This window comes from Ralstonia mannitolilytica, assembly GCF_000954135.1.
Lineage (GTDB): Bacteria > Pseudomonadota > Gammaproteobacteria > Burkholderiales > Burkholderiaceae > Ralstonia > Ralstonia mannitolilytica.
This window is the reverse complement of record NZ_CP010799.1, coordinates 1,753,265-1,808,899: the sequence shown is the minus strand read 5'-3', so window position 1 is coordinate 1,808,899 and position 55,635 is coordinate 1,753,265. Positions and strand designations below refer to the sequence as shown.

58 protein-coding genes and 2 tRNA genes (2 of these 60 only partly in view) are annotated in these 55,635 nt (G+C 66.7%); 34 read left to right on the top strand and 26 right to left on the bottom strand.

Annotation, left to right across the window (positions count from 1 at the left end; genetic code table 11):
* Positions 1-336, bottom strand: partial view of an alanine--tRNA ligase gene (alaS, locus tag TK49_RS08650; RefSeq protein WP_045786311.1) — the beginning only. The gene continues 2,307 nt to the left of window position 1, outside the view; only the first 336 of its 2,643 coding nucleotides appear in the window; it begins with the start codon at positions 334-336; the stop codon falls past the left edge of the window.
* Positions 337-519: 183 nt separating this feature from the next.
* On the opposite strand from alaS, the gene TK49_RS08645 reads away from it, so the two are divergent.
* The 10 genes from TK49_RS08645 (at position 520) to TK49_RS08600 (ending at position 9,805) form a co-directional block, all read left to right on the top strand.
* A complete protein-coding gene (locus TK49_RS08645; protein WP_045786310.1) occupies positions 520-1,740 on the top strand; it encodes a CaiB/BaiF CoA transferase family protein in 1,221 nt (406 codons plus the stop codon).
* Between the two features lie 43 nt (positions 1,741-1,783).
* Entirely contained in the window at positions 1,784-2,236 is a 453-nt protein-coding gene (locus TK49_RS08640; protein ID WP_045786309.1) for a DUF2214 family protein, read from the top strand.
* 277 nt (positions 2,237-2,513) lie between these two features.
* The gene (locus TK49_RS08635; protein WP_082076341.1) at positions 2,514-2,936 is read left to right on the top strand and encodes a tripartite tricarboxylate transporter TctB family protein; all 423 of its coding nucleotides are present in this window, start codon (positions 2,514-2,516) and stop codon (positions 2,934-2,936) included.
* Between the two features lie 10 nt (positions 2,937-2,946).
* On the top strand, positions 2,947-4,449 hold the full coding sequence (locus tag TK49_RS08630) for a tripartite tricarboxylate transporter permease (RefSeq protein ID WP_045786307.1): 1,503 nt from the start codon (positions 2,947-2,949) through the stop codon (positions 4,447-4,449).
* 190 nt (positions 4,450-4,639) lie between these two features.
* Positions 4,640-5,626 carry a lipase family alpha/beta hydrolase gene (locus TK49_RS08625; RefSeq protein WP_045786306.1) on the top strand — a complete coding sequence of 329 codons (987 nt, stop codon included), beginning with the start codon at positions 4,640-4,642 and terminating at the stop codon, positions 5,624-5,626.
* Between the two features lie 9 nt (positions 5,627-5,635).
* The gene (locus TK49_RS08620; RefSeq protein WP_045786305.1) at positions 5,636-6,694 is read left to right on the top strand and encodes a lipase secretion chaperone; all 1,059 of its coding nucleotides are present in this window, start codon (positions 5,636-5,638) and stop codon (positions 6,692-6,694) included.
* A gap of 63 nt (positions 6,695-6,757) precedes the next feature.
* Entirely contained in the window at positions 6,758-8,506 is a 1,749-nt protein-coding gene (locus TK49_RS08615; RefSeq protein ID WP_045786304.1) for a glutamine--tRNA ligase/YqeY domain fusion protein, read from the top strand.
* 43 nt (positions 8,507-8,549) lie between these two features.
* Positions 8,550-9,113: a YceI family protein gene (locus tag TK49_RS08610; RefSeq protein WP_045786303.1), complete on the top strand. Its 564-nt coding sequence runs from the start codon at positions 8,550-8,552 to the stop codon at positions 9,111-9,113.
* 20 nt (positions 9,114-9,133) lie between these two features.
* Positions 9,134-9,355, top strand: a complete 222-nt coding sequence (locus tag TK49_RS08605) for an RNA-binding S4 domain-containing protein (protein ID WP_045786302.1) — start codon at positions 9,134-9,136, stop codon at positions 9,353-9,355.
* Positions 9,356-9,421: 66 nt separating this feature from the next.
* Entirely contained in the window at positions 9,422-9,805 is a 384-nt protein-coding gene (locus tag TK49_RS08600; RefSeq protein WP_045786301.1) for an MAPEG family protein, read from the top strand.
* Between the two features lie 87 nt (positions 9,806-9,892).
* Here the strand turns inward: TK49_RS08600 and TK49_RS08595 are convergent, their stop codons facing one another.
* On the bottom strand, positions 9,893-11,227 hold the full coding sequence (locus TK49_RS08595) for a DUF3999 domain-containing protein (protein WP_045786300.1): 1,335 nt from the start codon (positions 11,225-11,227) through the stop codon (positions 9,893-9,895).
* The gene (locus TK49_RS08590) at positions 11,224-14,070 is read right to left on the bottom strand and encodes a DUF2339 domain-containing protein (protein ID WP_045786299.1); all 2,847 of its coding nucleotides are present in this window, start codon (positions 14,068-14,070) and stop codon (positions 11,224-11,226) included. Before TK49_RS08590 ends, TK49_RS08595 begins: the two co-directional genes overlap by 4 nt.
* Positions 14,071-14,252: 182 nt before the next feature.
* Between TK49_RS08590 and TK49_RS08585 the strand changes: the two genes are divergently transcribed.
* The 5 genes from TK49_RS08585 to TK49_RS08565 all read left to right on the top strand — a co-directional run bounded on the left by TK49_RS08585 (position 14,253) and on the right by TK49_RS08565 (position 17,000).
* Entirely contained in the window at positions 14,253-14,801 is a 549-nt protein-coding gene (locus TK49_RS08585; protein ID WP_045786298.1) for a YaeQ family protein, read from the top strand.
* Positions 14,802-14,839: 38 nt separating this feature from the next.
* A complete protein-coding gene (locus tag TK49_RS08580; RefSeq protein WP_045786297.1) occupies positions 14,840-15,190 on the top strand; it encodes an FKBP-type peptidyl-prolyl cis-trans isomerase in 351 nt (116 codons plus the stop codon).
* A 63-nt stretch (positions 15,191-15,253) separates the two neighbouring features.
* Positions 15,254-15,329: transfer RNA gene (locus TK49_RS08575), tRNA-Cys, on the top strand.
* 136 nt (positions 15,330-15,465) lie between these two features.
* On the top strand, positions 15,466-16,194 hold the full coding sequence (locus TK49_RS08570; RefSeq protein WP_045786296.1) for a gamma-glutamylcyclotransferase: 729 nt from the start codon (positions 15,466-15,468) through the stop codon (positions 16,192-16,194).
* An 11-nt stretch (positions 16,195-16,205) separates the two neighbouring features.
* Positions 16,206-17,000 carry an ankyrin repeat domain-containing protein gene (locus TK49_RS08565; protein WP_052698600.1) on the top strand — a complete coding sequence of 265 codons (795 nt, stop codon included), beginning with the start codon at positions 16,206-16,208 and terminating at the stop codon, positions 16,998-17,000.
* A 28-nt stretch (positions 17,001-17,028) separates the two neighbouring features.
* On the opposite strand, the gene TK49_RS08560 is transcribed toward TK49_RS08565, so the two are convergent.
* On the bottom strand, positions 17,029-18,735 hold the full coding sequence (locus tag TK49_RS08560; protein ID WP_045786295.1) for a long-chain fatty acid--CoA ligase: 1,707 nt from the start codon (positions 18,733-18,735) through the stop codon (positions 17,029-17,031).
* A gap of 191 nt (positions 18,736-18,926) precedes the next feature.
* On the opposite strand from TK49_RS08560, the gene trxA reads away from it, so the two are divergent.
* The 3 genes from trxA (at position 18,927) to TK49_RS08545 (ending at position 20,950) form a co-directional block, all read left to right on the top strand.
* On the top strand, positions 18,927-19,772 hold the full coding sequence (gene trxA, locus TK49_RS08555; protein ID WP_045786294.1) for a thioredoxin: 846 nt from the start codon (positions 18,927-18,929) through the stop codon (positions 19,770-19,772).
* Positions 19,773-19,779: 7 nt separating this feature from the next.
* Entirely contained in the window at positions 19,780-20,445 is a 666-nt protein-coding gene (locus TK49_RS08550) for a DsbA family protein (protein WP_045786293.1), read from the top strand.
* Between the two features lie 79 nt (positions 20,446-20,524).
* Positions 20,525-20,950: a bacteriohemerythrin gene (locus tag TK49_RS08545; RefSeq protein WP_045786292.1), complete on the top strand. Its 426-nt coding sequence runs from the start codon at positions 20,525-20,527 to the stop codon at positions 20,948-20,950.
* Between the two features lie 7 nt (positions 20,951-20,957).
* Here the strand turns inward: TK49_RS08545 and tcdA are convergent, their stop codons facing one another.
* Positions 20,958-21,860, bottom strand: a complete 903-nt coding sequence (tcdA, locus tag TK49_RS08540; protein WP_045786291.1) for a tRNA cyclic N6-threonylcarbamoyladenosine(37) synthase TcdA — start codon at positions 21,858-21,860, stop codon at positions 20,958-20,960.
* A gap of 83 nt (positions 21,861-21,943) precedes the next feature.
* On the opposite strand from tcdA, the gene TK49_RS08535 reads away from it, so the two are divergent.
* Positions 21,944-24,241, top strand: coding sequence for an AsmA family protein (locus tag TK49_RS08535; RefSeq protein ID WP_045787812.1), 2,298 nt, complete (start codon positions 21,944-21,946; stop codon positions 24,239-24,241).
* A 9-nt stretch (positions 24,242-24,250) separates the two neighbouring features.
* Here TK49_RS08535 and TK49_RS08530 read toward each other — a convergent pair whose 3' ends face one another.
* Genes TK49_RS08530 through TK49_RS08520 form a run of 3 tightly spaced genes read right to left on the bottom strand, consistent with a single transcriptional unit; the run spans position 24,251 to position 27,640 of the window.
* Positions 24,251-25,528, bottom strand: coding sequence for a cytochrome c (locus TK49_RS08530; RefSeq protein WP_045786290.1), 1,278 nt, complete (start codon positions 25,526-25,528; stop codon positions 24,251-24,253).
* A 1-nt stretch (position 25,529) separates the two neighbouring features.
* Positions 25,530-27,152: a GMC family oxidoreductase gene (locus TK49_RS08525; protein WP_045786289.1), complete on the bottom strand. Its 1,623-nt coding sequence runs from the start codon at positions 27,150-27,152 to the stop codon at positions 25,530-25,532.
* Positions 27,152-27,640 (bottom strand): sugar dehydrogenase complex small subunit, encoded by a 489-nt coding sequence (locus TK49_RS08520; protein ID WP_045787811.1) that lies wholly within the window; start codon positions 27,638-27,640, stop codon positions 27,152-27,154. Before TK49_RS08520 ends, TK49_RS08525 begins: the two co-directional genes overlap by 1 nt.
* Before the next feature lie 215 nt (positions 27,641-27,855).
* Between TK49_RS08520 and pdxH the strand changes: the two genes are divergently transcribed.
* The 3 genes from pdxH (at position 27,856) to TK49_RS08505 (ending at position 30,989) form a co-directional block, all read left to right on the top strand.
* On the top strand, positions 27,856-28,494 hold the full coding sequence (gene pdxH, locus TK49_RS08515; RefSeq protein ID WP_045786288.1) for a pyridoxamine 5'-phosphate oxidase: 639 nt from the start codon (positions 27,856-27,858) through the stop codon (positions 28,492-28,494).
* A gap of 193 nt (positions 28,495-28,687) precedes the next feature.
* The gene (locus TK49_RS08510) at positions 28,688-29,908 is read left to right on the top strand and encodes an SAM-dependent methyltransferase (RefSeq protein ID WP_045786287.1); all 1,221 of its coding nucleotides are present in this window, start codon (positions 28,688-28,690) and stop codon (positions 29,906-29,908) included.
* Between the two features lie 4 nt (positions 29,909-29,912).
* Positions 29,913-30,989, top strand: coding sequence for a DUF72 domain-containing protein (locus tag TK49_RS08505; RefSeq protein WP_045786286.1), 1,077 nt, complete (start codon positions 29,913-29,915; stop codon positions 30,987-30,989).
* 15 nt (positions 30,990-31,004) lie between these two features.
* Here TK49_RS08505 and msrA read toward each other — a convergent pair whose 3' ends face one another.
* On the bottom strand, positions 31,005-31,565 hold the full coding sequence (msrA, locus tag TK49_RS08500) for a peptide-methionine (S)-S-oxide reductase MsrA (protein WP_045786285.1): 561 nt from the start codon (positions 31,563-31,565) through the stop codon (positions 31,005-31,007).
* 195 nt (positions 31,566-31,760) lie between these two features.
* On the opposite strand from msrA, the gene TK49_RS08495 reads away from it, so the two are divergent.
* Positions 31,761-32,333, top strand: a complete 573-nt coding sequence (locus TK49_RS08495) for a flavin reductase family protein (RefSeq protein WP_045786284.1) — start codon at positions 31,761-31,763, stop codon at positions 32,331-32,333.
* Positions 32,334-32,342: 9 nt separating this feature from the next.
* Here the strand turns inward: TK49_RS08495 and TK49_RS08490 are convergent, their stop codons facing one another.
* Positions 32,343-32,549, bottom strand: coding sequence for a DUF3079 domain-containing protein (locus TK49_RS08490; RefSeq protein WP_045786283.1), 207 nt, complete (start codon positions 32,547-32,549; stop codon positions 32,343-32,345).
* 66 nt (positions 32,550-32,615) lie between these two features.
* A complete protein-coding gene (locus TK49_RS08485) occupies positions 32,616-33,149 on the bottom strand; it encodes an Lrp/AsnC family transcriptional regulator (protein ID WP_045786282.1) in 534 nt (177 codons plus the stop codon).
* A gap of 148 nt (positions 33,150-33,297) precedes the next feature.
* Between TK49_RS08485 and kynB the strand changes: the two genes are divergently transcribed.
* The 3 genes from kynB to kynA are packed head-to-tail and all read left to right on the top strand — an operon-like array spanning position 33,298 to position 36,097.
* Positions 33,298-33,936: an arylformamidase gene (gene kynB, locus TK49_RS08480; RefSeq protein WP_045786281.1), complete on the top strand. Its 639-nt coding sequence runs from the start codon at positions 33,298-33,300 to the stop codon at positions 33,934-33,936.
* Between the two features lie 30 nt (positions 33,937-33,966).
* A complete protein-coding gene (gene kynU, locus TK49_RS08475) occupies positions 33,967-35,220 on the top strand; it encodes a kynureninase (RefSeq protein WP_045786280.1) in 1,254 nt (417 codons plus the stop codon).
* A gap of 40 nt (positions 35,221-35,260) precedes the next feature.
* A complete protein-coding gene (gene kynA / locus TK49_RS08470) occupies positions 35,261-36,097 on the top strand; it encodes a tryptophan 2,3-dioxygenase (protein WP_045786279.1) in 837 nt (278 codons plus the stop codon).
* A gap of 278 nt (positions 36,098-36,375) precedes the next feature.
* Here the strand turns inward: kynA and TK49_RS08465 are convergent, their stop codons facing one another.
* A complete protein-coding gene (locus tag TK49_RS08465) occupies positions 36,376-37,203 on the bottom strand; it encodes an IclR family transcriptional regulator (protein WP_045786278.1) in 828 nt (275 codons plus the stop codon).
* Positions 37,204-37,307: 104 nt separating this feature from the next.
* On the opposite strand from TK49_RS08465, the gene TK49_RS08460 reads away from it, so the two are divergent.
* Together TK49_RS08460 and TK49_RS08455 are read left to right on the top strand one after the other, a co-directional pair.
* Complete coding sequence (locus TK49_RS08460; protein ID WP_045786277.1) at positions 37,308-38,501, top strand: acyl-CoA dehydrogenase; 1,194 nt, start codon at positions 37,308-37,310, stop codon at positions 38,499-38,501.
* A 417-nt stretch (positions 38,502-38,918) separates the two neighbouring features.
* Positions 38,919-40,310, top strand: a complete 1,392-nt coding sequence (locus tag TK49_RS08455; RefSeq protein WP_045786276.1) for an NCS2 family permease — start codon at positions 38,919-38,921, stop codon at positions 40,308-40,310.
* A 153-nt stretch (positions 40,311-40,463) separates the two neighbouring features.
* On the opposite strand, the gene TK49_RS08450 is transcribed toward TK49_RS08455, so the two are convergent.
* A complete protein-coding gene (locus tag TK49_RS08450; RefSeq protein WP_045787810.1) occupies positions 40,464-41,102 on the bottom strand; it encodes a peroxiredoxin in 639 nt (212 codons plus the stop codon).
* A gap of 279 nt (positions 41,103-41,381) precedes the next feature.
* Here TK49_RS08450 and TK49_RS08445 point away from each other — a divergent pair, with 279 nt between their 5' ends.
* The 3 genes from TK49_RS08445 to TK49_RS08435 all read left to right on the top strand — a co-directional run bounded on the left by TK49_RS08445 (position 41,382) and on the right by TK49_RS08435 (position 42,765).
* A complete protein-coding gene (locus tag TK49_RS08445) occupies positions 41,382-41,708 on the top strand; it encodes an ElaB/YgaM/YqjD family protein (RefSeq protein WP_180964289.1) in 327 nt (108 codons plus the stop codon).
* Between the two features lie 137 nt (positions 41,709-41,845).
* Entirely contained in the window at positions 41,846-42,223 is a 378-nt protein-coding gene (locus TK49_RS08440) for a phage holin family protein (RefSeq protein WP_045786275.1), read from the top strand.
* Positions 42,220-42,765, top strand: coding sequence for a DUF3318 domain-containing protein (locus tag TK49_RS08435; protein ID WP_045786274.1), 546 nt, complete (start codon positions 42,220-42,222; stop codon positions 42,763-42,765). The genes TK49_RS08440 and TK49_RS08435 overlap by 4 nt, the downstream gene beginning before the upstream one ends.
* Positions 42,766-42,832: 67 nt before the next feature.
* On the opposite strand, the gene TK49_RS08430 is transcribed toward TK49_RS08435, so the two are convergent.
* A complete protein-coding gene (locus TK49_RS08430) occupies positions 42,833-43,210 on the bottom strand; it encodes a hypothetical protein (RefSeq protein ID WP_045786273.1) in 378 nt (125 codons plus the stop codon).
* A 312-nt stretch (positions 43,211-43,522) separates the two neighbouring features.
* Here TK49_RS08430 and TK49_RS08425 point away from each other — a divergent pair, with 312 nt between their 5' ends.
* The 3 genes from TK49_RS08425 to TK49_RS08415 are packed head-to-tail and all read left to right on the top strand — an operon-like array spanning position 43,523 to position 45,466.
* Positions 43,523-44,197 carry an ABC transporter ATP-binding protein gene (locus tag TK49_RS08425; RefSeq protein ID WP_045787809.1) on the top strand — a complete coding sequence of 225 codons (675 nt, stop codon included), beginning with the start codon at positions 43,523-43,525 and terminating at the stop codon, positions 44,195-44,197.
* Positions 44,194-45,003, top strand: a complete 810-nt coding sequence (locus tag TK49_RS08420; RefSeq protein WP_045786272.1) for an ABC transporter permease — start codon at positions 44,194-44,196, stop codon at positions 45,001-45,003. Before TK49_RS08425 ends, TK49_RS08420 begins: the two co-directional genes overlap by 4 nt.
* A gap of 1 nt (position 45,004) precedes the next feature.
* Positions 45,005-45,466, top strand: a complete 462-nt coding sequence (locus tag TK49_RS08415; protein ID WP_045786271.1) for an NUDIX domain-containing protein — start codon at positions 45,005-45,007, stop codon at positions 45,464-45,466.
* Here the strand turns inward: TK49_RS08415 and TK49_RS08410 are convergent.
* From TK49_RS08410 to pal, 12 genes are all read right to left on the bottom strand, one after another.
* Positions 45,463-46,368, bottom strand: coding sequence for a TauD/TfdA dioxygenase family protein (locus TK49_RS08410; protein WP_045786270.1), 906 nt, complete (start codon positions 46,366-46,368; stop codon positions 45,463-45,465). The genes TK49_RS08415 and TK49_RS08410 overlap by 4 nt on opposite strands.
* A gap of 116 nt (positions 46,369-46,484) precedes the next feature.
* Positions 46,485-46,976 carry a nucleoside 2-deoxyribosyltransferase gene (locus TK49_RS08405; RefSeq protein ID WP_045786269.1) on the bottom strand — a complete coding sequence of 164 codons (492 nt, stop codon included), beginning with the start codon at positions 46,974-46,976 and terminating at the stop codon, positions 46,485-46,487.
* A 12-nt stretch (positions 46,977-46,988) separates the two neighbouring features.
* Positions 46,989-48,035 carry a LacI family DNA-binding transcriptional regulator gene (locus TK49_RS08400; RefSeq protein ID WP_045787808.1) on the bottom strand — a complete coding sequence of 349 codons (1,047 nt, stop codon included), beginning with the start codon at positions 48,033-48,035 and terminating at the stop codon, positions 46,989-46,991.
* A 79-nt stretch (positions 48,036-48,114) separates the two neighbouring features.
* Positions 48,115-49,089: an NAD(P)-dependent oxidoreductase gene (locus tag TK49_RS08395; RefSeq protein WP_045786268.1), complete on the bottom strand. Its 975-nt coding sequence runs from the start codon at positions 49,087-49,089 to the stop codon at positions 48,115-48,117.
* Between the two features lie 4 nt (positions 49,090-49,093).
* A complete protein-coding gene (locus TK49_RS08390; protein ID WP_045786267.1) occupies positions 49,094-50,374 on the bottom strand; it encodes an MFS transporter in 1,281 nt (426 codons plus the stop codon).
* Positions 50,375-50,428: 54 nt separating this feature from the next.
* Positions 50,429-51,418 (bottom strand): sugar kinase, encoded by a 990-nt coding sequence (locus TK49_RS08385; protein WP_045786266.1) that lies wholly within the window; start codon positions 51,416-51,418, stop codon positions 50,429-50,431.
* A 28-nt stretch (positions 51,419-51,446) separates the two neighbouring features.
* Positions 51,447-52,217: a sugar phosphate isomerase/epimerase family protein gene (locus TK49_RS08380; protein WP_045786265.1), complete on the bottom strand. Its 771-nt coding sequence runs from the start codon at positions 52,215-52,217 to the stop codon at positions 51,447-51,449.
* A gap of 270 nt (positions 52,218-52,487) precedes the next feature.
* Positions 52,488-52,563: transfer RNA gene (locus TK49_RS08375), tRNA-Lys, on the bottom strand.
* A gap of 52 nt (positions 52,564-52,615) precedes the next feature.
* Entirely contained in the window at positions 52,616-53,731 is a 1,116-nt protein-coding gene (locus TK49_RS08370) for a YeeE/YedE family protein (protein ID WP_045786264.1), read from the bottom strand.
* 6 nt (positions 53,732-53,737) lie between these two features.
* Positions 53,738-54,412, bottom strand: coding sequence for a 7-cyano-7-deazaguanine synthase QueC (gene queC / locus TK49_RS08365; protein ID WP_045786263.1), 675 nt, complete (start codon positions 54,410-54,412; stop codon positions 53,738-53,740).
* 167 nt (positions 54,413-54,579) lie between these two features.
* Positions 54,580-55,377: a tol-pal system protein YbgF gene (ybgF, locus tag TK49_RS08360; RefSeq protein WP_045786262.1), complete on the bottom strand. Its 798-nt coding sequence runs from the start codon at positions 55,375-55,377 to the stop codon at positions 54,580-54,582.
* A gap of 67 nt (positions 55,378-55,444) precedes the next feature.
* Positions 55,445-55,635 carry the 3' end of a peptidoglycan-associated lipoprotein Pal gene (pal, locus tag TK49_RS08355; protein ID WP_045786261.1) on the bottom strand. Its footprint extends 328 nt past the window's final position, so only the last 191 of its 519 coding nucleotides appear in the window; its start codon lies beyond the right edge, outside the window; the stop codon is at positions 55,445-55,447.

The following is a 55,635-nucleotide window of genomic DNA, read 5'->3' as shown; positions in this document are numbered from 1 at the left end:
CAGCTCCCACGCCCACACGAGTGCGTCGCGCTTGAAGTAGTCGCCGAACGACCAGTTCCCGAGCATTTCGAAGAACGTGTGGTGACGCGCCGTGTAGCCGACGTTTTCCAGGTCGTTGTGCTTGCCTCCGGCGCGCAGGCAGCGCTGCACGGAGGCCGCGCGCACGTACGGGCGCTTGTCGGTGCCGAGGAAGACGTCCTTGAACTGCACCATGCCGGAGTTGGTGAACAGCAGCGTCGGGTCGTTGCCCGGCACCAGCGGCGAGGAACGCACCACGGTGTGGCCCTTGCCCTCAAAGAAGGTCAGGAATTTTTGGCGGATATCGGAGGCTTTCATGTCGCGGGGTGCCGGAGTCAGCATTGCGCCCGGGGCGAGGCCCGGAAGCGCTGTTGGATCAGTGCAAACCGTTGATTATACGGGGTTCACGCCACTTTTACGTCCATTGGTCGCAGGGGGCTGGGGTGACGTGGAAGGCTGGTGTACAGTCCATGCGTTCCAATTGTGTCGATTCGTCAATCCATGGGTGCTCTGAGCCATCTCCGTGTTCTTGACCTGACCCGCGTGCTGGCCGGCCCCTGGTGCGCGCAAAACCTCGCCGATTTCGGCGCCGACGTCATCAAGGTGGAGCGCCCCGGCGCCGGCGACGACACCCGCACCTGGGGCCCGCCCTGGCTCAAGGACAAGGCCGGCCGCGACACCGCCGAAGCCGCCTACTACCTGGCTGCCAACCGCAACAAGCGCTCGATCACCGTTGACATCAGCACGCCGGAGGGGCAGGACATCGTCCGCAAGCTCGCGGCGCACGCCGATGTGGTGCTGGAGAACTACAAGGTCGGCCAGCTCCGTAAATACGGGCTGGACTACGAATCCCTCAAGGCCGTCAAGCCGGACCTCATCTACTGCTCGATCACCGGCTTCGGCCAGACCGGCCCCTACGCCGCGCGCGCCGGCTACGACTTCATCGTGCAAGGCATGGGCGGTTTCATGAGCCTGACCGGCGAGCGCGACGACCTGCCCGGCGGCGGCCCGCAGAAGGCCGGCGTCGCCATTTCCGACCTGATGACCGGGATGTATGCCACCGTGGCCGTGCTGGCCGCACTCGCGCATCGGGACCGCACCGGCGAGGGCCAGTACATCGACATGGCGCTGCTCGACGTGCAGGTCGCCATGCTGGCCAACATGAACACCAATTACCTGGCGAGCGGGCAGGCGCCCAAGCGCTGGGGCAATGCACATCCGAACATCGTGCCTTACCAGACCTTCCAGACGGCCGACGGCTGGATCATCGTGGCGGTTGGCAACGACGGCCAGTTCCGCCGCTTCGTGGAAGCCGGCGGCATGGCCGAACTGGCGGATGACCCGCGCTTTGCCACCAACCCGCAGCGCGTCGCCAACCGCGACGCGCTGGTGCCGATCCTGGCGGAGATGGTCAAGCGTTTCGGCAAGACGGCGTGGATCGGCAAGCTCGAAGCCGCCGGCGTGCCGTGCGGACCGATCAACAACCTCGACGAGGTCTTCGACAATGAACAGGTGCAGGCGCGCGGCCTGCGTGTCGATCTGCCCCACCCGAGCGCCGGCACCGTCAAGCTGGTCGGCAGCCCCGTCAAGATGAGCGCGACGCCGCCGAAGGCCGCAAGCCATCCGCCGCTGCTGGGCGAACACACCGATGCCGTGCTGCGCGACGTGCTCGATCTGAGCGCCGAGCAGATCGCGTCGCTCCGAGACCGCGGCGTGATCTAGCTGCTTCATCGCCAAACCGTTTCCCCACCCTCACGAGGTCAACATGTGGTCCGATGCGTTGCTGGCTTATCTGCATTACATCTCGATCTTCACGCTGATCGTCTTCATCACCGCCGAAGCGGTGGTGCTGCGGCCCGGCATGACGCCGGAAATCCGCAATCGCCTCGCGCGCTATGACGCGGTGTACGGTGCCGCTGCGGTAGCCGTGCTGGTGACCGGCCTGCTGCGCGTGTTCTACGGCGCCAAGGGGTACGCGTTCTACGTCCATAACCCTGTGTTCCACATCAAGGTGGGTCTGTTCATCCTGGTGGGGCTACTGTCCATCATGCCGACCGTGACCATCCTGCGCTGGAAGAAGCAAGCCAAGACGCTGCCCGATTTCGTGCCCACGCCGGCCGAGATTGCCAAGACGCGCCGCTGGGTCATGATCGAATCGCACCTCATCGTGTTCATCCCGCTGGCGGCGGTGCTGATGGCGCGCGGCATCGGCATCTAGATCGCGCGGGCTGAGCTCGAACGTTGTACGGCCCCCAATCCAACGCTAGGGACAAACCCTGAACCGTTTGCGGGCGCACCGCGCCAGTGCGTCGATGCGCCCGCTGCCCCTACTGCAAGGTGCTTGAAAGCCGGTCTGCTTAGCGTGCAAACTTGGTCGCCAACAAGGCGGCCCGCCACTCCAGGCGCAGCGCGCCCATACGAGGAGACCACTCTTGCAGAACGATCCACAAGATCGTCCGGTGATCCGCAGTCACCAGGACTTTGCATCGGGCATCATGTTCATCGTCGCTGGCGCGGCGTTCGCCATCCTGGCGCGCAGCTACCGCATGGGCACCGCGAGCAGCATGGGACCCGGCTATTTCCCCTTCTGGCTTGGCATCGTGCTCGTGGCGCTGGGCGTTGTGGTGCTGCTGCAGTCGCTGTCGCGCAAGGGCGTGGCCGACCGCGTCCCGCGCTGGGATATCAAGACGCTGCTGTGGATCCTTGGCTCGGTGGTCCTGTTCGGGCTGCTGCTGCAGCCGCTTGGGCTGGTGCTTTCGCTGGTGGTGCTGGTGCTGGTCTCGAGCATGGCAAGCCATGAATTCTCTTGGAAGGGCGCCGTCGGTACGGCCATCGTCATGGTGCTGATGAGCCTGGCGGCATTCGTGTATGGGCTCAAGCTGCAGTTCCCGGTGTGGCCCGCCTTCATCGGCAATTGAGGAGCACGACATGGACCTCTTTGCCAATCTCGCGCTCGGCTTCTCCACCGCGCTGTCCATCCAGAACCTCGTCTACGCGTTCATCGGCTGCGTGCTCGGTACGCTGATCGGCGTGCTGCCGGGCCTCGGCCCCATCGCGACGATTGCGATGCTGCTGCCGGCCACGTACGCGCTGCCGCCGGTGGCCGCGCTGATCATGCTCGCGGGCATCTACTACGGTGCGCAATACGGCGGCTCGACCACGGCCATCCTCGTCAACCTGCCGGGCGAATCGTCGTCGGTAGTCACCACCATCGACGGCTACCAGATGGCGCGACGCGGGCGCGCGGGCGTGGCGCTCGCTACCGCCGGCCTCGGCTCGTTCTTCGCCGGCTGCGTGGCCACGCTCGTGCTGGCCGCGTTTGCCACCCCACTGTCGGAATTCGCGTTCAACTTTGGGCCGGCCGAGTATTTCTCCCTGATGGTGCTCGGGCTGATCGGCGCGGTGGTGCTGGCCTCCGGCTCGCTCGTCAAGGCCATTGCGATGATCGTGCTCGGGCTGCTGCTGGGCCTCGTCGGCACCGATGTGAACTCAGGCACCGCGCGTTATTCATTCGACGTGCCGGAGCTGGCCGACGGGCTGAACTTCGTGTCGGTGGCGATGGGCGTGTTCGGCTTTGCCGAGATCATCGCCAACCTCGAACAGAAGGAACACCGCGAAACCTTCGTCGAGCACGTCCGCAACCTGTGGCCCAGCCGCGAAGACTTCAAGCGGATGATCCCGGCGGTGCTGCGCGGCACGGCGCTCGGCTCGGTGCTGGGCATCCTGCCGGGCGGCGGTGCGACGCTGGCGTCGTTCGCGTCGTACTCGCTGGAGAAGAAGACCTCGAAGTATTCGAGCGAATTCGGCAGGGGCGCCATCGAGGGCGTGGCCGGCCCCGAATCAGCCAACAACGCCGCGGCGCAGACGTCGTTCATTCCGCTGCTCACGCTCGGCATTCCGCCCAACGCCGTGATGGCGCTGATGGTCGGCGCAATGACGATCCACAATATCCAGCCCGGCCCGCAGGTGATGACCAGCAACCCCGCGCTGTTCTGGGGCCTGATCGCCTCGATGTGGATCGGCAACCTGATGCTGATCGTGCTGAACCTGCCGATGATCGGCGTGTGGGTGCGGCTGCTGAAGGTGCCGTATCGCTTCCTGTATCCGGCCATCCTGGTGTTCTGCTGCATCGGCGTGTATTCGGTGTCGAACACGACGTTCGATATCTTCCAGACGGCGCTCTTCGGCCTGATCGGCTACATGTTCGTCAAGCTGCGCTGCGAACCGGCGCCGATGCTGCTCGGCTTCGTGCTCGGGCCGATGATGGAAGAGAACTTCCGCCGCGCGCTGCTGCTCTCGCGCGGGGATTTCTCCACCTTCGTCACGCGGCCGCTGTCGCTCGGGCTGCTGATTGCGGCGGCCGTGCTGGTGCTGCTCGTGGCCATGCCGGCCATCAGCAAGAAGCGCGAGGAGGCGTTCCAGGAGGAATAGCCCGGCCGCATGCTGCGTCGCACACTACAGAACCGGAGGCCTGCCCTCCGGCTTTTTGTTTGCGGGCGCGGCGCCGCAGCATTAGAGCCAAACCTCCACTTCGGTTGACGTTGGATGGCGCGCCTCGGATAACGGAGGGCGATCGGCCCGCAGAGGCCGGCCACAGTCCAATGTCCAGGAGACAAACCGTATGTCAAAGCCTTCCCCGCTCCGCGCCGTGCGCGGGTTTCTGCGCACGCACGCCGCAGCCGCCGTCGTGGCCGCCTCCACCGTCACCATCGCGGCATTCGCGCCGGCACAGGCCGCAAGCACCTATGCAGCCACCAAGTACCCGATCGTGCTGGTGCACGGACTGTCGGGCACCGACAAGTTCCTCGGCACGGTCGACTACTGGTACCAGATTCCCGAAGACCTGCGCGCCAACGGGGCCACGGTGTACGTGGCCAACGTCTCGGCCTTCAATGACGAAACGGTGCGCGGCGAGCAGCTGGTCAGCCAGATCCGCAGCGTGCTCGCCACCACCGGCGCCGCCAAGGTCAACCTGATCGGCCACAGCCAGGGCGGGCTGACTTCTCGCTACGCGGCCGCTGTCATTCCTGACAAGGTGGCCTCTGTCACGACCATCGGCACACCGCACAAGGGCTCCGAGTTTGCCGACTTTGTCGAGAGCGCGCCCGATCCGCTCAAGGCGCTGCTCAACATCGGCGCCGACCTTGCCGGCACCGTGCTCTCGTGGTTCAACGGCAACAGCAATCCGCAGGACGGCTATGCCGCGCTGCGCATCCTGTCGACCGCCGGGGCGGCGGACTTCAACACCGCCTTCCCGAGCGCCGGGCTGGCCAGCGGCTGCAACACCGGCAGCAGCACCGATGTGCGCAACGGCAACGTGCAGAAGCTCTATTCGTGGACGGGCCGCTCGACAGCCACCAACATCCTGGATCTGTTCGATCCGGCGCTCGTCTTTACCGGCACGGTCATGCAGGCGCGCGGGTCCGGCACCAACGATGGGCTCGTCTCGGTGTGCAGCGCGAAGTTCGGGCAAGTGCTGTCCACCGACTACGCGTGGAACCACCTCGACGAGGTCAACCAGTTGCTCGGGCTGATCGGCCCGTTCGCGGCGGACCCCGTTGCCGTGATCCGCACGCAGGCCAACCGGCTCAAGACGGCCGGTCTGTAAGGGCCACCCATGAAGACCCCCCCGTCGCCCATGCAGCCGATGACGTTTGTGGCGGCCGTGCTCGTTGCGGTGGCGACGGCGGGCGGGGTCTACTGGTGGCATGCGCGGGAGGCTGCGCCCGCAGTGGCACCGGAACCGCCCCGCCCCACCGCAGGCGCCTTCATCGGCAGCATCAACGCCACGCCAGCGCAAGAGGCGGCCGCCAACCCGCCGACGGAGCTGGCCGACACGCAGGTGCCGGATGGGCTGCGCGTCGATACGCACGGCCACCTCATCGTCGAGGCCGCCAACCGGCAAGTGTTCGACTACTTTCTCGACGTGCCGGCCTCGCTGCCTGAAGCGCAGCGCGTGGCGATGGCGCAGGCGCATCTGCGTGCCAAGCTGGTATCGCCCGCGCTGGCGCAGGCGCAGGCGCTGTTGCAGCGCTATCTGGCGTATCGCCAAGCCCTCGCGGCGCAAGGCGGTGGCGGCCGCAACAAGCCCACCGTCGACCAGCTTCAGCAGCGCCCCGACATGATGGCCACGTTGCGCCAGCAACTGGCCGCGCGTGCCGAACTGCGGCGCCAGGTGCTCGGCGCCGACGTCGCGCAGGCCTGGTACGGCGATCAAGACGCCATTGACGCCGCTGAACTGGACCGCCTGGCCGTGATGAGCGATGCATCGCTGTCGCCCGAACAGCGCGCCGCCCGGCTGGCCGCCATCGAAGCCGGGCTGCCGCCCGCCGTGCAGCAAGCCCGGCGCGAGGCCTCGGCCCCGATCAAGCTCGCCAGCGCGATGGACGCGTGGATCCGGCAAGGCCTCACCGACGCGCAGATCCGCCAGCAATTGGCGGCGCAGGGCGTGGACGGCATCGTGGCCGACCGCCTCATCCGCGGCAACCGCGAAGAAGCCGATTGGCGCAGCCGCTACGACGCCTACGCCCGCGAGCGCGACCGCATCAGCCACGCGCCCGGCCTCGCCGAAGCGGACCGCACCGCGCAGATCACCCAACTGCGCGCACAGACCTTTGCCGCGCCCAATGAGCTGCTGCGCGCACAAGCGCTCGACGGCTTGGCGCAGCGCAAATAGGCCGGACCCGGCGCAGACGGCCGGGCACGGTAAAATCACGGGATTGCCGAATCACGCACTCCCATGAGCCAAGACAACGCCAGCGGCGCGGGCATCTCCGCCGCATCCACGTCCAACTTCCTGCGCCAGATCATCGAGGGCGACCTCGCCCAGGGCACCTACGCCGGCCGCAAGGACGCCGCAGGCCAACCGATCCCGCCCGTGGTGACGCGCTTTCCGCCCGAGCCCAACGGCTACCTGCACATCGGCCACGCCAAGAGCATCTGGGTGAACTTCGGCCTCGCCAAGGAATACGGCGGCCGCTGCCACCTGCGGTTTGACGACACGAACCCCGTCAAGGAAGACACCGAGTACGTCGATTCGATCATCGACGCCGTGCACTGGCTCGGCTATTCATGGAACGACGCCGGCGGCGAACACCTGTACTACGCGAGCGACTATTTCGAGCAGCTCTACGGCTTTGCCGAGGTGCTGATCCAGCGCGGCGTGGCCTACGTCGACAGCCAGAGCGCCGAGCAGATCGCCGCGAACCGGGGCGACTTCACCAAGCCCGGCACGCCGTCGCCGTTCCGCGACCGCTCGGTGGACGAGAACCTCGCGCTGTTCCGCGACATGCGGGCCGGCAAGTACAAGGACGGCGAGCATGTGCTGCGCGCCAAGATCGACATGGCCGCGCCGAACATCGTGATGCGCGATCCGGTGCTGTACCGCATCCGCCATGCGCATCACCATCGCACCGGCGACGCGTGGTGCATCTACCCGATGTACGACTTCACGCATTGCATTTCCGATGCGCTGGAGAACATCACGCATTCGCTGTGCACGCTGGAGTTCGAGAACAACCGCCCGCTGTACGACTGGGTGCTCGACCACCTGCGCGACGCCGGCGTGTTGCCCAGGACGCTGCCGCACCAGTACGAGTTCGCGCGCCTGCACCTGACGTACGCCATCACCAGCAAGCGAAAGCTGCTGCAGCTGGTGACCGAAAAGCGCGTCGACGGCTGGGACGACCCGCGCATGCCCACACTGGTGGGCATCCGCCGCCGCGGCTATACGCCCGAATCGATCCAGCTGTTCTGCGAGCGCGTGGGCGTGTCCAAGGCCGACAGCTGGATCGACATGAGCATCCTCGAGGCCGCCGTGCGCGACGACCTCGATGCCCGTGCGCCGCGCTCTGTGGCGGTGCTGGACCCGGTCAAGCTCATCCTCGACAACGTGCCGGCCGACTTCAACGAGCCGTGCTCCGCGCCCGTGCACCCGAAGCAGCCGGAACTCGGCCGGCGTGAGTTCCCGCTCACGCGCGAGCTGTGGATCGAGCGCGAAGACTTCACCGAGACGCCGCCCAAGGGCTACTTCCGGCTGTTCCCGGGCAACAAGGTGCGCCTGCGCTACGGCTACGTGATCGAATGCACCGGCTGCGACAAGGATGCCGCCGGGAACGTCACCGCCGTGCACGCCAACATCATTCCGGATACCAAGAGTGGCACGCCGGGTGCTGACAGCGTCAAGGTGAAGGGCAACATCCACTGGGTGAGCGCGGCGCATGCGCTGCAAGCCGAGGTGCGCCTGTACGACCGCCTGTTTAACGACCCGCAGCCGGATTCGGGCGACAAGAACTTCCTGGATGCGCTCAACCCGGACTCCAAGAAGGTCGTCACCGCATACCTGGAGCCCACGCTGGCTGCCGCCCGCCCGGAAGACCGCTTCCAGTTCGAGCGCCACGGCTACTTCGTGGCCGACCGCATCGACTCGCAACCGGGCAAGCCCGTGTTCAACCGCGTCGTCGGCCTGAAGGACAGCTGGGGCAAGTAAGCACAGGCCCATGCGTGCGTGGGCCTCTGAACAAGGAGGCACCATGCGTGCATGGATTCTGCTGCTGGCCGCAGTGCTCGCCACGCCCGCCTTCGCGGCGCCGTTTGCGCCGGACCTGGCACACACCTCGGTCTACTTCGGCGCGTCGCATTTTGACCGCACCACGATGCGCGGCCGCTTCGACAAGATCGACGGCGCCATCAATTTCGATGAGGCAACGCACCAGGGCGGCTTCGATTTCACCGTCGATGCCGCCTCCATCAACACGCGCCTGCGGGTGCTGGACGGCGTGCTGAAATCGGAACAGTTTCTGGATGCCGCGCAGTTTCCCGTCATCCGGTTGCGCAGCGACCGCTTTGTCGTCGAAGGCGGCAAGCTCGTCGCCATCGAGGCGAGCCTGACGCTGCACGGCGTGACGCAGCCGGTGCGGCTGGACGTGCGCCGCTTCAGCTGCGGCGACGAGAAGCTGCCCGGCAGCACGCGCCACGTCTGCGGCGGCGATTTCCACTTCGCCATCGCACGCAGCGCCTTCGGCATGACGCGTTTCCTGCCCGACGTGGGCGACCGCGTCGACATCGACGTCAGCGTGGAAGCCACGCCTCAATAAGCCGCGCCATCCATCCTTCTATGCCCAATATCGATTTCACCCTCACCACCGACTACATCGAGCTGCACAAGCTGCTCAAGCTCACCGGCGTGGTGGACAGCGGCGGCGCCGGCAAGGCGGTGGTGGCGGATGGGGCCGTCACCGTCGACGGTCATCCGGAGCTGCGCAAGACGGCCAAGATCCGCGCCGGCCAGGTCGTGATGCTGGGCGACGTGCGCATTGCCGTGCACGATGCCGAATAGCGCCGCAGGTGTTTGAAAACGCACGGCGTGCTAGCGTGCGCCGGTCCCCCCTCCAGGAGATTGACCATGCCGATCGCACTCTGGTGCGTGTTGATTGCGGGCGTGTTTCCGCTCGTGTGTGCCGCCGTCGCCAAGGCGAGCGGCCAGAAGTACGACAACCACAACCCGCGCATCTGGCTCGCCCAGCAAACCGGCTTTCCCGCCCGCGCCAACGCCGCGCAGCAGAACCACTTCGAGGCATTCCCGTTCTTTGCCGTGGCCGTGCTGGTGGCCATCCTGGGCGGGGGCCTGATCGACCGCGTCAACCTGCTGGCCGTCGCCTTCATTGTTGCTCGGCTCCTGTACACGGTCTGCTATTTCGCCGACTGGGCCATGCCGCGTTCGCTGATGTGGCTGGCCGCTTATGGCATCACCATCGCACTGTTCGTGCAACCGGCCTTCGTTCACTGAGCCGGCGACGCCCTCCCGCGCCCGCTGCAAACAGGGGCGCCGTTGTCGTTTCGGCGAGGCTGTTGGCCGATGCGCTGAGCGATGCCGTTACGGCGATGCGTCGGGCGGCGTTGCAGGCGTCTGGAAGAGCTTCCATGCCATCGCCGCCAGCACGGCCACGGCGGCCACCAGTGCACCCCACAGGATCCACTGCCGTGTCCGTCCTGCGGGCGGCTCAGCCGTGAGTGCATCGGCCGGCGAATCCGTCATCGCGCCAAGCTGCGCAGGCGCAATGGCGGGCGATGCGCCAGCCAGCAGATCGTTGCGTGCGACGGGGTTGCCGCGCGCCACCTCCCCGATGGCCAGCGAGAACGGCACGCTGCCGCGCGCAGCATACGTGACCGTAGCCGGACGCCAGCCTACTGACAGCTGCGGTGCCCCGGCGCCGAGACCGCCGCTGCGCGTGTCCACCTGCAGGCGCCAGTAGCGATCCGCCGTTGCCGGCACGCTGATGGGCGCGTTCTCCTGTTCCGCCTGGCCCCCTGCGCCCGCCAGCCGGTAAAGGCGGGCCGACGTGATGAGCCGCCACGGTGCCTGCGCATCGGCGCGCGCGTAGAGGGTGGCCTGCGCGACGGTGTTGGCCTGGGGCAGGCTGACTTTCACGCGCTCCACCGGAAACACACCGCCGGTATCGAACTGGTAATCCCCGGCAGACGGCGTCTGCACCGGCGCCAGCCCCGCGCGCCACTGGATGGCGCTGTCTGCCGCTGCCACCCGCCCCCCCATGGCCACTTCGGCGCGCACGGCTTCGGGCGCGGGCGGCTTGCCCTGCCAGGTCAGCCGCAGGTACTTTGCCCGCAGCCCCGCGAATTCGACGCGATCCTGCACGAGCGTGCTGCCCTGGTTCGACAGCCGGAACAGCGTGGCCTGCGCGACGGGGCTCCAGTGCTGCAGGTCATCGCTCGCCTGCACGTTGACGCCGCTCTGGAACTCCACCGCGGGCAACACCACCACGAGCGCCGTCACCGTCGCCGTTTTTCTGTCATGCAGCTGGCTCAGGTCGACCAGCCATGCCCGCGTGGTCTCCTGCGGCGCGGCCGTGCCGGTGGCGCGCAATACGCCGTCTGCGCCGAGCACCACGCCGGCTGTGCCGGGCTTCCGGGCATCATCCACGGGGGCTGCGAACCAATGCACGTCGTGCAGCGTGCGCGCCTGCGGCGGCGCATCGCGCGGGATGTCAAGGCTGAATGGCACCGGTTCGCCATCGCCGTTGAGGACGCGCAGATCCGCGAGGCTCGCCTCGTGTGCGTGGGCATAAACGTCTTCGTTGAGCGTGACGGCGTAATAGGCGGCACCCGGCGTACCCGTCAGCGCAAACCGCTCGGCCCATGCCGACGCCGACAGCAGCGAGGCCGCGGCCATCGCAAGAACAACCTTCTTCACAGAACCTCCCCGGTTTCGCCAGCCGCCTTGGCCTTGGGGGGCAACGGCGACAGATAGCCGATCAACAGCAGCAGCACGCCAATGCCGATGAATGACACGATGCGCTCGACGCCCGTCACGCGCGACAGGTCAAACAGGAACAGCTTCACCACCGTCACACCCAGCAGCGCGCCGCCGGTGAACCACAACGCCCGGCTCGCGCGGCGCGTGGCCAGCACCATCACGACCAGCGCCAGCACCGTCCAGAACATCGACAGCGAGGCCTGCACCAGCATCGAGCCGCCCAGCCCTTCCGGCGTGTACGGCACGTGGGCCCAGTGGTGCAGCGTGCGCAGCAGCACCGCGTTGGCCCAGATGAACAGTGTCGCGCCGATTGCATAGCCGATCACCAACGGCTCCGGCACGAGCCTGTGCAGTGCCACGCGGCGCATCCACAGCGCAATGGCGAGGAAGACGAGCAGCTGCGCCACATCGAGCGGGTTGAGAACGGGCAGGTAGAACAGCGGCGCGGCGTCGCCATCGCTGGCGGCGCTGGCCAGGCTCCACAGCCAGAGCAAGGCGGCCAGCGGTGCCGCGCCCCACAGCAGATAGGCGCGCTCGAAACGCGCGATGGGCCAGCGGATGCGCCAGCCGGCTCCCCCCAGCAAGGCAAGCAGCGCGCCATAGGCATAGGCCCACGCGGCAAAGCTCCATGTGCCCTCCGGCACGTAGGCGTCGAGGCGCCAGTAGCCTTCGGTGGCCAACATGCCGCAGATCAGCCAGAACAGCACGGTATGCAGCGGCGCGAGGATGACGTCCTTCACGTCGCGCTCCTGGCGGCGCAGCAGCACGAAGGCGAGCACGACCGACGCGATCCACACGAGGCCGCCCCACCCCGCCAGCGGCGACGGGCGCCAATGCTCGATGGCCGCCAGCGCCACGACGGCAAGCGCTGGCGACAGCGCCAGGGCCGGCCACTCGGCCAGCGTCCAGTCGAGCCTGCGGCGCAGCGCGTGCGCAGCCCATGCCGTGAGCACGGCAAAGCCGGCGTACAGCGGAATGTCCGGCCGGTCGATGGTCTGGCTGGCGATGCGCCAGGCCCAGCGGTCGATCTCGTTACTGCCGCTGCCGAGCCACCAGAGCAATCCCCACACCGATGCGGCAATGCCCAGCGCGGGCGCTGCCTTCAGCCACGCGCGCGCCGGCGCCCTGCCATGCAACTGCCAGCCGGTGAACACGCCCGCCAGCGCCATCAGCAGCCCGCCGATGTAGCGGCGATTGAGCACCGGCCAACCGGTCGCAGGATCCCAATCGAACCATGTGCTGCCGGTCAAGGCCACGCCCGCGGCCACTTGCAGCAGCAGGCCAACGGCCAGGGCCAGGCGCCGCTGCTGCTGCACGCCGAGCCACACCACCGCCGCACCCTCGAGCGCCCACACCGCACTGGTGGTGCGCCCATCGCAGGCCAGCGGAATCGCCAGCGTGATGAAAATCACGGCCAGCGCAAACATCGCCTCGTACAGCAGGCCCAGGTTCGCGCGCCGCGGCGCCAGCCAGGCTGCCATGCCCAGATAGAAAGCCGCCAGCGCCGCAGCGCTCCACGCCATCGCAAACGGAATGTGGTGCACCAGCCCGGCCTGCAGGCCCATCGCCACGAGCGGCGTGCCGAACACCAGCGTGCCGTCGACATAGTGGTTCAGGCTCACGCGGCGGCGCAGCGCATACAGCAGCGCGATGCCTACGTACATCAGGAAGAAGAGGATCAGGAACGGCTCGGTGCTCGACAGCAGCGACGGCTGATACCGCAGCACGCCCCACGCGGTAGCGATGCCGAACGTGAAGACAAAGCCGAGCAGATTCAGCGCCCGCCACGCGCGGAACCACGCAATCGCAAAGATGCCCGCGTTGAGCAGCGCGTAGTAGCTGAACAGCGCCACGTGGCTACCCTGGCCTGTCGAGATCAAGATCGGGGCAAGGAAGCCGCCGGCGCTCCCGGTGAATGCCAGCGCCGGCGCGTTCTGCCTGACAGCGAGGCCGGCCGCCAGCGCGCAGATCAGCACCAGCACCGGAAATGCCATCCCCGGAGACAGCAGCGGCACCATGCGCGTGGCCGCAAACACCGTCAGATAGAGCACCCCCACGCCGCCGCCCTGCAGCACCAGCGCGTATCCCGGGCGCCTGTCGCGCAGCCGCCAGCCGATGCCCAACAGCACGATCGCGCCGACGGCCACGCCAGCCAGGCGGAACTCGACCGGCAGCAGGCTGTTGTCGGCGGCATATTTGAGCAGGAAGGCCACGCCAAAGAACAGGATCAGGATGCCGACCCGCACCACGCTGTTGCCGCCCAGCAGCCAGTCACGAGCAGCACCCACGGCGCGCTCGACCCAGTCCGGTTCGTGCGGCGCCATCGGCGGCATGGCAGGCTGCCCGACGGGCTCCGGCTGGGGCCCGGGCGCCGGCGGCGGGCTCGTCATCGGCGCCTGCGGCGCGGCTACGGCTTCGATACGCGGCAAGGTTTCGGCCAAGGCAGGCGCTGGCGCAACGTGCGGCGGCGTGTCGGCCACGGCGTCCGGTTGCGGTGCGGCAGACGTCCCACCCCGGATCTCCGCCATCTGGCGGCGCAGCAGCGACACCTCGTGCTCGAGTTGGGCCACACGTTCGTGCAGCGTCATCGTCGCGGCAGTGACCGTCGGCCGCGCGGCATCGGGCTCGGGCGGATGCGCCCACTGCGAGCTCGCGCGCTTGTCCATGTACAGGATCAGCGACGCCAAGCCCACGCCGACCAGCACCCCGAAGAACGCCCCGACCACGCCCCCCGACAGGCCCCCGAGCACCAGGCCCACGATTCCGAATATCCAACGCATCGTTCTGATTATCCTTGTTTGGATAGGAGAAGCATGCGCAGAACCGCGCACGCACCGCTCGTATACCGCAAACAGCGGCCGAAGGGAATGCGGCGGCCTCGTCTTGCAAGCGGCCGCATCGCTGCCGCCGGCCCGTGCGACAATGCGCGCTTTGCTGAATACCGCCCCTCCGCTGACCCCGCATGGCCCTCAAATCCACGATCTACAAGGTCGATCTGCAGATCGCCGACATGGATCGCCACTACTACGCCAACCACGCGCTGACCGTCGCCCGCCACCCGAGCGAGAACGATGAGCGCATGATGGTGCGCGTGCTCGCCTTCGCGCGCCACGCCAGCGAAGCGCTTGGCTTCACGCGCGGCCTGTCCGAACCGGACGAACCCGAGCTCTGGCAGCGCGACCTGACCGACGCCATCGAACTCTGGATCGACCTCGGCAACCCTGATGAAACCCGCATCCGCAAGGCATGCAACCGCGCGGGCCAGGTCGCTGTATATACGTATAGCGGCAACGCGAGCCGCGTGTGGTGGCAGCAGACCGAAACCAAGGTCGCGCGCTTTGCCAACCTGTCGGTCTACGAAGTCGCGCCCGATACCGTCGCTGCGCTGGCCGGCATGGTGGAACGCACCATGCGCCTGCAGGTGACCATCCAGGACGGCGATATCTGGATCGCCAACGACGCGGACAACGTCCACGTTCAGCTCGATACGCTCAAGGCCGCGCAAGCCTGAGCTTTTCCCTCACCGTGTCATTACCCACGAGGCTCACCATGACCACCACCACCGCAAGCGGCCTGCAATACGAAGACGTCGTCGTCGGCGACGGCGCTGAAGCCACGGCCGGCAAATACGTCACCGTGCACTACACCGGCTGGCTGTACGAAAACGGGCAGGCCGGCAAGAAGTTCGACTCCAGCAAGGACCGCAACGACCCGTTCGCCTTCCCGCTGGGTGCCGGCCACGTCATCAAGGGCTGGGACGAAGGCGTGCAGGGCATGAAGGTCGGCGGCACGCGCAAGCTGATCATCCCGGCCGCGCTGGGGTACGGCGCACGCGGCGCCGGCGGCGTGATCCCCCCGAACGCAACGTTGCTTTTCGAGGTCGACCTGCTCGAAGTCTGATCCTGCGCTAGAATCGCGCCCGGCCTGCGATGCGTCACACGATGCATCGCGGGCCCTCCCCCGGGCGGGGTGGCAGAGTGGTCAATGCTGCGGCTTGCAAAGCCGTATAAGACGGTTCAATTCCGTTCCCCCGCCTCCACATTCCTGGCCGTGCAGACACCACCGTTGCGGCCGCGCCATAGTCAGACCTTCCTCAAGCCCGGCAACGCGCTGTTTCCGCAGCATCGGCCGTCCGCCTGCGTGACCAGGCGTAACGATTGCTCTATGCTTGCGACATGGCCGTCACCCGAGAGGATCTCGAACAGAACCGGTTGCGCGCCGCCCTGGGTGATTCGCCCGTCGCGTCGTCGCTGCTGACCGAGGCTGCGCTGGAAGCGTCGCTTGCATCGACGCTCGCGCGGCTGTCGAGCGCGCCCTGCGAAGGCCAGGACGCATGGGTATTCGGCTACGGCTCCCTCATCTGGAACCCGATGATCTTCCACACCGAGGCGGCGCCCGCCACGGTGCACGGCTATCACCGCGGCTTCTACCTGTATTCCCGCATCAACCGCGGCACATGGGACAACCCGGGCCTCGTGCTCGGGCTCGACCGCGGCGGCAGCTGCCGCGGCGTCGCCTTCCGCGTGCCACGCGAGCATGCCGAGCGCGAGTTCCGCGTGCTCTGGCGGCGCGAGATGCTGACCGGCGCCTATCTGCCGCGCTGGCTGCCGACCGAAATCCACGGCCAACGCGTCTACGCCCTCGCCTTCGTCATGAACCGCGCGCACGAGGCCTATGCAGGCCGCCTGCCCGACGAACGCGTGGTCGGCTGCCTACGCCAGGCGGTCGGGTTATACGGCCCGGCACGCGAATACCTGCAGCGCACGCTGATCGGGCTGGCCAGCAATGGCCTGCGTGATGCTTATCTCGACCGCCTGTGGGCGCGGCTGCAGGCGATGGATGCCGCCAACGCCCCCGCCGCGGCCGAACCGGCGCCGCAGGCCGACCCCTACCTCAGCGCCTGAGCCCTTACGCCATGCTCCTCGCCCCGCATCCCGCGCTCAACCAGGTGATTGGCGTCATGCTCGGGATGGCACTGGCGGTGGGCGACATGGCCAACGCCTGGCAGGAGCAGCATCTGCCGAGCCTGCGCGTGGCGGCCAACGCCAGCGCCAAGGTCGCGCCCCCCGCCGGCAGCACGCCCGACGCCCGCCCCACCCGCCGCAGCGACCCCGCCACGCGGGACCGTGACCTGATCGTGGCCGCGCAAACCGGCAACACGATGGCGATTCAGTCATTGATCGCCGAGGGCGCCAACCTGAAGGCGCGCGATGCCGAAGGCCGCACGGCCCTCATCGCGGCCGTGTACGCCCACATGGGCGCGGCGGCCCGCCTGCTCATCCAGGCCGGCGCCGACGTCAACCTGCAGGACAACGCGCAGAACAGCGCCTTCCTGCTTGCCGCGGCCCAGGGCGATGCGGAGACCGTCCGGCTGGCGCTGTCGCACGGTGCCAACCTGCGCGCCACCAACGCCGACGGCGACACCGCGCTGATCCCTGCCGCACGGCGCGGCTACGTGGAGGTTGTCAACGAGCTCGTCAAGGCGGGCGTGCCACCCGACGCCACGAACAACCTGGGCCTGACGGCGCTCATCGAAGCCGTGGCCCTGGGCGACGGCAGCGAAAAGTACGAGAAGACCGTGCAGATCCTCCTCGACGGCGGCGCCGACCCCAACCTGCCCGACCGCGGCGGCATCACGCCGATGCGGCATGCGCGGCAGCGCGGTTTCCACGGCATCGGCGCATTGCTCTTCAAGGCGCGCGGGCATTGAAAAAGGGGCCGCCGGGGCCCCTTCTGCCTTACGCTGCGGCCGGTTTCTCGGCCGCCTCGTTCCTCGCGTTTTCCTGCTCCTGCAGCGTGCGCCACATCACCTTGCCGGTCCCGGACTTGGGCAGCGCATCCACAAATTCGACCACGCGCGGATACTTGTAGGCCGCCATGTTGTCGCGCGCCCAGTTGATGATGTCCTCTTCGGTCGTCTTGCCCTTGGCGTGGGCCTTGAGCACAACCACAGCCTTGACCGACTCGCCGCGATACGCATCGCGCGTGCCGATGATGCAGGCTTCCTGCACGTCGGGGTGCTTGTACAGCAGGCTTTCCACCTCGGCCGGCCACACCTTGAAGCCCGACGCGTTGATCATGCGTTTCAGCCGGTCAGTGAGGAAGAAATAGCCCTCTTCGTCCATCTTGCCGAGATCGCCCGTGCGGAAGAACGTCTTGCCTTCGAATTCGATGAAGACCTCGGCGGTGGCCTGCGGCTTGCCCCAGTAGCCGAGGAACACCTGCGGGCCGCTGACAATGATCTCGCCCACTTCGCCCGGCGGCAGTTCCTTGAGCGTCTGCGGGTCGACGATGCGTGCGTCGGTGTTGAACACGGGGATGCCCAGGCACTGCTGCTTGGGTCGGTCGGCCGGGTTGCTGTGCGTGGGCGCAATCGTTTCGGACAGGCCGTAGCCCTCCTGGTACGCCAGGTTGAACTCCTTGAGCAGGCGCTCGGCCACCGCCTGCGGCATCGCCGCCCCGCCGCCGCCGATGTAGACGAGGCTCGACAGATCGAACTCCGCCAGCTGCGGGCTCGCCAGAAAGTCGATCACCATGGTCGGGATGTTCGTCCAGTGCGTGACCTTGTAGCGCGAGATCAGCCGCCCGGCCACCTCGCGGTCCCAGCGCGGCAGCATCACCACCGTGGAGCCCATGTAAATCGGCGCGTTCATGCCGTACTGCATGCCGGTCACGTGGAACAGCGGAATGATCGACAGGCTCACGCCTTCCATCGTGCCGCCCGACCACAGCGAGCCGCCCACGATGTTGTGCATGACGGTGCGGTGCGGATGCATGCAGCCCTTCGGGAACCCCGTGGTGCCCGACGTGTACGGCATCACGGCGAGGTCGTCGGGGCCGGCCGTATGCGGGCCGGGCTGCAGGCGCTGGGCCAGCACGTCTTTCCACGCCACCGCACCGGGCTGGGCCGGATGCTCGGCCGTAATCCAGGCGGGGGGCGCGTCTTCGGGATATTCATGCGTGGCGGGCAGCGCGTCGGCGTAAGACGTGACCAGCAGATGCTGCGTGCGCTGCCCCTCGGGAAGGTCGGCGTTGGCCGCCGTTACGTTGACGGCAAGGTCGGCACTGCAGATGACCGTGGCCGCGCCCGCATCGGTGATGTAGTGCTTGAACTCCTCGGGCCGGTTCATCGGGTTCACCGGCACGACCACCGCATCGGCGCGCAGGATGCCGTAGTACGCCGCCATGAACTGCGGGCAGTTCTGCATGTAGAGCAGCACGCGGTCGCCCTTCTTCACGCCCGCCGCCTGCTGCAGCCAGCCGGCCACGGCCACGGCGTCGTCATGCAATTCGCGGAAGGTCGTGTGCCGGCCGTAGAAGATGATGGCGTCCTTGTCCGGATAGCGTCGCGCGGACACTTCCAGGTTGTACCAAAGGCTGGTCTGCGGCGAGTGGATGTTGTGCGGCAAACGCCGGGGCCAGAACTGGAAGTGCGGTCGTGTCATGCCATGTCTCCGAGAATGTATGTGTTGTTTTTACCGGATGGTATCCGAACGATCGTTCTATTTTCAACCGTTGCCAGGACACACATTGTTGGCCCTGAAAACGGCCGGAATGCCCCCAAGTAGAATGGACGACGCCCGCCGGTGTTGCGCCGGCCGGCTTTTCTGCTGTCTTTCTGAGGAGAACCCCGACGATGAGCGACGTCACCTTGCAGAATTTCGCGCAGGAAGTGATCGAAACCTCTCGCAAGATCCCCGTGCTGGTCGATTTCTGGGCGCCCTGGTGCGGCCCGTGCCGCACGCTGGGCCCGATGCTGGAAAAGCTGGAGGCCGAATACGCGGGCAAGTGGAAACTCACCAAGGTCAACTCCGACGAAAACCCCGAGCTTTCTGCGCAGTTTCGTGTACGGAGCATCCCGTATGTGGTGGCCTTCGTGGATGGCCAGCCCGTCGACCAGTTCGTCGGCGTCCTGCCCGAGCCGCAGCTGCGCGCGTTCCTGGATCGCGTGATTCCGCAGCCCGCCGAGATCGCCTACCGTGAAGGGCTGGCTGCCGTCCAGGCCGGCGACGCGGTGCTGGCGCGCGACGCCTTCCAGAGCGCGCTGGCGTTCGACCCGGGCTTTGACGCCGCGCGCTTTGCACTGGTGAACCTGCTGCTCGACAGCGGTGACGTGCAGGCCGCGCAGGACGAATTCGCCCTGCTCTCGCCCAAAGCGCCGCAGGACGAGCGCTACGCTGCGCTGGAAACGCGCCTGAAGGCGACCGAGCGCGCCGACGCGCTTCCCGATGCCGATGCACTGCGCACGCAGATCGACGCCGAGCCCGACAACCTGCAGGCGCGGCTCGATCTGGCCCAGCTGTACATCGCCGGCCGCCAATACGAAGCCGCACTCGAACAGCTGCTCGCCATCGTCGAGCGCGACCGCACGTTCCGCGACGACATCGCGCGCAAAACCATGGTGTCGGTGTTCGACATGATGGCCGACGCCCCGCAGGCGGTATCGCACTGGCGCCGCCAACTCGCGTCCAGACTGAACTGAGGAAGCCATGCGACTGATCTACGTGGCAGACCCGATGTGCTCGTGGTGCTATGGCTTCGGCCCGCAGCTGGCCGACCTGCGCGAGCGGCTGGGCGACACGCTCGCCGCGCCGGTGCCCGTCACGCTCGTTACCGGCGGGCTGCGGCCGGGCCAACGCGAGCCGCTGGCGCCCGAGAAACGCGACGAAATCCTCCAACACTGGCACGCCGTTGCCGAGCGCAGCGGCATGCCGTTCGACCAATCGCCGGAGGTGGCCATGCGCCGCGAGGGCTTCGTCTACGACACCGAACCCGCCTGCCGCACCGTCGTCATGGCGCGCGAGCACTGGGGCGAGGACGACGAGCGCGTGCTCACGGTCTTCCATGCCATCCAGCGCGCGTTCTACGCCGAAGGCCGTGACACCACGCACCCGGACGTGCTGCGCCAAGTAGTGCTCGCCCACGACATCGACGCGGCGCACTTTGATGCCGCGTTCGACACCGAGGCGCTGCGCAACGAAACGCGCGAAGACTTCCGCCTGTCCCGCCGCTGGGGCATCAACGGTTTTCCGAGCCTGCTGGCCGAACATGGCGGCACGCTGTACCAGATCGGACGCGGCTATGCGCCTTCGGTGGCGCTGTATGCGCGCGCAGTCGAGGTGCTGCAGCAGCACCCGGCCGCCGACGCCGGCTAGCCGGTTTGCCCGGCATCAAGCCAGCGCAAGCCGGCCATCGCTAAGCTGAACGCCTCGTCCATCTCATTGTGCTTCCGCCATGCCCGTGATCGAATGGTCCGAGGCGCTCCAGCTCGGAGACGCCGCCACGGACGCCAACCACGCCGAATTCTGTGCCCTGCTCAACGCCGTGGCCGACGCGTCCGACGCGCAGTTCATCGCCGCACTCGATGCGTTCATCGCCCACACCGAGATGCACTTTGCCGATGAAAACGCGTGGATGGACGCCGTGGAATTCCCCCCGCGCCACTGCCATCGCGGCGAGCACGACAACGTGCTCGCGCTGTGCCGGGAAGTGCGCAAGCGCGCCGCGGCCGGCGACATGGAACTGGGCCGGCGCCTTGTGGCGGAGCTGCCCGCCTGGTTCGCACAGCATGTGGATGTGATGGACAGGATGATGACCACGCATCTCGCGCAGTTCGGACCGGGCGCACGCAAGAACGCGGCGGCCGAAGCCTCCGCCTGAACGCGGCTCAGGCTGCGGCGATTGCGCGCAATGCCGTCGACGCTGCGACCATGCCGAACACCGCCGTCACGCACACCGACGACCCGAAGCCGGCACAGGCCAGGCCCCGCGGCCCCTGCGACGGCTGGGGCGCGGGCGGCGCGTTGACGACTTCGATCTGCCCTGCGGCAGCCAGGTCATCGATGCCGGCATGGCTCGATTCCGCCGGCACCTCGACGGCACATGCCTGCTGCTCCGGCTCGGGATAACGCAGCGGCTCGTCCGAGAACACGGCGTCGATGCCGAACTTGGCTTTCGGGTTTTTCGAAAAACCGTGCTGGCGCCGCAGGTTGCCGCGCACCTTGGCGAGCAGCGGGTCCTGGATCGTGCGCGAGAGGTCGGTCACGCGGATGCGGGTCGGATCAAGCTGGCCGCCGGCGGCGCCACATGTCACCACGCGTTTGCCGGTGCGCTTGCAGAACGCGACGATGGCCGTCTTCACCTTGACGGCATCGATGGCGTCGACCACATAGTCGAACGGGTGGCCGAGCAGCCCCTCGACGTTCTCCACCGTCACAAAGTCGTCGATGCGGCTGATCTCGGCGCGCGGATTGATCTGCAGGATCCGCTCGGCCATCGCATCGACCTTGGCCATGCCATACGCATCACCGAGCGCATGGATCTGGCGGTTGGTGTTGGACACCGCAATGTGATCCAGGTCGATCAACGTGAGCTTGCCCACACCGCAACGCGCCAGCGCCTCCGCCGCCCACGACCCCACGCCGCCGATGCCGATCACGCACACGTGGGCCGCGGCAAAGCGCTCCAGCGCCTGCGGGCCGTACAGCCGTGCCACGCCGCCGAACCGGCGTGCGTATTCGTCGTCGAGGATGGGCGGGTGCGCGGGCGCGCTGATTGCTACTTGGCTCATGACACAATGGAATTGCGGTTGCGCCGAACTATAGCTCAACGCGGGCGATCGCATTTTCCGTGCTCGATACCTACAAGAAGACCATGCGGACCTCCGGCAAGCTCGCCCTCGGACTGATCATCACGCCCGTCGTCATCGTGGCGGCAGCCGTCGCGTTTGTGCTGACGTTTGACTGGAACCGCGCACGGCCGTATCTCAACGATCGCGTCTCGCAAGCCATCGGCCGGCCCTTCGCCATCAACGGCGACCTGATCCTTACGTGGAAGAAGCCCGAAGGGGAATCCGGATGGCGCGCGTACGTGCCCTGGCCGCGGCTGATCGCCAAGGACATCACCGTCGGCAATCCGGACTGGGCCCGGCAGCCGCATGTCGCGACAATCCATCAGCTCACGTTCGTGCTTGAAGCACTGCCGCTGCTGACGCACCGCATCGTCATCCCGAGCGTCGCGCTCGACACGCCCATCATTGCGCTGGAGCGCGACAAGGAGAACCGCAACAACTGGACGTTCGACCTCACCGGCCGCGACGGCGACAAGAAGCCCTCGGACTGGAAACTCGAGTTGCGCGAGATCGCGTTCAGCAAGGGCTCGCTGGCGCTCGACGACGAGATCAAGCGCATCCACCTGGCCGCGACGATCGACACGGTCGACAACCAGGCGCTCTACGCCGCGGCCAACGGCACCACGATCAAGGGCGAGGGCCAGGCCGCCAAGGTGCCCGGCAACTCGGGCGCAGCGGCTTCCGGGGCGAGTGCGGCGGCGCCCGTCGCGCCCGATCCGCAGCAGCCGTACGGCATTGCCTGGACGGTCAAGGGCACGTACAACAACGCGGCCATCAGCGGCAGCGGCAAGGCCGGCGGCGTGCTGCGCCTGCAGGACACGCAGCGGCCCTTCCCGGTGCAGGCCGACGTGACGGTCGGCAAGACGCGCATCGACCTGGCAGGCACGCTGACCAACCCGGCGAGACTGGCGGCGCTGGACCTGCGCCTGCATCTGTCGGGCGCGAGCATGGCGCACCTCTATCCGCTCACGGGCGTGGTGCTGCCCGACACGCCGCCGTTCGACACGCGCGGCCGGCTGATCGGCGAGTTGCGCAAGCAGGGATCGACATGGCGTTATGAAAAGTTCACCGGCCGCGTCGGCAGCTCAGACCTGGCGGGTACGCTGACCTTTGCGATGCGAGAGCCGCGGCCCTTGCTGACCGGCGAGCTGGTCTCGCGCCAGCTGCTGTTTGCAGACCTAGCGCCGATCATCGGGGCAGATTCCAACGCCAGCAAGGCGAGGCGTGCGGACCCGAGCGTCGACCCCACTGCCGAACCAAGCGGCAAGACGGTGCGCCAGCCGGCTGACAAGGTCCTGCCCGTCGAACCATTCCGCACCGACCGCTGGAACGCCATCGACGCCGACGTGAAGTTCACCGGCGAGCGCATCGTCCGCACCAAGGAGCTGCCCATCGACCACCTGGTCACGCACATCAAGCTGCAAGATGCGGTGTTGACGCTGGACCCGCTGAACTTCGGCATGGCGGGCGGCACGCTCAACTCCAACATCCAGCTCGACGGCCATGCGACGCCGATGCAGGCACGCGCGGCATTGGCGGCGCGGCACTTCAAGATCAAGCAGCTCTTCCCGAAGATCGAATCGATGCGCGCGAGCGTGGGCGAACTCAACGGCGACGCGCGCCTCTCGGCGACCGGCAACTCGGTGGCGGCGCTGCTCGGCTCGTCCAATGGCGAGCTGAAGATCATGGTCGAGCAGGGCACGGTGAGCAAGTTCATCCTCGAAGCGATGGGGTTGAACGTGGCGAACGTGATCCTCACCAAGCTCTTCGGCGACAAGCAGGTCACCATCAACTGCGCCGTGGGCGACTTCGCCGTGAGCGACGGGCTGGCGCAGGCGCGCACCTTCGTGGTGGATACGCAGGATGCCGTCATCGACATCACGGGCGCGACGAGCTTCAAGCGTGAAGCGCTCGATTTCACGATCCACCCGGATTCGAAGGGGCTGCGCGTGTTCTCGCTGCGCACGCCGCTTTACGTGAAGGGCACGTACAAGCATCCGGATGTGTCGGTCAATCCGGCCGTGGTGGCGCTGCGTGCAGGCGGGGCGGTGGCGCTGGCGCTGACCGCGCCGGTGGCCGCCGTGCTGCCGGTGCTCGAACTCAAACCGGCGCCGGACAGTGCCTGCGGCAGGCTGCTCGCAGATGTACGCAAGCGTCCGACAGCCCCGCCGCCCGGCAAGGCGTATCAGAGCAACAAGCCGGGTCGCACACCCGAGGGCGACATCAAGCCCGCACAACCGGCCGCTGCCGCGACGCCGCCCCAGCGTCCGGCCCAGCCGGCCGCCCCGGCATCGCGGGATCCGCACACGACCGGCGGCTAAGCCGCCCGCTCATCGGCCCGAGCGCCGTCTGGCAATCGCGTCTGCAGTCAACTGCGGCGTGGCCGGGTCGCCGAACTGCCGCGTAACGTAGTTCGTGAGCGCCGCCAGTTGCGCATCCGACAGCTCGCGCCCGAACGCCGGCATGCCGATGTGCCGGTCGCCGGCCTTGCGCTCGATGCCGTTCATGATGACCTGCACGAGATTGGTGGTGTCACGCGCGCCCACCGTGGAGTTGTGCAGCAGTGGCGGGTAGTAGCCGTCAGGCGTGCCGCGCCCATCCGCCTGGTGGCAGGTGGCGCAGTTGCCGAGGTACAGGCGCGCCGCATCGATGGTGGTTTCGATCGGCTTGCCGCGCAGCGCGGTGACGTCGGTGGCGGGCTTGCCCCAGTCGTGCCGCGCGCGTTCGAGGTTGTTGCTCACCGCCGGCACGGTGCGCAGGTATTCGGCGATGGCCTCGATGTCCTGCGTCGTCATGCGCGAGAAGCTGTGCTGCACCGCTTCCCCCATCGGCCCGGCAGCCTGGGCCACGCCCGGCACGCTGCCCGTGCGCAGATACTGCACGACCTGTTCGGGTTTCCAGGCGCCAATGCCGCTGGTCGGGTCGGACGTGATGTTGAACGCCGTCCACCCGGCCAGCGTGGAGCCCGCCAGGTACCCCTTGCCGCGCTCGTCCATGGCCTTCTCCTGCATGGCGAAGCCGCGCGGCGTGTGGCACGTGCCGCAGTGCGCAAGGCCCTGGGTCAGATAGGCGCCGCGGTTCCACGTCGGGCTCTTGTCGCCACGCGGCACGTACGGTTCGGTCTTCAGAAAGACGAGGTTCCACAGCTTGAGCGGCCAGCGCATGTTCAGCGGCCAGCGGATGGTGCTCGGCGGCGGGTCGTTCTGCACGGCGGGCACGCCGTAGCGGAAGTACGCGTAGAGATCGCGCATGTCCGCGTCGCTGATCTTCGCGTACGACGGATACGGCATGGCCGGATACAGGTTGTTGCCCGCGTCGTCCACGCCCCTGCGCACGGCGCGCTCGAAATCTTCGTAGCTCCACTTGCCGATGCCGGTCTTCTCGTCGGGCGTGATGTTGCTCGTGTAGATCGTGCCGAGCATCGGGATCGGCATGGGCAGGCCGCCCGCAAACGGCTTGCCGCCGGGCGCGGTATGGCAGGCGGCGCAGTCGGCCGCAATGGCGAGGTATTCGCCCCGCTTGATCTGCGCGGTATCGGCCGGCGTGTCCTTGGCCCAGGCGGCCACGCTCGCGCTGCAGAGCACCAGGAAAGAAGCGATCGCCTTCATATCACGCCTCCTTCTTGAGCTGGTCGGCAATGCGCAGCGCCAGCGCGGCGATCGTCAGCGTGACGTTGACGGTGCCGACCGTCGGCATGGTCGAACTGCTGCTGATGAACAGGTTGGGGTGGTCGAACGTGCGGCAGTCCTTGTCGACCACCGAATCCTTCGGGTCTGCGCCCATGATGGTCGCTCCCGTGATGTGGTTGTTGGGCGCGAAGTCATCATGGAACTGCACGTCGGTGCCGCCCAGCACCTTGGCCGCGGTGGCATACACCTCGCGCGTGTGCACGGCGCTGCGTTTGACGTAGTCGTCGATGTGATAGGTGATCTCCGGGCGCGGAATGCCGATGGCATCGACCTCCGTACTGCTGGGCACGATGCGGTTTTCCGGCAGCGGCAGGATCTCGTGGAAGCTGTCGAACTGCACGTAGCGCGCCGCCTGGTCACGGATGCGCGCGTCCAGTTCGGGAGGTTTGATGAGCTTGCCTTCCTTGAAGATGCGCACGGTCTCCTGCTCGATGCGCGAGATGTTGGAGAGGTGCAGCTTCTTGCCGGCCTGCGTCGCGCGGAACGGCCCGTCGCGAAAGCCGATCAGCGAGGTCATCTCCTGCGGCCCGCGCCCTGGCCAGAGCTTGCGGTCGGCATAGAAGCTCACGCCGGTGCCGGGATGGTCCATCAGGTTGCGCCCGACCATGTCGGAGCTGTTGCCCACGCCCTTCGGAAAATCGTGGCTCGTCGACATCAGCATCAGCTTGGGAGTCTCGATGCCATTGGCGGCCAGCACGAACCACTTGCCTTCCACGCGATGCTCGCCGCCCTTCGAATCCTTGTAGCGCGCGGCGACGATGCGCTTGTTGGCGCCGACTTCCAGCTTGTAGACGACAGCGTTTTCAATCAGGCGGGCGCCGGCCTGCTCGGCCTTCTCGACATGGAAGATGCCGTTGTACATTGCGCCGATCGGGCAGATCGGCATGCAGTTGTTGTTACCGCAGCAGGTCGGGCGGCCGTCGTACGGGCGGCTGTTGCGCGCCACGGGTTCGGTCACCACGTGGTAGCTCGGGTCGTGCGCGTTGAGCGCTTCCTTGATCGTGCGTTCGTTGAACGACAGCGGCAGCGGGGCCATCGGATACGGCTGGCTGCGCGGCGAGCCAAGGTCTTCGTCATTGGGCCCCCACACGCCGAGCGCGGCTTCGGCGAGGCCGTAGTAGCGCTCGAGATCGTCGTACTGGATGGGCCAGTCGCGCGCGATGCCGTACACGCTGCGCAGCTTGAAGTCGTTCGGCAGGAAACGCCACGTGGACGCCGCCCAGTGCCAGGTCGTCCCGCCCACGGCGCGGATGTACTGCGAGTTGAACTGGTGCTCGCCCTTGAGGATCAGGTAGTTGTTGGGCGGCCCGTACTCCGGATGCGGCGCCCACGGCATGGACGGATACGGCGCCATGAAATCCATCTTGTCGGCCTGGTTGCGGAAGCGCTCGACGATCTCCCAGCGCGGCAGGCGCGGGCCGGCTTCGAGCATCAGCACCGACTTGCCTGCACGCGCCAATTCGTATGCCACCAGCGCGCCGGCCACACCGGACCCCACCACCACGATGTCAGCCTGTTGTGCGGCTTGTTGGGTATCCGGCATCAGGCTTGCCTCTCGACGGGGGGCTCGGCCCAGAAGCCGGGCTGGTTGGGACAATACGTGCGGATGACGAGCGTATCCGACACCACGCTGTACATCAGTGCCTGCTCATACGTGACAACGTTGCCGTCGACCACGCCCACGTACCAGGCTTCCAGAATGTTGAGCGCGGTCTTTTGCTGCGCATCCGACAACGAACCGGCGGCCAGCGCCTGCGCCAGCGGCCGCAGTTGCGCGGCAAAACCGGCCCCCGACTTGCCAAGCGCCGCGAGCAGCCGCGTCCCGACCGCATGGTCCAGTGCGGGCCGCCCCGTCAACGCCTGCGACAGCGCCATGAAGGCATCCAGCGGTTCGGTGGGTACCTGCGCAACGGCACGCAGCACCTGCGAGCCGACCAGGCCGGCAGCGGCCAGGGCCAGCGCGCCCTGCAGCCACTGCCGGCGCGTCAGGCCGGTCTGCGGGGGTTCGGGAGTGGGGGAATGGGCGTCCATCTCGACATCCTGTTGAAACATTTGCGGGAACGATGCCGGGCACCGTCCGCCGGGCGCCCTTGACTAGCCAATATAGGCGCCGCAATGCGGATCGCCAGAACAACGGCCCAAGCGCGAACCGTGCCAGCGCGGCTTGCGCGCACGCAAACGGAGGCCCCGCGCGTTTGTCTATACTCGGGCCGCACGCCGCTTTGCCGCATCCACCCTGACCGCCCATGACCTCCATCGCCGACATCCGTACCGAATACGCCCGCGCCTCGCTCGACATCACCGACGTGGACACCAACCCCCTGCGCCAGTTCCGCCGCTGGTTCGATGAGGCGCTCAAGGCGGAAGTGGCCGAAGTCAACGCCATGGCGCTGGCCACCGTCGACGCCCACGGCCAGCCTTCCGCGCGCATCGTCCTGCTCAAGAACCTCGACGAGCGCGGTTTCACGTTCTTCACCAACTACGCCAGCCACAAGGGCGAAGAACTTGCCGCCAACCCGCGCGCCGCCCTGCTGTTTCACTGGATCGGGCTGGAGCGCCAGGTGCGCATCCAGGGCGTCGTCGAAAAGGTGAGCGACGCCGAAAGCGATGCCTACTACCACTCGCGCCCGCTCGGATCGCGGCTGGGCGCCTGGGCCTCCGAGCAGAGCAGCGAGGTGCCGGACCGCGCCACGCTCGAAGCCCGCGAAGCCGAGTATCGCCAGCGTTTTGGCGATGCCCCGCCGCGCCCGCCGCACTGGGGCGGCTATCGCCTGCTGCCCGAGCGGCTGGAGTTCTGGCAGGGCCGCCCGTCGCGCCTGCACGACCGGCTCGAATATCGCAGACAGGCAGACGGCGACTGGAAGATCGTGCGCCTGGCCCCTTGACCACCGGCGCGCGCAATGACGCATTGCGCAGTGCGGCAAACCGGGCATGGCGCTTGCTGCCGCCGGATACGGCCAGCCGACGCCGGCAAGACCCGCACAGCACAATGGGAAAGTTTGTCGTAAGCTAATGTGATCCGTTCGGGCGGCAATCCGATGGCTGCCCCGAACTTCTGCACATGAGGGAGGCGTCGACATGCTTTTTCAACAGGCGATTGACCGCAAGCTCGAACAGTGGATTCAGGACATCCGCGAGTCTGCCAACCTTCCGGTGCGCCTGCGCCTCTGGAACGGCGACCAATACGAGCTCGGCCGTTTCGACCAACCCCGTGTCACGCTGACCGTGCGCGAAGCAAGCGCGCTGCCGCTGCTGCTCTCCCCCACGCTGAACAACCTCGGTGAGGCTTACGTTCAGGAAAAGATCGACCTGGAAGGCAAGCTCGCCGACATCATCAACGTCGGCTATGGGCTGGCCGCCTCGGCCGCCGCCACCAGCGGCAACGCGCTGGCCCGCGTGGTACGCCATTTCGCCCACACGAAGGAAGGCGACAAGGAATCGATCCAGTACCACTACGACGTATCCAACGACTTCTACAAGCTGTGGCTTGACGAAAACATGGTGTATTCGTGCGCCTACTTCGAGAACGGCAACGAAACCCTCGATGAAGCGCAGCTCAAGAAGATCGACCACATCCTCACCAAGATCCGCCTGCAGCCCGGGCAGACGCTGCTCGACATCGGCTGCGGCTGGGGCGCGCTGGTGCTGCGTGCGGCGCAGAAGTACGGCGCGCGCTGCCTGGGCGTGACGCTGTCGCAGAACCAGTACGACCTCGCACGCGAACGCGTGAAGGCCGCAGGCCTCGAAGACCGCATCGAAATCCGCATCCAGGACTACCGCGACCTCACCGGCAAGTTCGACCGCATCACCAGCGTCGGGATGTTCGAACATGTCGGCCGCAAGAATCTGCCCGGCTATTTCCGCCGCATGCATGACCTGCTTGCCGACGACGGCGTCGCCATGAACCATGGCATCACGTCGTCGGACCCGGCCGGGGGCGAGAGCTCGATGGGTGGCGGCGATTTCATCGACCGTTACGTCTTCCCGCAGGGCGAGCTGCCGCACATCTCGCTGGCGCTGTCCGCCGCGCAGGAAGGCGGCCTCGAAGCGCTTGACGTCGAAAGCCTGCGCCGCCACTATGCGCGCACGCTCCAGCACTGGGCCGAACGCTTCGAAACCCACGGCGAGACCATCCGCAACATGGTCGGCGAGAAGAAGTACCGCATCTGGCGTGTCTACCTCGCCGGCTGCGCACATGCCTTCGACGCCGACGAGATCTCGATCTTCCAGACCGTGCTGCAAAAGGCCGGCAAGCCCGCCGCATCGATCCCGTGGTCGCGCCGCTACATCTACCCCTGACCATTTGACCGCCACGCCGCCCATCGACGACCTGTTCGGCGCGCCGCCGGCCCCCAGCGATACCGCGGCGGCCGAACCGCTTCCCAAACCGAAGCGTTCTCCCGCCCGCCAGGGCGTGCAGCCGGCCGCCGTTCCGCCCGAGGTGGCAGAGCTCGCGCTGCGCCTGCCGCCCGACCTGCGCATCGGCACGTCATCGTGGTCGTATCCGGGATGGGATGGACTCGTCTATGCGGGCGAGTATTCCGAGTCGATGCTGGCGCGCAAAGGACTGGCGGCCTACGCGATGCACCCGCTGCTGCGTACCGTCAGCATCGATCGCGGCTTCTACGCTCCGATTCCGCTGGCCGACTACGTCGCCTACGCGGCCAGCGTGCCCGAAGCGTTCCGCTTTGCCGTCAAGGCGCCCGCCGCCGTGTGCGACGCGTGGATTCGCGAACTGGACGGGCGCGGCCGCATGCCCAACCCGGCCTTCCTGAACGCGGAATTCGCGGTGCGGGACTTTATCGACCCAGCCACGCGCGGGCTCGGCATGCGTTGTGGGCCGCTGGTGTTCCAGTTTTCGCCGCTGGGCGCGCTGGCCGAAGACGCCATCGGCTTCGTGGAGCGGCTCGAAGCGTTTCTGGCTGCACTGCCGCCGCTGGACCGGCAACACAACCCCGATGCCGTGTACGCGGTGGAATTGCGCGATGCCACGCTGCTCACGCCGCGCTTCATCAAGATGCTGCGTGCGGTCGGCGTGCGCTACTGCGTCGGGTTGCACGAGCGGATGCCCGCGGCCGACCGGCAAGCGGCCGCCGTGGCCCTGCTCGATGAAGGCGGCGGCGGTCCCCTGGTGGTGCGCTGGAACCTGAACAGCCGTTACCGCTATGCGCAGGCCGAGGCCGCCTACAAGCCCTTCAACAAGCTCGTCGACGAAGACCTGTTTTCGCGCGAGACGCTGGCCGACATGGCCATTGCCGCGCTCGCGGCGGGGCGCAAGGTAACCATCCTGGTCAGCAACAAGGCGGAAGGATCGTCGCCGCTGTCGTGCATCAAGCTGGCCGAGGCCATCGCCGCGCGCCTGCCGGGCGGCGCAGCGTAACCCCGGCGCCTTCCCTCAGCCCTGCAGGCGGTGCGCGAACTGCTTGCGGAACTTCGCCACCTTGGGCGAGATGACGAACGCGCAGTAACCCTGCGCCGGATGATCTCGGAAGTAGTTCTGGTGTTCGTCTTCCGCGCGCCAGAAGGTCACCTTGCCCGCGCTGGCATCCACCAGCTCCGTCACGATGGGCGCATCGAAGACAGCGCTGGCGTCGAGCGCGGCGACCGCCTCACGGGCCGTTGCCAGTTGCCCGGGCGTCTGCGCGAAGATGGCAGACCGGTATTGCGGCCCGACGTCGTTGCCCTGCCGGTCCGGCGTCGTCGGGTCATGGATGGCGAAGAAGATGTCGAGAATCTCGCGGTACGGGATCACCGCCGGATCGAACTGCACCGCCACCACTTCGGCATGGCCGGTGTCGCCATTGCAGACGGCCCGATAGCTGGGGTGATCGACATGGCCGCCGGCATAGCCGGACACCACGCTGTGCACGCCTTGCACCTGCTGGAAGACAGCCTCGAGGCACCAGAAGCAGCCTCCGCCCAGGACGGCGGTTTCAAGGGCGCGTTGCTCGGTCATTTGGTTTCTCCTGCTGGGTTGGATGGGATGCCATTGGTCGGCGCAGGGCGCTTATCCTGACACAGGCACCGGCACCCGCGCCAACATGTGTGTGCAGCATCACGCAAAGCCCTACGCAGGGGCGGCTTATCGCCCGTCCGTTACAATTGCGCATTACTTTGGGTCGTTTGCATGGATCACCACGGAGCCATTCCCATGGAGGCGCGCGACAGCGGACCGACGCGCGAGGCGTCGGCACGCGGTCGCACAAGCCGCGCCGCCCCGCCCGACTTCGATGCCGCGCACTTCCGGCATGCCCTGTCGCAATTTGCCACTGGCGTGACGGTGGTCACCACGCGCTCTGACGGGGGCCCCGGCAAGCCTGCGTTCGTCGGTGTGACGGCCAGCTCGTTCAACTCGGTGTCGCTCGACCCGCCGCTGGTGCTGTGGAGCCTTGGCACGCAGGCGAACTCGTTCCCGTTGTTCCACGCCGGCTCGCACTACGTGATCAACATCCTGGCGGCCGACCAGCTCGACCTGTGCAAGCGCTTCGCCACGCTCAAGGGCGACCGCTTCGCCAACATCGACTACGCGCTGAGCCCGACCGGCCTGCCGATCCTTGCACAATCGCTGGCATGGTTCGAGTGCCATAACCGCAGCCGGTACGACGAGGGCGACCATGTCATCTTCGTCGGCGAAGTCGAGCGCTGCGGAGTGGTGGATGCCAACGCCGCGCCGCTGGTGTTTCATCGCGGCGCGTTTTCGTCGCTTGATCCGCTCGGCAAGTAAGTTGCCGCGTCACCCGCGGCTTGCCGTCTTGCGCGGGGCCTCGGCTTCGATGCCCCAATCCCCGCATGCGTACCAGTCGTCGCCGAGCAGCTCTGCAGGGTGCTGGGTGCGGCCCGAGCCGTTGCCGCAAGCGAGGGCGTCGGCGCGGCAGTACTTGTCGCAGCCCCAGCAGATGCGCTCGGGGTGTACGGGATGCAACGGAAACCTCTTGGCCATGACCGGCTCCGGTCGACAACACAGGCTCACTATCCGCGCATGCCGGCGGTCGCGATTTGACCGCCGTCAGACGCCGCCGGACTTGCCGCGCTTGCCCGTCGCACCGCTTTCCAGCGGCCGCACGCCGCGCGATTCCATGAGCAGCGCCAGCCCGCCATCGCGATCCTTGATCGTGCGCAGGACGATGTTCGAGCGGATGTCCATCACGCCAGGCGTCTTGTACAGCCGCTCGATGATGAACTCCGAATAGTGCTGCAGCGTGGGCGCCTGCACGCGCAGGATGTAGTTGCAATCGCCGGTGATGATGTAGGCCGCGACGATCTCGGGCCAACTGTGCACGGCGGCCATGAAGGTCTCGTGCCAGCCCGTCACGTCCTGCCGCATCGACACTTGCACGATGGCCTCGAGCTCCAGCCCCAGCGCTGCCCGGCCCAGCTGCGCCCGGTAGCCGGTGATGGCGCCGCCCTCTTCCAGCATCCGCACGCGCCGCAGGCAGGCCGATGGCGACAGCGCCACCCGCTCGGCCAAGTCCTGATTGCTGATGCGGCCGTCTTCCTGCAAGACCTGGAGAATGCGCAGATCGGTGGTATCAAGTTGCATCTGTCGTCGTTCTTTGCGTAATTCCGTTAATTCGTTGAATTTTATGCGAATCGAACGGAATCGTGCGCACGAATATGCAAACCCATTGCGCGTGGATTTCCCTATCATTTCGGCACGGATTCGACGAATTTTCTGCCGGGGAGCCGCCTTGAAACGCACTTTGTGGGACATCAGCCCCGCCCTCTCGCCCGCCACGCCGACGTGGCCCGGCGACACGCCGTTTTCGCAGGAAATTGCGTGGAAGCTCGAAGGCGATTGCCCAGTCAACGTCGGCCGCATCACGCTGTCGCCGCACACCGGCGCGCATGCCGATGCCCCGCTGCACTACCGCGCGGACGGCGCCGCGATCGGGCAGGTGGCGCTGGACGCGTACCTCGGCCCGTGCCGCGTCATCCACTGCGTGGGCGTAGCGCGCGTCGAGCCGGAACACGTTCGTGATGCGCTGGCCCATCCGTCGCCCACGCCGCCGCGCGTGCTGCTGCGCACGTACGCGCAGATGCCGCAGACCATGTGGGACGACCACTTTGCCGCCGTCGCGCCCGAGACGATCGAACTGCTGGCCGCGCACGGCGTGAAGCTCGTCGGTGTCGACACCGCCTCGCTCGATCCGCAGACCTCCAAGACCATGGACGCGCACCACGCGGTCGGCAGGCACGGTCTGGCCATCCTCGAAGGGCTGCTCCTCGACGAGGTGCCCGCCGGCGATTACGAACTGATCGCGCTGCCGCTCAAGTTCGCCACGCTCGATGCGAGCCCCGTGCGCGCGGTGCTGCGCAGCCTGCCCTGATTCACCCCATTCATCACCCCGACATCCACCATGACCATCACTCGAAACGCCTGCGTCGAACGCGACGCGGCCGATCCGATCGCGCCGCTGCGCGACGCCTTTGCGCTGCCCGACGGCGTGATCTACCTGGACGGCAATTCGCTCGGCGCACGGCCCAAGGCTGCGCTGGCCCGCGCGCAGGAAGTCGTCGCCAATGAATGGGGCGATGGACTGATCCGCAGCTGGAACCAGGCCGGCTGGTTCGAGCTGCCGCGCCGCCTGGGCAACAAGCTTGCCCCGCTGATTGGTGCACGCGAAGACGAAGTCGTCGTCACCGACACCACGTCGATCAACCTGTTCAAGGTGCTGGCCGCCGCGATTCGCGTGCAGCGCGAAGACGCGCCCGCCCGCAAGATCATCGTGTCGGAAACGCATAACTTTCCGACCGATCTGTACATCGCTGAAGGGCTGGCCGACCTGCTGCGCGATGGCTACAAACTGCGCCTAATCGACTCGCCGGAAGAACTGGAAGGCGCGCTGGGCGACGACGTCGCCGTCACCATGCTGACGCACGTGAACTACAAGAGCGGGCACATGTACGACATGGCTGCCGTCTCGGCGCTGGCACACAAGCACGGCGCGCTGGCGATCTGGGATCTGGCGCACTCGGCCGGCGCGGTGCCCGTGGACCTGCACGCAGGCGGCGCGGACTACGCCATCGGCTGCACGTACAAGTACCTGAACGGCGGCCCCGGTTCGCCGGCGTTCGTGTGGGTCGCGCCAAAACTGCGCGAGCGCTTCTGGCAGCCGCTCTCGGGCTGGTGGGGGCATGCGCGGCCGTTCGCGATGGAATCACGCTACGACGCCGATGCCGGCATCGGCCGCTTCCTGTGCGGCACGCAGCCGATCACGTCGATGGCGATGCTGGAATGCGGGCTCGATATCTTCGCGCAGACGTCGATGGCCGAGTTGCGGACCAAGTCCCTCGCGCTGACCGATCTCTTCATCTCGCTGGTGGAAACGCGCTGCGCGGGCTTCCCGCTCACGCTGGTCACACCGCGCGACCATGGCATCCGCGGCAGCCACGTCAGCTACGAGCACCCGAACGGCTATGCTGTGATGCAGGCGCTGATCGCTCGCGGCGTGATCGGCGACTACCGCGAGCCGCGCATCATGCGCTTCGGCTTCACGCCGCTGTACACGAGCTTTGCCGATGTTTGGGATGCCGTGGACGTGCTGCGCGACGTGCTGGAAACAGGCGCGTGGCAATCGGCGCAATTCAACGAACGTACGCTGGTGACCTGAAATGACAACGCCGAACCGACCCGCAGCATCGGGCTGCCCCATGCACGGTGGCCAGGCCGACAGCTGGCATGACGCGCAGATGGATTTCTCGCAGTCGATGAGCTATGGCGACTACCTGGCGCTTGACCAGATCCTGAACGCGCAGCACCCGCGCTCGCCCGATCACAACGAAATGCTGTTCATCGTGCAGCATCAGACCACCGAGCTGTGGATGAAGCTGATGCTGCATGAGCTGCGCGCAGCGCGGGATTGCGTGCGCAACGACGACCTGCCGCCCGCTTTCAAGATGCTGGCGCGCGTGTCGCGCATCATGGACCAACTGGTGCAGGCGTGGAACGTGCTTGCCACGATGACGCCGCCCGAGTACTCGGCCATGCGTCCGCACCTGGGGCAGTCGTCCGGCTTCCAGTCGTATCAGTACCGCGAGATCGAATTCATTCTCGGCAACAAGAATGCGGCAATGCTCAGGCCGCATGCGCACCGGCCGGAGCATTACGCGCAGGTGAAGGCCGCGCTGGAGACGCCGTCGCTGTACGACGAAGCCGTGCGCTACATGGCGCGCCACGGGTTCAGCTTCGATGCGGATTGCGTGGAGCGGGACTGGTCGCGGCCGGTCACCTACAACGCTTCGGTGGAGGCGGCCTGGCTGGAGGTCTATCGTGACCCGACGCACCACTGGGAGCTGTATGAGCTGGCGGAGAAGTTTGTCGACCTCGAGGATGCGTTCCGGCAGTGGCGGTTCCGGCATGTGACAACGGTCGAGCGGGTGATCGGCTTCAAGCGTGGGACCGGTGGTACGGAAGGCGTCGGTTATCTGCGGAAGATGCTCGATGTGGTGTTGTTTCCGGAGCTTTGGAAGTTGCGCACTGACTTGTGACTTTTGCTATTGGTCGATCTCTGGTTTCCTCCCCTGCCGGGGCTGACTCACCTTCCCTGTCTTGCAAAAGAAAGTAAGCAAAGAAAGGCGCGCCCGAGATGGCGAAGGATTCCTTGGACTTATGCCGCAGAGAGGGGAACGGAAAAACACGCTGCGCCCAGACAGCTTCCCTTCCCTCTCTGCAACAGAAACTCAAGGCGCCATCTACGGCATCCACGGCCAAACCCGTCTGGACGCCAGCGCTGGTGGCAAACAGTTTCCGGGGGTCTCTGAGCGGCCTACGCGGCGGGCTCGACCACTTGCCCTAGCCTTGCCGCGAACTCGCGTAGCGCGGGGGCCAGTTCGTCGCGGATGCGCTCTGCATCGGCAGACGTGTATGGCGCGCTGCAACTCACGACATACGGCTCGCGCTGGCTGGGCGCGAAGAACGCGACTGCGCATGCGTGGATGGCGGGATGCCAGTCGCGCAGCGATACGGCGTAGCCGTTGCGTACGCCGGCTTTGACTGCATCGTCTGCGGCGGCACCTTCTGCCGCCCATTGCGCGGGCTGCTGCGTGCGCAACGCTTCGTACAAGCGCTCACGCCGCGCGGCGGGCAACGAAGCCAGATACGCCCGTCCCATCGAACTCGACAGCAGCGACAGCCGTGAACCCACGCCCAAGCCTGCCGAACCGCTCATCGATGGGCTGTCGTGGCGGATGGTTTCCAGATAGACCATGTCCAGCCGGTCGCGCTTGCCGAGCGAAATCGACACGCCGTGCTTGTGCGCAAATGCGCTCATGTGCGGACGCGCGAGTTGAATCACGTCGCTGGACGCAAGATAGGCAAAGCCCAGCGCGAGGACGCCGGCGTCCAGCCCGTACTTGCCGAGCGTCTCGTCATAGCGAAGATAGCCGAGCGAGACGAGCGTGCCCGCCAACCGGCTTACCGTGGCCTTCGGAAAACCCGTGCGGCGCACGAACTCCTGGTTGCCGAGCAGCGTGTCGCCAGGGCGGAAAGCCCGCAGCAGTTCCAGCCCGCGGGCGAGTGCGGTGACAAAGTTCGGATCGGCTTCGCGCCTGGTCTCGAATTCGGAATCAGGGTCGGGGAGGCGCGTCGTGCTCATTCGGAGAAAGGCCTGGAAATCGTCTTCGGTTGCGCTATCATAGCCCTGAATTTCGAAACTGTGTTCCGCATATCGGAACAACACATGACTCGGAGACTACCGCCGTGACTGCTCGCAACGCCTTCAACTGGGCCGATCCGCTGCTGCTCGACCAACAACTGACCGACGACGAGCGCATGGTGCGCGATGCCGCTGCGTCGTACTGCCAGGACAAGCTGGTGCCGCGCGTGCTGGAGTCGTTCCGGCATGAGAAGACCGATGCGTCGATCTTCCGCGAGATGGGCGAGCTCGGGTTGCTGGGCCCGACGATTCCCGAGCAGTACGGCGGCCCGGGGCTGAACTACGTCAGCTACGGCCTGATCGCGCGCGAGGTGGAACGCGTGGATTCCGGCTACCGCTCGATGATGAGCGTGCAATCGTCGCTGGTGATGGTGCCGATCTTCGAATTCGGCAGCGAAGCGCAGAAGCAGAAGTACCTGCCCAAGCTGGCCAAGGGCGAGTGGATCGGCTGCTTCGGGCTCACTGAGCCGAACCACGGCTCCGACCCGGCGTCGATGGTGACGCGCGCAAGGAAGGTCGACGGCGGCTATTCGCTGTCGGGCGCCAAGATGTGGATCACCAACTCGCCCATCGCCGACGTGTTCGTCGTGTGGGCCAAGCTGCCGAACGACAATGGTGAAGACGAAATCCGCGGCTTCATACTGGAGAAGGGCTGGAAGGGTCTGAGCGCCCCCGCCATCCACGGCAAGGTCGGCCTGCGCACGTCCATCACGGGCGAGATCGTGCTCGACGAAGTGTTCGTGCCGGAAGAGAACCTGATGCCGGGCGCGCGCGGCCTGAAGGGTCCGTTCACGTGCCTGAACTCGGCGCGCTACGGCATTGCCTGGGGAGCGCTGGGCGCGGCGGAGTCGTGCTGGCACATCGCGCGCCAGTACGTGCTGGACCGCAAGCAGTTCGGCCGTCCGCTCGCGGCGAACCAACTCATCCAGAAGAAGCTCGCCGACATGCAGACCGAGATCACGCTCGGCCTGCAGGGCTGTCTGCGTCTGGGCCGCATGAAGGACGAAGGCACCGCGTCGGTGGAGATCACCTCGATCATGAAGCGCAATTCGTGCGGCAAGGCACTCGACATTGCCCGCATGGCGCGCGACATGCTCGGCGGCAACGGCATCTCGGACGAATTCGGCGTGATCCGCCACGTGGTCAACCTCGAGGTCGTGAACACCTACGAAGGCACGCACGACATCCACGCGCTGATCCTCGGCCGCGCCCAGACCGGCATCCAGGCATTCTTCTGATTTCACGCGCTTTGCATTTCTCGCGGGGTGATGCACACTTGTGCACCACCCGCCATACCGCCTTGGGGCATGTCTCGCCCGTCCTGGGCACCGTGGTTCTCCTCTCCCGCGATATACACATTCGCAAATGATCGGGATACGCGCGGCTACATGAAACCGCCGCTGGCACGCGTCTATGCTTCGCTCCAAGTGCCAGCGGATCGTTCGGCAGGCACGTCCCTCACACCGATAAAACGTGCGCGCGGTCCACACGCAGATCGCAGCGCGACGCGACTCAACCCATCGCGAGACAACGGTCTGGAGAATGTCCGCGCGCGCACGCAGGCACCCGGGTCGATATTCAAAACCAGAACAGGGCACCCTACGCAGGTTGACAGAGATCGACCCGCGCGGAGTCCTGCCAGGAGACAACCCACCATGGCTGAACAGTCCATTCCGTCGGTGACGGAACTCAACGCCGCCGGCTTGACTGACGCGACCAACGTCGCGCAGATCGATCGCTTTTTCCAGATTTCTGCACGCGGCAGCACCCAGAAGCGCGAGGTCGTGGCCGGCGTCACAACGTTCATGGCGATGGTGTATGCCGTCTTCGTCGTGCCGGGCATGCTCGGCAAAGCCGGCTTCGATACCAGCGCGGTGTTCGTTGCCGTGTGCCTGACCACCGCCTTCGGGTCGCTGCTGATGGGCCTGTGGGCCAGGCTGCCGATCGCCATCGGCTGCGCGATCTCGCTCACGGCGTTCATGGCATTCGGGCTCGTGCTGGGGCAGAAGCTCTCGCCGGAAGTGGCGCTGGGCGCGGTGTTCCTGATGGGCGTGGTCTTTACCGCCATCTCGGCCACCGGCGTGCGTTCGTGGATCCTGCGCAACCTGCCCTCGGGCGTGGCGCACGGCACGGGCATCGGCATCGGGCTGTTCCTGCTGCTGATCGCGTCGAACGACGTGGGGCTGGTGATCAAGAACGCCGGCCCGGGGCTGCCCGTCCAACTCGGCCACATCACCGCCTTCCCCGTGATGATGTCGGTGCTGGGCCTGGCCGCCATCTTCGGCATGGAGCGCCGCCGCGTGCCGGGCGGCATCCTGATCGTCATCATCGCCATCTCGGCGCTCGGCCTCGTCTTTGACCCGGCCGTCAAGTTCACGGGGGTGTTCGCCCTGCCCTCGCTGAGTGCGCCCGGCCATGCTTCGTTGATCGGCGCGATGGACATCCGCGGTGCGCTCTCCACGGCCGTGCTGCCGAGCGTGCTCGCCCTGGTGATGACCGCCGTGTTCGACGCCACGGGCACGATCCGCGCCGTGGCAGGCCAGGCGGGCCTGCTTAATGACAAGGGCCACATCGTCAACGGTGGGCGCGCCCTGACGGCCGATTCGGTCAGTTCGATCTTCTCGGCATTCTTCGGCGGTGCGCCGGCGGCGGCGTACATCGAATCGACGGTCGGTGTGGCTGCCGGCGGCAAGACCGGGCTGACGGCCGTGGTGGTCGGCGTGCTGTTCCTCGCGGTGATGTTCTTCTCGCCGCTGGCGGGTCTGGTGCCGTCGTATGCGACGGCGCCGGCGCTGATGTACGTCGGCCTGCTGATGCTCTCGAGCGTGAGCAAGCTGCACATGGACGACATGGTGGACGCGCTGGCGGGCCTGGTCTGCGCCGTGTTCATCGTGCTGACGTGCAACATCGTCACCGGCATCATGCTCGGCTTCTGCACGCTGGTGATCGGCCGCGTGGTGGCCGGCGAATGGCGCAAGCTGAACATCGGCACCGTCGGCATCGCCGTGGCACTGGCGGCGTTCTATGCCGGCGGCTGGGCGATCTGATCGCGCACAACGTCTCTTCACAAAGGCAAACCGGCCAGACCCGCGAGGGCTGGCCGGTTTTTGTTTTGCCAGGAAACCAGCTCGGGGCCGGCTCCCAACGCAAAAAACGCCCGGCACAAAGGCCGGGCGGCAATCACACTACCAAGGAGACGGTTACTTGTTAGGCTGCGGCGTCAGGCGCAGATACGGGCGCAACGCCTTGTAGCCCTTCGGAAATTTCTGCTTGATGACGTCTTCGTCCTTGAGCGATGGCACGATGACGACGTCGTCGCCTTCCTGCCAGTTGCCCGGCGTCGCCACGCTGTGATGGTCGGTCAGCTGCAGCGAGTCAATCACGCGCAGCACCTCGTTGAAGTTGCGTCCCGTCGATGCAGGATACGTGATGATCAGCCGCACCTTCTTGTTCGGGTCGATCACGAACAGCGAGCGCACCGTAAAGGTCTCGCTCGCGTTCGGGTGGATCATGTCGTACAGCTGCGAGACCTTGCGATCCGCATCGGCGATGATCGGGAAGTTGACGCTGGTGTTCTGCGTCTCGTTGATGTCGTTGATCCAGCCCTTGTGAGACTCCACAGAATCCACCGACAGCGCGATCACCCTGACATTGCGTTTGGCAAATTCGTCCTTGAGCTTGGCGGTCAGGCCGAGCTCCGTGGTGCACACCGGCGTGTAGTCGGCCGGATGTGAAAACAGCACGCCCCAGCTGTCGCCCAGCCACTCGTGAAACTTGATGCGGCCTTCGCTCGAATCCTGCTCGAAATCAGGGGCGATATCGCCCAAACGTAGAGACATCGTGTCCTCCATGCACACATTGGGAACCACTATAGCCAGATTGCCATCCAACCAAAACGACTATAAATTCACAACAACATCACTTTTTGTCATTAGGCGCGGCATTTGCTGGCGAAAAGGTGGAAGGCGCGCGCACATTGCCGGACAATCGCCAAAGGCTTGATCCACCGCAGTGTGCGCGAGTGGGGCGCTTGAAGTTTCGCGACACCCACACATATCCTAGCGAATATGCGCGTCGACATATTGCCGATCGACTCCCTCAATACCAAGGACCCGACCATGACGAACACTTCCCCCAACCTGGCCGATTCCGTCAATAAGGAGAAACTGATGACCGACGTGAAGACCGTACTGTCCGACGCCGAAGCGCTGCTCAAGCAAGCTGCCTCCACCAGCGGCGAAAAAGCCGCCGAGCTGCGCGAGCGCGGCATGGGCCTGCTGCGCCAGGCCAAGGAAAAGGCGCAAGACCTGCAGGATGCCGTGGTCACCAAGAGCAAGGCCGCCGCGCGCGCCACCGACGACTACGTCCATGACCACCCGTGGCAGGCGGTGGGGGTCGCTGCCGGCGTAGGCCTGCTGATCGGCCTGCTGCTCAATCGCAAGTAATCCGCTGCACCCTGTCTGGCCGATGGCGCGCCGCTGGATCGCGCCATCGGCCAGTCGCATTCTGGGGCTCCATCCCGGGCATGGGGCGTGCTGCGCTGGCAGCAGCACCATCCGCCCGCACTTCTCCCGACACCTTCATGACCGACGACACCAGTCCAAAGCTGCTTGCTTCCTTGAAGACACTGGCCGGCACGGTCGTTTCGATGCTGCAGACGCGGCTCGAACTGGCGAGCGTCGAACTGGCTGAAGAAAAAGAACGGCTGCTCGGCACGGCCTTTCTCGGCATGCTGGCCGTCAGCCTGATCGCGCTGTGCATCATGACGCTGACGGCGCTGGTCGTCATCCTGTGCTGGGATACCTACCGCTGGCAGTCGCTGGCCATCATGGCCGCGCTCTATGGGCTTGGCGCGGCGGCGTGCCTGTGGAAGGTGCGCGCGCTCCTGCACCACGCGCCCCCGCTGTTCGAGGCCACCTTGGCCGAACTCGACAAAGACCGGGAGATTCTGCGCCGATGACCGATCCGACCCAACCATCGCCGTCCACCGGCGCGGCCTCCCACCCGGAATCCGACTCAGCGCAAAACGCGCGGCACCACGTGCGCCCGTCCCGTCGCGGCGTCGAAGCCCGGCTGCCGCTGGCGGTGCGCAAGGAGTTGCTGCTCACGCGCGCCGCGCTGGAGCGTTACGACTACATGCATGCCCGCAACGACCTGCACCGCGCCACCCGCCGCACGTTCAGCCTGGGTGGCCTGGGCGCGCTGCTGCCGAGCCTGATTCGCCCGCTGGCCAGACCCAACAGCCTGATGCGCACGCTGGGCATTGCGCGGGAATACCCGCTGGTCGGCACGGTGCTGTCGCTCGCCTATGCAGGGCTGCGGCGCACCGTCATTGGGCGCGCCACCCGAAAACTCGGCAAGCTCGGCCTGGTCGCGGGTGCCGCGTGGTGGGGCTATCAGAAGTGGCGTGAATCGCACGGCGACGGAGGGCAGCACGCCGACGCGCCAGCCGCGGCATCCGGCGCGGACGCCGACGACATCATCCCCGGCAGCACGTCCTGAGGCTGGCGGACGCTCAAAAGAAAGGCCGGCTGATGCCGGCCTTTGTCGTAGGGAGGCTCGATGTCAGTCAGTGCAGCGGAATCGGGTGACGCAGGCGTTCCAGCCGACGCGCCATGCTTTGGCGCAGAGCCGAGAGGCGATGGACCTGCGTAACGGGTTCCCCGGCTGAAACCGTATCGGCCGCTGCCGGTTGCGCTGCCGCACCCGTGCCATGCGCCGGGCGTCTGCGGCCATGCCACATGAGCACACCGCTAGCCGTCCAGCCGATCACAAAGAGCGTATCTCCAACATGCTTGAGAGATTCGGCGGACGTGCCCGCGTGGAAGATGGCGGCGAGCATGTCCGGCGGCAGTTCAGCGCAAACCCACAAGAAAATTGCCGGAGCCGATGCAAACACTCCGGGCTGCCACCATGGGTGAGCCACTTGCATCTTGTCGGTCTCCATGGCGCCCTCCGTCGCTTCTTTTAGTGATGCTTCGATCCTATGCGCGCCCTGCGAAAATGGCGAGCCGCCGGCGGCTGAATGCGATGTCGGATTCGTCCGACAGCCCGCGGGGGCGAGACGGGTTGCCTCCGACCTTCGGACTAGGGATCGGTCCGCATCGGCTGTCAAGCGCTTGGCGGCGCGGTCGCCGCAGGGGGCGGGGCGCATACGCGATGTGGATTTCGGCGCAGGCTTGCCACACCCGCTCATATGCATAATGCATGAAAGCGGTGCATTGATGCCGTACCGTACGCAACACACTCGTCCTCCATGATGCTGGCCGCCACCCAACTCCAACGATGCGATACACGCACCGGTGCCACGCTCCTGCAGCCCGCCACGCTGGTCGTCCGCCCGGGCGACCGGATTGCCCTGACGGGGCCGTCGGGCGCAGGCAAGAGCGTCTTGCTGCGAGCGCTGGCACTGCTCGACCCGATCGACGGCGGGGCGGTGACATGGCACGGCCAGCCCATCCGCGCACAGGCCATCCCCGCGTACCGTTGCCACGTGGCGTATGTGCGCCAGCGCCCTGCCCTGCTGCCCGGTACGGTGGAGGACAACCTGCGCATGCCGTATCAACTGCACGTGCGGCGACACGGCAGCGGGTTCGATCGCGATGCCGCCATCGCCCTGCTGGCGCGGGCCGAGCGCGATGCCGGTTTCCTCGACAAATCCGCCAGCGAGCTTTCGGGCGGCGAGGCGCAGATCGCTGCGCTGGTCCGCACGCTGCAGACCGGGCCGACCGTCCTGCTGCTCGATGAACCGACCGCGGCACTGGACCCGGCTTCAGCGCGTGCGGTCGAAGCGCTTCTGCAGCATTGGTTTGCACGCGCGCCCGAACGGCACGCCTGGGTGTGGATCACGCACGACCCGGCGCAGGCGACACGGATCGGGCATCTGCACTGGCGTGTCGAGGCAGGCCGCCTGAACACGGAAGCGGCATCATGAACGACCAGTATCTCAGCCTTTCAGCGTGGCAGGTGGCGATTGCAGCCACGCTGATCCTCGTGAATGGCGGGCTCTCGGTGGCGCTCGGGCTGGGCCTCGAGCGGCGCCTGGCATGGGCCGCGGTGCGGACCGTGGTGCAGTTGCTGGCGGTCGGATTCGTGCTCGACTGGGTATTCGCTCATGCGCATTGGGCCGTGGTGCTCGGCATCGTGGCCGCCATGACGCTGATTGCGGGCCACGCGACGGGCGGCCGCGGCACGCGCGGGTATGCGGGGCTGCGGCTTGACGGCACGCTGTCGGTGCTCGGCAGCGCCTGGCTGATCGGCGCGATCGGGCTGCTGGCCGTGCTGCACGCGCAGCCGTGGTACGCGCCGCAGTACGCCATCCCGATCATGGGGATGATTCTCGGCAACACGTTGACCGGCGTGGGGCTTGCGCTGGAACGCGTGACGGGCGAGCTGATCGCCACCCGCGACCAGGTCGAAACGGTGCTTGCGCTGGGCGGCACGCGCTGGGAGGCGGCGCGCAACGCGGCACGCACCGCCGTACGCGCCGGGATGACGCCCATCATCAACCAGATGACGGTGGTGGGCGTGGTGAGCCTGCCCGGCATGATGACGGGCCAGGTGCTGGCAGGCCAATCGCCGCTCGAGGCCGTGCGCTACCAGATCGTCATCATGTTTCTGCTGGCGGCCGCCTCAGGGTTGGGGACCGTGGCGGCCGTGCTGCTGGCGTATCGCCGGCTGTTCAGCCGCCAGCATCAGTTGCTGACCAGCCGTATCACACAGCGTGGAGCGGCCCGATAGCATGCCGATTTCCTTGTCCTGCGGCCTGGTGCTGCTCAACGAAGACGCCGAAGTGCTGCTCGCCCACGCCACCGAAACGCGCCACTGGGACATCCCAAAGGGCGCGCCCGACCCCGGCGAGGCCCACCGCGACACCGCCTTGCGCGAGACACGCGAAGAAACCGGGCTGGTGCTCGATCGCTACACGCTCATCGAATTGGGCCGCTTCCCGTATCGGCGCGACAAGGAGCTTCACCTCTTCGCCACGCGCCTGCGCCGCGCCGACGTCGCGCTCGATTCGCTGACGTGCACCTCGATGTTCAACAGCTACCGCACCGGCAAGCTGATTCCCGAAATGGACGCCTACCGGTGGGCCAGCGCAGACGACGTCCCGCAATACGCGAGTCAGTCGCTGGCGAAGCTGTTTGCGCAGACGCTGACGCTGGCCAGCATCGATGCGCGTCTGCGCGAGGCGGGGCTTTAAACGGGGACGTCTCCCTCGATGGTCGTGCGATGCAGCGTGCGGCGATACGCGTCCGGGCAACCCGGCGCGAAATGGATCGTGGAGCGGTTGTCCCAGAACAGCATGTCGCCCGCGCGCCACTGGTGCGCGTAGACGTTGTCCGAGCGCACGCTGTGAGCAAAGAGCTGCTCCAGCACGCTGGTGCTTTCGTCTTCCGGCAAGCCGAGAATGTGCGAAGTGAAGCCTTCGTTGACGAAGAGCGCGCGCTTGCCGGTTTCCGGATGCGTGCGTACGACGGGGTGGTCGACCGGCGGCACGGCGTCGCGCTGTGCCTGCGTGAGCGGCGGTCGCCACGTCGACAGTGCACGCAGCCGCTCGTAGCGGTACACGTACGAATGCACCGCACGCCGGCCCTCGATCACGCGCTTGAGTTCGGCTGGCAGCGTTTCGTATGCGCGCACCATGTTGGCGAAGAGCGTGTCGCCGCCCTCCTGTGGCAGCTCGCGCATCAGCAACAGCGAACCCAGGCTCGGCAGCGGCTTGTACGAGAGATCGGAATGCCAGTCTCGCCCCGCATCGCCCAGGCCGATAGGCTTGCCGTTCTCCACCACGTTGGACACGACAAGGATCTCCGGATGCCCGGCCAGATGGAACTGGTTGAGCACGTGCACCTGCAGCGGGCCGAAGCGACGGCTGAACGAGACCTGCGCGTCGGGCGTGAGGTGCACGTCGCGAAACACCAGCAGCCCGTCATGGGCGAGCCACGCCTGCCTGATGGCCGCGATATCGGCGTCGGATAAACCGGCAACGTCGCCCAGGCCAAGGACTTCCGCACCCAGCGGCGCATCGGCCAGGCGGCGGATGTGAAAGCGGGCGGTGTGAACGGCGGGCGCCTCGGGCGCAACGGCAACAGCGGCGGACATGGTCAAAGCGCGAGAACAGGGGCGGCAATGGAGAGACCTCACATTACACCGCCCACGCGCCAGCCGCTCCAACGAAGAAAAGCGCAGATCGATACGCGCAAGGCGCACGAAGCCGGCTACGCGCCGATGTAATGCGCCCGCATGCGCGCAAGGCACGCCCGCGCGTCGCCGATGACCAGCCGACTGCTGCACGCGAGCATCAAATTGCGCGGCAGGCCGAAGTCTTCCACCGCCCAGCCCTCGGCATCGTAGCCGCCAGTGTGGGGCACCTGCTCGACCAGCGGGACCGAGGGGACGTGATAGCACCACACGTCCTTACCGCGCGCGATGGCGTAGCCGATCTCAAAACACGTACCGGAATCCGGCTCGTGGCCGCGGAAGTCAGCCACGTTGGCCATCACGGCGTCGGCTGAATCGAGCAGCGCAATGTTCTGGCGATAGATCTCGGCCGCCGTCGCGGGCCCGTCGTGTTGAGGAACAATGACGTTGTCGAGGGGGTACAGCCCCACGAAGCCGTACTCGGCACACATGGCCTTGAGCACTTCGCCATGCGCGGCAGGTTGCGGGCGAAAAACATCGGGACCGGCCAGGTAGAGACGCAGGGGCATCCGCAGGCTCCGTTACGCTGCCGTGGAGGCGCGTTCGACGAGTGTGCCCGGCAGGAGCACGACGCGCGCATCGCCGGCCAGGCCTTCAATGCGCTCGTGGACGAACTCGACCGCCTTGTAACCGATGTCGTACGTCGGCTGGCGGATCGTCGTGATGCCGATCAGTTCGGCCCACTCGGGATCGTCGATCGACACCAGCGCAGCGTGCGTCTGCCAATCCGCCCCGAAGCGCGTGCGCAAGTGCCGCGCCACGACAAGCGCCACGGGAGCGTTTGCGACGAACAGCGCCGGGCGCGTACCACCCCGCTGGCGGGTTGCGTCGATATGCGCATCGATCTGCGCCAGCGCGGTGTCGACGGAGGCCGCGTCGGTCGGGTCAAGCACGACGGGCGCCGCCACGGGCCGGCCATGAGCGGCCATCACCGCACGGAAAGCCGCTTCACGATCGCGGCGCGAACTGACGTGCGCATACGGCTGCACGACAAACTGGATCGCATCGAAGCCGCGGTCCACCAGGTGCTGCACGCCCTGCCGGACGGCGCGCTCGTTATCGAGACCGATCAGGTCGGCCTCGAAGCCGTCGACGGTCCGGTCGACCAGCACGGCGGGAATGTCGCGGCCCCGAAGCGGGCGCAACATCGGCTCGTCAGCGCCGAGCGCGTTGACGATCAGCCCTTCCACGCGGTACGTCGTGAGCAGCTGCACGAACCGGCGCTCCATCTCGAGCTCGTTCGCCGCGTGGCAGATCAGCGGCATGTAGCCGAGCGCGTGGCAGGCGGCTTCCACGCCCTGCAGGACTTCGATCGTGTACGGATTGGTCAGGTCGGCCACCAGCATGCCGAGCAGCCGGTTGCGCCCTCGTTTGAGGCCGCGCGCCATCTGGTTGGGCCGGTAGTTCAGGCGCTCGATGGCGGCTTCGATCCGTTGCCGCAGATCGGTGGAGAGAACGTGCGTTTCGCCGTTCAGGTAGCGCGACACGCTCGTCTTGCCGGTGCCCGCTTCGCGGGCTACATCGGTGATGGTCGCGGGGCGCGAGGAGGAGGAAGGAGAATCTGTCACGATGCACTTGAGCACTGGCGGCCGGCGCCTGATGCTGGCGCCAGCGTCTGGCGATCATAGCGTAATCGCCGCGCCACGCTTACGGGGTCTGTGCCGACGCCAGCACCTCAGGATTGACCACGTTCTCGCGCAGCGTGCCGGCCAGCGCCCGCACCAGGTTGTCGGCGGCACAGCGCGCCATGGCGTACCGCGTTTCCTGCGTGGCCGAGCCGATATGCGGCAGCGCCACCACGTTTTTCATGGCGAGCAAAGGAGAATCGGCCGGCAGCGGCTCGCGTTCGAAGACGTCGAGGCCCGCACCGCGAATCGTGCCGTTGCGCAGCGCGTCGATCAGCGCCGCCTCGTCGACCACCGGCCCGCGCGCCGCGTTGATGAGGATGGCGTTGCGCTTCATCTTCGCCAACTCCGCTGCGCCGATCATGTGATGCGTGTCGGGCAGGAGCGGCACCTGCAGGCAGACGAAATCGGCCTGCGCGAGCAGCGTGTCGAGCGTCACGTGCTGCGCGCCGTACTGCGCTTCGGCCTCGGCGTGCGGATGCCGGTTCGTGTACAGCACGCGCATCCGGAAACCCAGTGCCGCGCGCCGCGCCACCGCCGCGCCGATCCGGCCCAGGCCGACAATGCCGATGGTCTTGCCATGCACGTCCGTGCCATACAGATCGGGGCCGATGCTGCGCTGCCAATGGCCCGCCTTGACCCATTCGGCCAGTTCGACCACGCGCCGGGCGGACGCCAGCACCAGCGAAAACACCGTGTCCGCCGTCGACTCGGTCAGCACGTCGGGCGTATGGGCCAACACGATGCCGCGGCGTGTGAGGTCGGGCACGTCGAAATTGTCGTAACCGACCGAGATGGTCGACCACACTTTCAGCCGCGGCGCACCGTCGAGCATGGCCGGCGTGATCTTCAGGCTCGCGCCGATGGCGCCATCGGCGTGCGCCAGCGCTTCGGCCAGCGCGGCCGCACCGTCCACCTGCACGAGCTCGACATGCTCGCGCAGCCTCGCAGCCACATCGTCGGGCAGGAGCTTGTAGGCAACGACTAGAGGTTTCATCGATTCATTTTCCAGGCAGTGGATCGGCGAGCCGGTACGTTTCGCGCGGTTGCGGCTTCACGCACAGCGTGAGGATGACCGCCGCCAGCAGCGCCGCGCTCATGAACGCATACGAGGCCAGCGGCGAACCCGTCGCACCGTTCAGGTACCCGACAAAATACGAGCCGACAAACGAGCCCAGCGCGCCCATGCTGTTGATCAGCGCCATCGCGCCACCGGCAACGTTCTTGGGCAGCAGTTCCGGCACGATGGCGAAGAACGGGCCATATGGCGCATACATGGCCGCACCGGCAATGACGAGCAACGCGTACGACATCCAGAAATGCGTCGACCCCAGCGCGTACGACGCAGCAAACGCAGCCGCCCCCACCAGCAGGAACGGCCACACGAAACCACGCCGCGAGCCCACCTTGTCGGACGCCCATGACGCGACCAGCATCGCAATCGTCGCCGCCAGGTATGGCAGTGCCGACAGCCAGCCCGTCTCCACCATGCCCAGCGCCGACCCGCTCTTGACGATGGAGGGCAGCCACAGCACGAAGCCATACACGCCGATGCTCCAGCAGAAATACTGCGCGCACAGCTTGATCACGGCCGGCGAGCGGAAGGCCTCGGCATAGTTGCGGACCGGCTTGAGGGCAGCCTGCTCGGCGGCCAGTGCCTGCTCGAGATCGCGCTTCTCCTGCGCGCTGAGCCACGGCGATTGCGCGGGCTTGTCCTGCACCAGCCACCACCAGCACACGGCCCAGAGAATCGCCGGCACGCCTTCCGCAATGAACATGTGCCGCCAGCCGAACTCGCGCACCAGGTAACCCGACACGACCGACATCCACAACACCGTCACCGGGTTGCCCAGGATCAGGAACGTGTTTGCACGCGAGCGCTCCTGCCGGGTGAACCAGTTGCTGATGTAGATCAGCATGGCGGGCATCACCGCGGCCTCCACCACACCCAACACGAAGCGGATCGCCATCAGCGACGGGATGTTGCTGACCACACCCGTGAGTGCCGCGCAGCCGCCCCACAGCACCAGGCTCACGAACACGAGCTTCTTCACGCTGCGCCGTTCTGCGTAGATGGCACCGGGAATCTGGAAGAAGAAGTAGCCCAGGAAGAACAGCGCGCCGATCAGCGACGACAGCCCCTGGCTGATACCGAGATCGTGGTTGATGCCGGCGGCCGCCGCGAAGCCGTAGTTCGCGCGGTCCAGATACGCCAGGCTATACGTGATGAAGACGATCGGCATGATCATCCACCAGCGCCGGGCAGCAAGTCGTGTGGCCATGGTTTGTCTCCTGTTATGGTGTGCGCCGCTGATGGAGCGGCGGTCGAACCCGCGCTACACGCCGATGGCAGAGTCGGGCTGGTGCACCGCGTTGTCGGCGCGTTCCAGGTGGTCAAGTGCCGCACGCGTGGGCAAGCCTTCGGAATCGCCGATCACCTGGATCGCCAGTGCGCCGATCCGGTTGCCGCGTGCCACCGCCTGCGCCGCCGACTGGCCTTCGAGCAGCGCACTGATCATGCCCACCGCAAAGCCGTCACCCGCGCCGACCGTATCGACGACGCGCTCGACGTGCACGCCGGGCACGACGCCCTGCGCGCCGTCTGCGGTCTGGTAGTAGGCCCCGGCCGCCCCGAGCTTGATGGCCACGCCACGCACGCCGCGTTCCAGATAGAAGCGCGCGATGTCGGCCGGCGCTTCGCACCCCGTCAGTTGCTGCCCTTCCGACAGCCCCGGCAACACCCAGTCCGACAGCGCGGCCAACGCATTGAGCGTGCTGACCATCTCGGCGGCGGACGGCCACAGCGTCGGGCGCAGGTTCGGATCGAATGAAATGGACTTGCCCGCCGCACGCATTTCGCGCGCGAGATGAAACGCAAGCTCGCACGACGATGCCGAGATCGCCGGCGCGACGCCTGTCAGATGAAGATGGCGCGCGCCCAGCGCATACTCGGCTACATAGTCGGCACGAGACAGCCGGCTGGCCGCCGAACCCTTGCGGAAATACTCGACGCGCGGATCACTGCCGTCGTCGGCGCGTGACTTCAGCTGAAAGCCCGTCGGATACTGCGGGTCGACCGTCACGCAAGAGGCATCGATCTGCTCGCGCGCGAGCGTCTCGCGCACGTAGTCGCCAAACGAGTCGCGCCCGACCCGGCTCACGTAGCCGACGCGAAACCCCAGGCGCGCCAGGCCGACGGCAACGTTCAGGTCGGCCCCGGCAATGCGCTTCGTGAACTGCGTTGCCTGCGCGAGCGGGCCCGGCGCGGCGGCGACGAACATCGCCATGGCTTCGCCGTACGTGATGACATCCAGTGGATGTGGCATGGGAGAGCTCCTTCGATGCCGCGCGATGTCAGGCGGCCTTGAGCCACGCGACGTGCCGGTTGGCGTCTGCGGCAAGATCGGTTGTGTCGAACGGGAATTCGATGCCGCGCGGAACGTCGCCCGGCAGCGCCGCGAGCACGGCGGTGAAGCGCGCATCGTTGCCGGCGGGCGCAACGGCAAAGCGGCGCGCGCCCTCCCCCGCCACCCCCTTGCAGTGGATGTACTCGACATACGGTGCCAGCGCACGCGCGCAGTCCAGCGGGGCTTCGCCGGGCCAATGCCAGTTGCCCACGTCGAATGTCATGCCAAGCGCGTGGTCAACACCCGCCGCCTCGAGCGCGGCGAACAGGTTGCGAAACTGCGCAAGCGACCCGCCCACGGCTTGCTGGCCGTTTTCGACCAGTACCCGTGCACGCGACCCGCGCAGCAGCCTGGCGAGCGCATCGGCCGACGCTTCGTCGGCAAACCCGCCCAACTGGAACTTCACAATGCGGGCATCCAGCGCCTTGGCTTCGGCCAGCGCGCCGCGCACCGCGGCCTTGTCCAGCGCGCCATCGTGCGTGTACAAGGTGGCCGGGGTCGAATAGACCGACCACAGGCCGCGCGAGGCAATCAGGCGGCCCAGCGCCGTCAGCAGTTCCATCGACACAGCCCCGTCCGGCCCTGCCGGCAAGAGCTCGCGCCGCACCTCGAAGCCCGCGGCGCCCACTTCGGCCGCCACAGGAACGTACGCGTGGTGCCCGTGCTCACGGACCTGGGCGACGCCGAACGCGCTCGCCACAATCACGATGTCTGCCATTTGTGCTCTTTTCTCCGTATGGAACCGGTTCCAATGGAAGACATGTTCGGCGTTGCAGAAGGAGAACGCTATAGAGGAAATCCCTAGCGACGCAGGCGTCATGCGGCTAGCCGGCCATTGCTGGCCGGGTGCGACGGCACCGCGCGGCGCTTTGCCGAAAGAGGAAGCTCCGACATGGGACAGAGAGGCAGACCGCGCCGCACCCTCACCCGCCGCAGAGCGCGGACAAACAAAAAGGGCCGACAGTCGCCTGCCAGCCCTTTTGAATTTTGGTGGGTCGTGCGTGACTCGAACACGCGACCAACGGATTAAAAGTCCGCTGCTCTACCGACTGAGCTAACGACCCAAAGACCGCGATTATAGGGAGATACCCGCGGTGCTGTCAACGCACCTTCAGGTCAGACCAGGCGTTCGAGCCGCCAGATCTGATAGCGGAACGCCAGCACGGCGCCAGCCAGAATGCCCGCCAGCGCGATGAACGAGCCGATGGCCAGCGTCGACACACCCGACAGGCCCTGTCCGATCGTGCACCCAAGCGCGGTCACGCCGCCGCTGCCCATCAGGATGCCGCCGACGATGTGGTTGCCGGTGTCCTCTGCGTTGGCAAAGCCTTCCCAGCGGAACGTGCGCGTGACCAGCGCCACCACGGCCGAGCCCGCGATCACGCCGAGCACACTCACGATGCCGACTGTCAGCACCTTCGACGTATCGCTGAAGAACATCAGCCATTCGAGCGTGTACGACACGGGCGCCACGAAGCTCAACGCTTCCATGCGGCCGCTGTTGGTCGCGACGAAGGCCTCCTGCAGCGTGTTCGGATCTTCCTGCACATACCCGAGGTGCCCTGACACGTACCACATGCCAACGATGACGAGCCCGACGCCGATGCCACCGAGCAGGTTGTCGCCGGTACGGAAATCCCGTGCGGCCAGCGCCCACAGCGACAGCGCCCCGCCGATGAGCAGTGCCAGCACAAGCCGCAACGTGCGCGCATCCGCCGAGAACGCATGACCCAGGACGCTCGGCAGATCCTGCGACGTGGGCAGCGCAACGGCAACGCTGTCCACGGTGGCCACGCGCACCACGCCAAACACGCCCTTGAGCGTCATATAGGCCGACAGCCCGAGAAAGACAAACACCACCACCGACTTGAGATTGCCGCCGCCGATGCGCACCAGCGTCTTGCTGCCGCAACCGGAGCCCAGCACCATCCCGAACCCGAACAGCAGCCCGCCCACCAGCGACGACAGCCACAGCAACTTGCTCGCCGTGTAGATCGTCTTGCTCGTATCGATGAGGCCGAGCCAGCTCAGCACGCCCGTGCCGATCATGGCGACGCCGATGGCCAGTGCCCACATGCGCAGGCGGGTCCAGTCACCGATGTTGACGACGTCGGACACCGCCCCCATCGTGCAGAAGTGCGTGCGCTGCAGGATCGCGCCAAAGACGAACGCGAGCGCAAACGTGCCCCACAGCACAGTGTGGGACAGCGCATTGAGATCGATATCAGGCATGGCGCATCACACGTAGCGGGTCGGGTCCGGCACGCCGGCGGCTTCGAAGCCGGCCTTTCGGATGCGGCATGAATCGCACACGCCGCACGCCCGGCCCGTGTCGTCGGCCTGGTAGCACGACACGGTCAGGCTGTAGTCCACACCGAGGCGCGTGCCGGCCTGGATGATCTCCGCCTTCGTCATGGCGATGATCGGCGCGTTGACGCGAATGCGTTCGCCTTCCACGCCGGCCTTGGTGGCCAGGTTGGCCAGCGTCTCGTAGGCAGCCACGTATTCGGGCCGGCAGTCCGGATAGCCGGAGTAGTCGACCGCGTTGGCGCCGAAGAACAGGTCGCGCGCGCCCACCGCCTCGGCCCAGCCGAGCGCCAGCGACAGCATGATCGTGTTGCGTGCCGGCACATACGTGATCGGGATGCCCGATTGCGCCCCGTCGGTCGGCACGTCGAGCTTGTCGTCCGTCAGCGCGGAGCCGCCGAACTTGCGCAGGTCCAGGTCGACGATTTCATGGCGCACGGCGCCGAGCGCGGCCGCCACCTTCTTGGCCGCTTCGAGTTCGGAGGAGTGGCGCTGGCCGTAGCGCATCGACAGCGCGTAGGTCTCGAAGCCGTCGGCGTTGGCCATGGCGAGCACGGTGGCGGAGTCCAGCCCGCCCGAGAGCAGGACGATGGCGCGTTTTTTCATGGCGAAGCCTTGTCAAGCAAGTCAGGGAAGGCCCGCATTTTAGCGCGCTGCCATCCTGGCCGCGCTCGGGCCCGCACATGCCGGGCATTTGCACCCCGCAATGAAAAACGCCCGCCGGGGCGATCCCGAGCGGGCGGCATATCGGCAGTCGGCAGTGACCGCGCGCGTCAATGCATCGTCTTCAGGCGGCTTTGCGCGGTCTTGGCTTGCTCGGTGCCCGGGTATTGGGCGATCACGGCTTCCAGCGTCTTGCGCGCCGCAGCCTTCTGGCCCGACTCGCCCTGGTTGGTAGCGACCTGCAGCAGCGCTTCGGGCGCCTTCGGGTGCTGCGGATTCGTGCGCACCATGTTCTCCAGCACGTAGCTGGAGCCCTTGTAGTCGCGCTGCGCATAGAGCGCGTTGCCGAGCCAGAACTGCGCCAGCGGCAGATACGGGCTCTGCGGATACTTCTTCACGAACGCCGAGAACTGGTTGCCCGCGCCCTTGAAGTTGCCCGACTGGAACGTCTTCAGCGCGGCGTCGTACTCGTCCTTCTCGCCCGGCTGCACCGTGCCTTCACGGCCGTCCACCGTGGCTTGCTGCGGCTCGAACTTCTTCAGGCGCGCGTCGAGATCGGCGTAATAATCCTTCTGCTGCTTGGTCAGCGTGTCGACGGCGTTCTGCAACACCTCGTTCTGCCCGCGCAGGCGTGCGACTTCCGACTTGAGCGTCTCGATCTGGTTTTGCGCATCGATGAGGTTGCGGCTGTTCTGGTCGATGCGCTGCGCCGCCGTGGACTGGAAGTTGTTGAACTTCTCACGCATGTCGATGATGGCACGGCGCGCCTCATCGTCGTCAAACACCCCCGCTGCCGCCGGGCCGGCCATGGTCAGGGCACCGCCTGCGACAAGCGCCGCCGCCAGAATGGCCCGACGCACGGCCCGGTTGGCGATCCGTCCGGCGCACTGTTTCATCATCGTAGTCATGGGATTTCAACGTAAGAACGCCGGCCGCAACCTCGCGGCCGGCGCGTTGCACATCAGACCGCGCGGATCAGTAAACGATGTCGGCGCGGCGGTTTTGCGCCCACGATTCTTCATCGTGGCCCGTGGCCTGCGGCTTCTCCTTGCCCAGGCTCACCGCTTCCATCTGGCTGTCAGGCACGCCCATCGACGACAGCGCGCGGCGCACGGCCTCGGCACGCTTCTGTCCCAGCGCCAGGTTGTACTCGCTGGTGCCGCGCT

Bases quoted from the DNA above. Each gene is read 5' to 3' on its own strand.
- TK49_RS08625 (WP_045786306.1), top strand. From the start codon at position 4,640: ATGTCAAAGCCTTCCCCGCTCCGCGCCGTGCGCGGGTTTCTGCGCACG.
- TK49_RS08380 (WP_045786265.1), bottom strand. From the start codon at position 52,217: ATGGCAGACATCGTGATTGTGGCGAGCGCGTTCGGCGTCGCCCAGGTC.
- TK49_RS08620 (WP_045786305.1), top strand. From the start codon at position 5,636: ATGAAGACCCCCCCGTCGCCCATGCAGCCGATGACGTTTGTGGCGGCC.
- TK49_RS08615 (WP_045786304.1), top strand. From the start codon at position 6,758: ATGAGCCAAGACAACGCCAGCGGCGCGGGCATCTCCGCCGCATCCACG.
- TK49_RS08520 (WP_045787811.1), bottom strand. From the start codon at position 27,640: ATGGACGCCCATTCCCCCACTCCCGAACCCCCGCAGACCGGCCTGACG.
- TK49_RS08410 (WP_045786270.1), bottom strand. From the start codon at position 46,368: ATGTCCGCCGCTGTTGCCGTTGCGCCCGAGGCGCCCGCCGTTCACACC.
- TK49_RS08420 (WP_045786272.1), top strand. From the start codon at position 44,194: ATGAACGACCAGTATCTCAGCCTTTCAGCGTGGCAGGTGGCGATTGCA.
- TK49_RS08435 (WP_045786274.1), top strand. From the start codon at position 42,220: ATGACCGATCCGACCCAACCATCGCCGTCCACCGGCGCGGCCTCCCAC.
- TK49_RS08550 (WP_045786293.1), top strand. From the start codon at position 19,780: ATGCGACTGATCTACGTGGCAGACCCGATGTGCTCGTGGTGCTATGGC.
- TK49_RS08510 (WP_045786287.1), top strand. From the start codon at position 28,688: ATGCTTTTTCAACAGGCGATTGACCGCAAGCTCGAACAGTGGATTCAG.
- TK49_RS08485 (WP_045786282.1), bottom strand. From the start codon at position 33,149: ATGCAACTTGATACCACCGATCTGCGCATTCTCCAGGTCTTGCAGGAA.
- TK49_RS08530 (WP_045786290.1), bottom strand. From the start codon at position 25,528: ATGAAGGCGATCGCTTCTTTCCTGGTGCTCTGCAGCGCGAGCGTGGCC.
- pdxH (WP_045786288.1), top strand. From the start codon at position 27,856: ATGACCTCCATCGCCGACATCCGTACCGAATACGCCCGCGCCTCGCTC.
- TK49_RS08490 (WP_045786283.1), bottom strand. From the start codon at position 32,549: ATGGCCAAGAGGTTTCCGTTGCATCCCGTACACCCCGAGCGCATCTGC.
- ybgF (WP_045786262.1), bottom strand. From the start codon at position 55,377: ATGACTACGATGATGAAACAGTGCGCCGGACGGATCGCCAACCGGGCC.
- TK49_RS08640 (WP_045786309.1), top strand. From the start codon at position 1,784: ATGTGGTCCGATGCGTTGCTGGCTTATCTGCATTACATCTCGATCTTC.
- TK49_RS08385 (WP_045786266.1), bottom strand. From the start codon at position 51,418: ATGCCACATCCACTGGATGTCATCACGTACGGCGAAGCCATGGCGATG.
- TK49_RS08590 (WP_045786299.1), bottom strand. From the start codon at position 14,070: ATGCGTTGGATATTCGGAATCGTGGGCCTGGTGCTCGGGGGCCTGTCG.
- TK49_RS08560 (WP_045786295.1), bottom strand. From the start codon at position 18,735: ATGACACGACCGCACTTCCAGTTCTGGCCCCGGCGTTTGCCGCACAAC.
- TK49_RS08465 (WP_045786278.1), bottom strand. From the start codon at position 37,203: ATGAGCACGACGCGCCTCCCCGACCCTGATTCCGAATTCGAGACCAGG.
- TK49_RS08525 (WP_045786289.1), bottom strand. From the start codon at position 27,152: ATGCCGGATACCCAACAAGCCGCACAACAGGCTGACATCGTGGTGGTG.
- TK49_RS08585 (WP_045786298.1), top strand. From the start codon at position 14,253: ATGGCCCTCAAATCCACGATCTACAAGGTCGATCTGCAGATCGCCGAC.
- TK49_RS08600 (WP_045786301.1), top strand. From the start codon at position 9,422: ATGCCGATCGCACTCTGGTGCGTGTTGATTGCGGGCGTGTTTCCGCTC.
- kynU (WP_045786280.1), top strand. From the start codon at position 33,967: ATGACCATCACTCGAAACGCCTGCGTCGAACGCGACGCGGCCGATCCG.
- kynA (WP_045786279.1), top strand. From the start codon at position 35,261: ATGCACGGTGGCCAGGCCGACAGCTGGCATGACGCGCAGATGGATTTC.
- TK49_RS08635 (WP_082076341.1), top strand. From the start codon at position 2,514: ATGTTCATCGTCGCTGGCGCGGCGTTCGCCATCCTGGCGCGCAGCTAC.
- TK49_RS08425 (WP_045787809.1), top strand. From the start codon at position 43,523: ATGCTGGCCGCCACCCAACTCCAACGATGCGATACACGCACCGGTGCC.
- TK49_RS08395 (WP_045786268.1), bottom strand. From the start codon at position 49,089: ATGAAACCTCTAGTCGTTGCCTACAAGCTCCTGCCCGACGATGTGGCT.
- TK49_RS08610 (WP_045786303.1), top strand. From the start codon at position 8,550: ATGCGTGCATGGATTCTGCTGCTGGCCGCAGTGCTCGCCACGCCCGCC.
- TK49_RS08440 (WP_045786275.1), top strand. From the start codon at position 41,846: ATGACCGACGACACCAGTCCAAAGCTGCTTGCTTCCTTGAAGACACTG.
- TK49_RS08630 (WP_045786307.1), top strand. From the start codon at position 2,947: ATGGACCTCTTTGCCAATCTCGCGCTCGGCTTCTCCACCGCGCTGTCC.
- msrA (WP_045786285.1), bottom strand. From the start codon at position 31,565: ATGACCGAGCAACGCGCCCTTGAAACCGCCGTCCTGGGCGGAGGCTGC.
- TK49_RS08605 (WP_045786302.1), top strand. From the start codon at position 9,134: ATGCCCAATATCGATTTCACCCTCACCACCGACTACATCGAGCTGCAC.
- TK49_RS08565 (WP_052698600.1), top strand. From the start codon at position 16,206: ATGCTCCTCGCCCCGCATCCCGCGCTCAACCAGGTGATTGGCGTCATG.
- TK49_RS08450 (WP_045787810.1), bottom strand. From the start codon at position 41,102: ATGTCTCTACGTTTGGGCGATATCGCCCCTGATTTCGAGCAGGATTCG.
- TK49_RS08370 (WP_045786264.1), bottom strand. From the start codon at position 53,731: ATGCCTGATATCGATCTCAATGCGCTGTCCCACACTGTGCTGTGGGGC.
- trxA (WP_045786294.1), top strand. From the start codon at position 18,927: ATGAGCGACGTCACCTTGCAGAATTTCGCGCAGGAAGTGATCGAAACC.
- TK49_RS08405 (WP_045786269.1), bottom strand. From the start codon at position 46,976: ATGCCCCTGCGTCTCTACCTGGCCGGTCCCGATGTTTTTCGCCCGCAA.
- TK49_RS08495 (WP_045786284.1), top strand. From the start codon at position 31,761: ATGGAGGCGCGCGACAGCGGACCGACGCGCGAGGCGTCGGCACGCGGT.
- TK49_RS08580 (WP_045786297.1), top strand. From the start codon at position 14,840: ATGACCACCACCACCGCAAGCGGCCTGCAATACGAAGACGTCGTCGTC.
- TK49_RS08535 (WP_045787812.1), top strand. From the start codon at position 21,944: ATGCGGACCTCCGGCAAGCTCGCCCTCGGACTGATCATCACGCCCGTC.
- queC (WP_045786263.1), bottom strand. From the start codon at position 54,412: ATGAAAAAACGCGCCATCGTCCTGCTCTCGGGCGGGCTGGACTCCGCC.
- TK49_RS08570 (WP_045786296.1), top strand. From the start codon at position 15,466: ATGGCCGTCACCCGAGAGGATCTCGAACAGAACCGGTTGCGCGCCGCC.
- TK49_RS08415 (WP_045786271.1), top strand. From the start codon at position 45,005: ATGCCGATTTCCTTGTCCTGCGGCCTGGTGCTGCTCAACGAAGACGCC.
- TK49_RS08390 (WP_045786267.1), bottom strand. From the start codon at position 50,374: ATGGCCACACGACTTGCTGCCCGGCGCTGGTGGATGATCATGCCGATC.
- TK49_RS08645 (WP_045786310.1), top strand. From the start codon at position 520: ATGGGTGCTCTGAGCCATCTCCGTGTTCTTGACCTGACCCGCGTGCTG.
- TK49_RS08430 (WP_045786273.1), bottom strand. From the start codon at position 43,210: ATGGAGACCGACAAGATGCAAGTGGCTCACCCATGGTGGCAGCCCGGA.
- TK49_RS08455 (WP_045786276.1), top strand. From the start codon at position 38,919: ATGGCTGAACAGTCCATTCCGTCGGTGACGGAACTCAACGCCGCCGGC.
- tcdA (WP_045786291.1), bottom strand. From the start codon at position 21,860: ATGAGCCAAGTAGCAATCAGCGCGCCCGCGCACCCGCCCATCCTCGAC.
- TK49_RS08545 (WP_045786292.1), top strand. From the start codon at position 20,525: ATGCCCGTGATCGAATGGTCCGAGGCGCTCCAGCTCGGAGACGCCGCC.
- TK49_RS08445 (WP_180964289.1), top strand. From the start codon at position 41,382: ATGACGAACACTTCCCCCAACCTGGCCGATTCCGTCAATAAGGAGAAA.